This window comes from Irregularibacter muris (genome assembly GCF_024622505.1).
Lineage (GTDB): Bacteria > Bacillota > Clostridia > Eubacteriales > Garciellaceae > Irregularibacter > Irregularibacter muris.
This window is the reverse complement of the sequence record NZ_JANKAS010000009.1, coordinates 1-57,671: the sequence shown is the minus strand read 5'-3', so window position 1 is coordinate 57,671 and position 57,671 is coordinate 1. Positions and strand designations below refer to the sequence as shown.

Here is a 57,671-nt window from a genome sequence, read left to right as displayed (position 1 = left end):
GTCAAATTGATAGTATGCTACAGGGGCATCCTGATATGGTAAAAATAAGGGGTGTGGATATGTCAACTGGATCATTGGGACAGGGACTTTCGGCAGCAAATGGTATGGCTCTTGTTTTAAAGCGTAAGAAGAAAGATTCCCATGTGTTTTGTATATTGGGCGATGGAGAAATGCAGGAGGGGCAAATCTGGGAGGCAATTATGACATCTGCCCATTATAAACTTGATAATTTAACGGTGTTTGTAGATAAAAATAGTTTGCAAATTGATGGGGTAGTATCAGAAATAATGAACAATACCCCTTATGAAGCCAAGTTTGAAGCATTTGGTTGGAACACTATAACAATAGATGGTAATGATATTACCCAAATTATTGATGGAATTAATTTAGCTAAAAAAGTTAAAGGAAAACCCACAGTCATTATTTGTGAGACCATAAAGGGCAAAGGTGTTTCATATATGGAAAACCAAGTTGGATGGCATGGTGCAGCTCCAAATAAAGAACAGGCTAAAGTGGCATTATCTGAAATTGACGCTATAATAAAAGCATTGGAGGTAGAATAATGATGTCTCTATCAACAAGAGAAGCATATGGGATTGCTATAGAGAGCCTTGGTGATAAATATGATTTCTGGGTTATGGATGCCGATCTCTCAAAAGCAACGATGACGCATTTGTTTGGCGAAAAGTTCCCCGATAGATTTGTAAATATGGGTATATCCGAAAGTGACCTTATGACTACTGCTGCAGGAATTGCCTCATGTGGTCAAATGGTATTTGCAAGCACTTTTGCAATATTTGCAGCTGGTAGAGCATTTGAGCAAATAAGAAACTCTATTGCATATACAGGATTAAATGTTAAGATTGCTGCAACCCATGGGGGAGTATTAATAGGGGAAGATGGAGGCTCCCATCAGTGTATTGAGGATATATCATTAATGCGAACTCTTCCTAATATGACAGTTATAGCCCCTTGTGATGAAGCATCAACATTTTCAGCGGTTGAGGCAGCAGTAAAGGTTTCTGGACCAGTATACCTTAGATTCGGTCGTTTTCCTGCTGAAAATGTATATACAGAAGGGCACGTTCCCTTTGTTGTAGGAAAAGGCAATGTAATAGAAGATGGGGATGATGTTGTAATTTTTGCTATAGGGGATATGGTTAGTAATGCAATTAAAGCTGCGGGAATGTTGGCCGCGGATGGACTTTCCGCTGCGGTCATTGATATGCATACCATTAAGCCTATTGATAAAGAACTTATTCTAGAATATGCCTTTAAAACAGGTGCAGTTGTAACTGCTGAAGACCATAATATCATTGGTGGTCTAGGCTCAGCTGTGGCGGAAGTGTTGGCAGAAAACCCCCATGCTGTTTTAAGGAGGCTGGGTGTAAAAGATACATTTGGAAGATCCGGTAAAAGAAAAGACTTAGAAGAATATTTTGGATTAACTTCTAAAGATATTTATGAAAAATGCAGGGATGCAATAGCATCCAAGAATCCCAATAAATAAGTTTTTGGTTAGGTAGAATTATGTGTAATGACATTTATCTAGGGGGATGTACACATGAAAAGCACAACAACAAAAGACGTAAAAAAAATACGGTTTTTGATTATTGTGAACCAAATACCAATATTGATACAGTTATAAAAACAATATGAAAGGGATTCCGAAAGCTTAGATATGAACAATAAGTATATCCGTATGAATTGTATTATATTATGGATTTTGTAAGAAGATATTAAATACCATATTGAGAGCAATAAAAACAAAGGATCTACAAGAGCATATAAACCCATGGATATTAGAAATTTGTAAGATGGGTCTTAATGGCCTGACAAGGATATATCACATGATATTGACATAGCAGGAACTTTTCTTAGGGATTTCAATATGGGGGCAATAAATTATAATAAATAAATAGTTATTGTACAAATAAGAAAGACACAGAAGGTGAAGAGATGATTGGGCTTTTGTCTATAGATATAGGAACTACTAACTGGAAGGTAATGGTTTTTGATGATCAAGGTACTGTTATTGCATCAGTAAAAACACCAGCAGTGATAAGTATGGATAGAAATAGTCTTCGATGCTATAACCCAAAAATTATTTGGCGAAATATTGTTAATTTAATAAGGCAGATTGGGGAAAGTTATTCCCTTTCAAATATTAAGGCTATATCAGTTACAAGTATGGGTGAATCAATAGTGCCTATAGATGTTAATGGCAAAGAACTCTGCGATATAATACCATGGTTTGATGTTCGATCCATGGATGAAGCAGAAAATATAAAAACGATACTAGGTGCGGATAGGATATTTTCAATAACTGGACTGGAAGCAGGAGCTATTTTTTCTCTTCCCAAAATGCTTTGGATGCGTAAACATAATCCGGAAATTTTTGCTCGTACAACAAAATGGCTTCAGATGGCTGACTATATAAATTATAAATTAACAGGTAAGATAAAAACTGATTTTACCCTTGCAAGTAGAACCTTAGCTTTTGACATAAATACAAACTCTTGGTCAACAGAAATACTCAAAGCATTAAATGTGGATGTGTCAGTTTTACCAGATATTGTAGCAAGTGGAAGTATAATGGGCCAAGTGACAGATGGAGCGGCAAGTGCCACAGGGCTTCTAGCGGGGACCCCTGTAATCATGGGGGGACATGATCATGCTATTGCTACAATTTCTGCGAATATTTTTGATGGAAATACAATTCTAGACTCATCAGGTACAGCGGAGCCACTTCTATATGTTTCGCCCCCAAATACTCCTATTTTAATGAATAACATTGGACAGCGTATAGGTAGACATCCTGATCCGAGCCGGTATATACTATGGGGAGGGATTGTGTCATCGGGAATATGTGTGGAATGGTCAGTGGAACGATTAGCACTTTGCAAAGAATGGGGATATGATGTTCCAGCTATTAAATTTAATGAATTGTTATCGTCTTGTAAGCATATTCCATGTGGTAGTGACGGACTCCTATTTATGCCATACCTTAGGGGAAGTGGTACCCCCCACTGGGATCCAAGAATGAAAGGTGCCTTTTTAGGTCTTACTTCGTCACATGGTTCAATGCATATGATGAGGGCTGTACTAGAGGGACTTTCCTATCAAGTTAAGATGATTGTAAATATGCATGAAAAATTATCTGGAACAGAAATAAAGAGTATATGCTGTGTTGGTGGGGGATCAAAGATAGCATTATGGCAGCAAATTAAGGCGGATGTAACAGGAAAAATTATAAAGACAAAAAATAATGATGAAGCAACCTGCCAGGGGGCTGCAATCTTATCAAGTGTGGGAATTGGCTTGTTTGAAAATTTAGAACAGGGTGCAAAGAAATTTGCAAAGGATGGAGAAATATTTATACCGAATGTGGATAATGCTGGAATATATGACAAAATGTATCAGGTGTTTACTGAGAGTTATAGGGACTTAGAAAGAATTTGTTATAGGCTTGATAGAGTTTCAAGAAAAGATATTTAGAAATAAAACTTTGAAGCGTGATGTATAGATGCAATCAAACTTCAGATTGGTTGCGTCTAGTACTTAGATAGGATAAATCTTGATAAGATAATATGGAAAATTTATCAGGCGCTTCATTCCATGGCAGATACTATAGTAATTTATATACTAAATAATAGCCACGTTATTTTAACAAAAACGCCATCAAATCAGACATATATTTACCATGTGACAAGCACTATAATCTTAATTTTCCTAAGGGTAAAGATTTGGATATGTTATAAAATATGAAACATGCTTATTTGACGGTATATGATAGAAGATTAGATAAAGATGGTATTGGTAGAGTTACTAGGACATATCAATATTTATCTAAGAAAATACTTAGAGGTTGTTAATAAATATATGGAGAAATCACAATAAGAAAGGTAGTGTAAAATATTATGAAATTATCTTTTGAATATGGGCATGGATTGATAGAGGCTCAACTTCCAGATAATACAGATGTATTTATTCCAGGGGAGACTATAGCAGATCCACCTCACATTCCAGAGGATCAAATTGAAGAAAAAACCTTAGAGTCCCTTAGAAATCCAATTGGAATGGAGCCTATTACTGAATTAGTAAAAAAAGGTTCTAAGGTAACCATTATTTTCCCTGACAGAGTTAAGGGAGGAGAACACGCTACAGCCCATAGAAAGGTATCTATTAAATTAATTCTTCAAGAATTATATAGTGTGGGTGTAGAAAAAGAGGACATTCTTTTGATCTGCTCCAATGGACTTCATAGCAAGAACACCGAAAAACAAATTCGCGGAGTCTTAGGAGAAGAATTATTTAATGAATTTTGGTACAGCAACCAAATCATTAATCATGACAGTGAAGATTATGAAAACTTAGTAGATCTAGGAACAACCCGACGTGGAGATCCTGTAATAATGAATAAGTATGTATATGATAGCGATTTAGCAATATTAATTGGTCATACCCAAGGAAACCCCTATGGAGGTTATTCTGGAGGATATAAACATAGTGCTACAGGGATTACTCATTGGAAATCTATAGCCTCTCATCATGTACCTAAAGTTATGCATAGAAAGGACTTTATGCCGGTAAATGATAATTCCTTAATGCGAAGTAAGTTCGATGAAATTAGTGAATATATGGAAGAATGTATGGGTAAAAAATTCTTTTGTTGTGATGCTGTCCTTGATACTAAGTCCCGACAAATCGAAATTTTTAGCGGTTATGCCAAAGAAATGCAGCCTAAATCTTGGACCGTAGCTAACGAAAGAACCTATGTGCCTTATGCAGAAAAAAAATATGATATTATGATTTTTGGTATGCCACAATTTTTCCACTACGGAGATGGAATGGGGAATAATCCAATTATGCTTATGCAGGCTCTTTCTGCTCAAGTGATTAGACATAAACGAATTATGAGTGATCGGTGTGTTATTATTTGTGCATCAAGATGTGATGGATATTTTAATGATGAATTATGGCCCTATACAAGAGAAATGTATGAAATGTTCCAAAAAGAGTATATGAATACTTTACCTGATATGAACCGCTATGGAGAACTTTTTGCCACCAATGAAGAGTATATTCGAAAATATCGTTTTGGAAATGCCTTCCATCCTTTTCATGGATTTTCTATGATTTCCTGTGGTCACCTTGCTGAAAAGCATACATCAACTATTTATATTGTAGGTGCCCAGGAACCTGGCTATGCAAGAGGAATGGGACTGAAAACAAGGTCTACCATTGAGGAAGCATTAGAAGACGCCAAGAAAAAATTTGTTGGGGAGAACCCTAATATCCTAGCTTTACCTAAAACCTTTACCACTACCTCTGTTCATTTAATGATGAAAGATGAAGTCTATCATGGTGAGGATGATTATGGATGTGCACACCATCATTAAAATCCATTCTTTCCCCCTATATTAGGGGTAGGGTAGAGGAAGGAATATCCTAGATATACTATGGTGCTAGTTGAAATCTGAGTTATGAGTGTTCAAAGGCTAAGAATTTGTAAACACGCCACAAATTGTGTTAATAGCTTTTTGCTCAAACAGTTGATGTAAGTTATCTTCTCTTTGCAAACATACTTTGAGCCTTTTCATAAAGCAAATTCTCTATGCAATTAGAATTATTAGTTCCACAAATTAAGAATGACAAAAATATAGTTCTATTTTATAATTATATTTGTCTAAAATATTAGATAACGTAAAAAAGAGGGGAAAAAATGAAAATAGCAGTTATTGATGGAAAAGGTGGAGGAATTGGATGTCAAGTAGTAGAAAGACTGAAGTCTTTGAAAAACAATGATTTGGAAATCATTGTCCTAGGCACCAATTCTAAGGCTACTGGCAATATGTTAAAAGCCGGCGGTGACGATGGGGCCACCGGGGAAAATGCAATTATATGGATGAGTCATAAAGTAGATCTTATTATTGGGCCAATGGCTATTATTGCAGCCAATTCTATGATGGGAGAGATTAGTCCTAAAATAGCAGAGACCATTGCCAGCAGCAGTGCAAAAAAACTTTTATTGCCAGTAAGTAAATGCAACTTTGAAATTATTGGTCTTGAAAATTATTCATTAAAACAGATCTTTGATCAATTGCTTGAAAAAGTGAAAACCATTTTAGAGCAATAAAGAGAACCATAGTAATTACATAAGCGCGGAATCAATAAACCATGAAGGTTATCATCTCTTAAGAATAAGGGGTTACTTTATGGTTTTTTGTTTTTGAAAGGGGAGGAGAAGAAAATGAGAAGAAAATCTATGATGTTTAAAGGATTGATTATTCTACTAGTAGGTATTTTTGTCTTAGGGGGATGCCAGGGAAAGGGGAAAGATGCCAGTCAGTCTCAAGAGGATGCATTGAAAAAGAAGGAAAAATTAGTCATGGCCATAGGTAGCGAACCTGATGGAGGCTTTGACCCCATTGTGGGGTGGGGAAGATATGGTAATCCCCTTTTTCAAAGTACTTTGGTAGATACGGATTCTAATATGGAAATTGTAAAGGATTTGGCTACCGATTATCAGATCAGTGAAGATGGTCTTATCTGGAACTTCACCCTACGGGAGGATGCCTACTTTACCGACGGTGAAAAACTTACAGCAGAGGATGTGGTTTTCACCTTTGATAAAGCTAAAGATAGCGGCTCTATTGTGGATTTAACCAACATGAAAAAGATTTCTGAGGTAAATGAAAACACTGTGGAATTTATCCTACATAAACCAGACTCCTCTTTTATCTACACCATAGCCGCCACAGGGATTGTACCCAAACATTCCTATGGACCTAACTATGGTGAGAATCCCGTAGGTAGTGGTCCCTTTAAGCTAGTGCAATGGGATAAGGGGCAACAGATCATTATGGAAGCCAACGAAAATTATTATGGTAAAGTACCCGAGATGAAGAAAGTCACGGTATTATTCATGGAAGAGGATGCAGCTTTAGCGGTAGCTCAAGCAGGACAGTTGGACGTGGCTATGACCTCTGCAAACCTTGCTCAGCAGGAAATAGATGGGATGCACTTAGAAGTGGTAAAGACCATAGATAACCGTGGATTAACCCTGCCTTGTTTACCAGATGAGGGAAAAACAACCAAAGACGGCCATAGGATTGGAAATAATGTGACATCAGATATTGCTATAAGACGAGCTCTATCCTACGGAATTGACCGAGAAGCATTAATAAAGGATGCTTTAAATGGATACGGTAGACCAGCCTATACAGAATGTGACGGAATGCCCTGGTCCAATGAGAAGGCCATAGTAGAGTACGATGTAGTGAAGGCAAAGGATATTTTAGAAGCAGCAGGCTGGATAGATGTAGACAAGGATGGAATCCGAGAAAAGAATGGACAAAGAGCAGAAATTAATTTACTTTATGCGGCTGGTGATTCTACTAGGCAAGTCTTGGCAAATGCAGTGGCCTTGCAGGCTGAAGAGTTGGGAATAAAAATAACTATTGAAGGAACCAGTTGGGATGTAATTGACCAAAGAATGTATAGTGAAGCGGTAGTCATGGGTTGGGGAGCTCAAAGCCCCATAGAGACCTATTTGCTTTATCATAGTGAAAATACCGGTAAGGATTATTACAATCCTGAATATTTCTCCAATGAAAAAGTAGATGAGCATATTGATAAGGCTATGAGTTCTTTGGATCACGATGAGGCCCTGGAGCATTGGAAAAAGGTTCAGTGGGATGGGGAAACAGGAGTGTCCACCCAAGGGGAAAGCCCCTGGGTATGGTTGGTCAATGTGGATCATTTGTATTATGTAAAAGAGGGCTTGGATATGGGTACTCAAAAGATTCATCCCCATGGTCATGCATGGCCCTTACTTGCCAACTTAAAGGATTGGACATGGAAATAAAAGAGGGATGATATGAATAAAGGGATTTTCAAGAGAATCATACAAAATTTTATACGATTAGTTACCCTGTTGGTAGCAGTATGTGTAATTGCATATTTTCTAATACAAATTTCTCCTATAGATCCTATACAGGCTTATGTAGGAGCAGGTGTAGCTGTTAGTCCAGAACAAAGGGAAAATATCGAGAACTTTTGGGGGGGAAATGGTTCGCCCCTAAAACAGTTTCTCACCTGGAGCCGAGCAGTTTTACAGGGAGATTTTGGTGTCTCTCTTATCTATAGGAGACCGGTATTGGATATTATCATAGAAAAGTTTAACCATTCTATTTTACTTATGGGATTGTCCTGGGTTTTATCAGGAATCATCGGGTATACCTTAGGGCTTCTTATGGGAATAAACAGGGGAAAACCAGGGGAAAGGGTAATGAAGACTATTTGTTTAAGCTTGTCCTCTACTCCTACCTTTTGGGTAGGCCTTATATTGCTTTTGATTTTTTCCATAGGCCTAGGATGGTTTCCCGTGGGCTTAAGTGTACCCATTGGTATGCTGACCAAGGAAATCACCTTTTTTCAAAGAGTATATCATGCACTATTACCTGCCCTTGCCCTGAGCTTTACTTCCTTTAGTCCAGTGGCATTACATACAAGGGATAAGGTGTTTACTGCCATGGAAAGTGACTATGTACTTTTTGCTAGAGCAAGGGGAGAAAAATCAAAGGAAATCATTAAAAATCATGTTGTGCATAATACTCTCATCCCTGCCATTACCCTACAATTCGCTTCCTTTAGTGAATTATTCGGGGGCAGTGTGTTGGTAGAACAAGTATTTTCCTATCCTGGACTGGGAAGAGCGGCTGTAGAAGCAGGTTTAAGGAGTGATGTCCCCTTACTTCTTGGAGTTACTCTATTTAGTGCCCTCTTTGTATTTTTAGGGAATTCCATAGCCAATATTCTTTACCAATGGGTTGACCCTAAGATAGGGGAGATGGATTATGAATAGAAGAATAAAATCCTTAGTGTTAGTGGTTGTTATTATAACAATGATTGTAACAATTGTATTTTATGGACTATCCGTAGGGGAAAAGGATATTAAAGCAGACTTTTCCCAAAAGAATCAGTCCTTGTCTTTAAAGCATATTTTTGGTACAGATTGGATGGGAAGGGATATGTTTTTACGCACCTTAAAGGGACTTTCCACAAGTATCCTTATTGGTTTGGTGGCATCCCTTATGAGTGCAATTATAGCTGTAGTTATTGGTGCCTTGGCAGGGGTAGGACCTAAGTGGTTAGATCAGGGGATTTTATGGCTTATTGATCTTGTTATGGGCATTCCCCACATGGTTTTATTAATTCTCATTTCCTTTGCTGTAGGCAGAGGGGTAAAGGGAATTTTAATTGGAATCTCCCTTACCCATTGGACCAGTCTAGCAAGACTCATACGGGGAGAAGCACTGCAACTGCGAAATGAAATCTATATTCAGGTAAGCAAAAGATTGGGTAAGGGGAATGTTTATATACTAAAAAAACATGTACTTCCTTATATATTGCCCCAGGTACTTGTGGGAACTATTTTGATGTTTCCCCATGCTATTTTACATGAAGCCTCTATTACTTTTCTAGGTTTTGGATTATCTCCTGAACAGCCAGCAGTGGGCATTATCCTATCAGAAAGTATGAAATATTTATCTACCGGTATGTGGTGGTTGGCTGTTTTCCCAGGGATATCTTTAGTTTTGATTGTTCTATTGTTTGATAAACTGGGGGAAAACATAAAAAGACTTTTAGATCCCAGTAGTGCACAGGAGTGAGGTGAAGGTGATGAAAAATCCATTATTAGAAGTAAAAGATCTATCTATCTCCTTTCGAATGTATGGAAGGGGATTAAAACAATATCATCAACAAACCATTTCTAATCTTTCCATTGATGTGCATAAGGGAGAATTATTAGCTATTGTAGGTTCCAGTGGAAGTGGGAAAAGCTTACTTGCCCATGGCATTATGGGTCTTTTACCCAACAATGCCACTATGGGTGGTAAGGTATATTATGAGGGGAAAGAGCTAACAGAAAAAAGATTAGAAAAACTAAGGGGAAACAAAATTGCCCTTATTCCCCAATCTATTTCCCATCTAGATCCCTTGATGAAAATAGCAAGGCAAGTACAGGGAACGGATAGAAGTACAGAAAGTAGGGAAAGGCAAAGGGCATCCTTTGAAAGATATGATTTATGTCAACAATCCGAAAAACTTTATCCCTTTCAATTATCCGGAGGAATGGCAAGAAGGGTACTGATTTCTACTGCTGCCCAAAAAGATGCCAATCTTATTATTGCCGATGAGCCCACCCCAGGATTAGACGTGGAAATGGCCATGAAAACTTTAAATTATTTTAGAGCTTTTGCGGACCAGGGAAAGGCTGTACTGATGATTACCCATGATATTGATTTGGCTTTGCAGGTGGCGGATAAAATTGCGGTATTTTATGCTGGCACTATTGTAGAAATTGCCCCAGTATCGGATTTTCATAAGGGGGTAGAAGCTTTGAGGCATCCATATACCAAGGCTTTATATAAAGCCCTTCCCCAAAATGGCTTTGAGGTGACTAGGGGATGCCAACCCTATGATAAAGATATGCCTATTGGTTGTGCCTTCGCTCCTAGATGTAGTAGGGCGGATGAAAAATGCCATCAAGATAAATCACCCTTAAAACAACTTGGAGAAGGAAGGGTGAGGTGTCATCATGCTTTTTGAGGGAAAAAATATAAGCTTTAGCTACCCTAAGGGAGAGGATATTTTAAGAAATATGAATATCTCTATTGAAAGTGGAGAACGGGTAGGTTTGATCGCCAAAAGTGGTTATGGGAAAAGTACCTTGGCCAAAATTCTTGCAGGTTATGTCAAACCCACCAAGGGGGAAGTGTTTATAGATGGAAAGCCCATACCTACTAAAGGACATCACCCTGTCCAACTTATCTATCAGCATCCAGAAAAGGCTATAAACCCTAGATGGAGGATGAAAGAGGTGTTAGAAGAAGGGGGAGTATTCCAGGATAAAATGTTACAGGCTATGGGTATTGAAAAACACTGGCTTACTAGATATCCCCGGGAACTTTCCTCGGGAGAATTACAGCGTTTCTCCATCGTCAGGGCCTTGGGAGGAAATACAAAGTTTTTAATTGCTGATGAGATTACCACTATGCTAGATGCCATTAATCAAGCCCAGATTTGGAAGTCTATTTTAGAAGTAGTAGAGGAAAGAAATCTAGGACTATTAGTTATCACCCACAACCATCATTTAGCCAATAAAATATGCACAAGAAAAATTTACTTAGAGGAGGTCAACGGATGATATGGAAAATAAATATATCGCTTTAAAAGAATATGTAGAAAAATTAGTAAAAGAGGGGATTTGTATTGCCTTTTCTGGAGGGGTAGATAGCAGTTTGATTTTAAAGGTGGCCTGCGAAGCAGGGAAGAAATTAAATAAGGAAGTTTACGCCATTACTTTTGAATCTAGGCTCCATCCAGCCTCCGATGTGACTATATCTAAAAGAGTAGCCCAAGAAATGGGAGCAAGGCATAAAATTATTCAAATCAATGAATTTGAAAATGAGGAGATTCTGAAAAATCCAGAGAATAGATGTTATTTATGTAAGGAATCATTATTTTCTAACTTACAGAAATTTGCTCAGGAACTGGGGTGCAAATACGTAGTAGATGGTACCAATGCCGATGATTTAAAGGTATATCGGCCTGGAATACAGGCTTTAAAGGAATTGGGAATTGTCAGCCCCTTGGCAGAGCTTGATATTACAAAGGCAGAGGTAAGAGGGATGGCAAGTAGTTTAAATATTTCAGTATCTTCTAGACCTTCAGCCCCCTGTATGGCCACAAGATTACCCTATAATACCCCAATCAACTTTGAACTATTGGAAAAGATAGAAAAGGGAGAAGAATTTATTAAAGGCTTAGGTTTTAGAATTCTACGTCTTAGAGTCCACGGAGATATTGTGAGGATTGAGGTACCTAGGGAGGATTTAAAAAGGTTATTGGAGAAATCTCAAGAAATTATACCTTATTTAAAGGATTTAGGATTTGTTTATATTACCATGGATTTAGAGGGATTCCGCTCAGGAAGTATGGATGTGTATGTGGTAAAGGAGGGCTAGGATGGATATTCATGAATTACTAAAAAAAGTAAAGTCGGGAGAAGTAGACATAGAAAGTGCAGAAAAACAATTAAAAAAATTACCCTATGAGGATTTAGGGTTTGCAAAGTTGGACCATCATAGAAAGCTTAGATCTGGTTTTGGGGAGGTTGTTTATTGTAGCGGGAAAAGTACAGAACATCTCATAAAAATCTTTCAAAGTTTTAACGATAAAAAAGTTGATATATTGGGCACCCGGGCCAGCAAAGAGCAGTTTGAAGCAGTAAAGGCTATTGTAGAAGAGGCGGAGTATGATGAACTGTCTAGGATGATTAAGGTAGTAAGATCCAAAGGGAAAAAACTAGGGAATATTGCCGTGTGCACAGGGGGTACATCGGATATTCCCGTAGCGGAAGAAGCTGCCCAAACGGCAGAATTCTTTGGTAGCCATGTCACCCGTATCTATGATGTAGGGGTGGCGGGTATTCATAGATTATTATCCAAGATTGAGGAAATCAATGAGGCCAATGCTATTATCGCTGTTGCTGGTATGGAAGGAGCCTTAGCTGGAGTGATTGCAGGTTTGGTAGATAAACCAGTGATCGCCGTACCTACTTCTGTTGGATATGGCACTAATTTTAAGGGCCTTTCGGCTTTACTTACCATGCTCAATTCCTGTGCCGAAGGTATAGCGGTGGTAAATATTGATAACGGCTTTGGAGCAGCCTATATGGCGACTCAAATCAATCGACTGGCGGTGAAGGGAAATGAATAATCAAATCTTGTATTTAGAATGCTATTCGGGAATTAGTGGAGATATGACGGTATCTGCTTTATTGGATTTAGGAGCAGATCAAGAGGTTTTGAAAGAGGCTCTGAAAAGCCTGAATGTAGAAGGTTATGAAATTCAGATTGGGCGAAGAGAAAAATGTGGTATAGATGCCTGTTCCTTTGATGTTATTTTAAAGGAAGAAAAACATCAGCATGAACACAGCCATAATCATGTAGATCCCCATCACGATCATATTCATGGGGAAGAACATCATCACCATGAACATAGTCACCACCATATTCATAGAAATATAAAGGATATCCAGGAAATTATAGATAATGCCCAGATGTCAGATAGAGCAAAAAATCTATCCAAGAAAATTTTTCATGTGGTAGCTAAGGCAGAGGCAAAGGCCCACGGCATCCTTATAGATGAAGTGCATTTCCATGAAGTGGGAGCAGTGGATTCCATAGTAGATATTGTAGCTGTCGCGGTCTGTTTGGATAATTTAAATATACATGAAGTGGTTATATCAGATTTATACGAAGGAGTTGGTCATGTCAAATGCCAACATGGTATTTTGCCAGTGCCAGTACCAGCGGTTGTCAATATCGTCATGGATCATGCCCTACCGCTTCAAATAACAGATATCCACGGAGAACTAGTTACCCCAACAGGAGCTGCCATAGCTGCGGCAATAAAAACAAAAGATGCTCTACCTTCTAGCTACAAAATCAAGAATATAGGTATAGGATCAGGGAAAAAAGATTTCCCTAAAGCTAATATTTTAAGAGCTTATATCATAGAGGATGATGGTAAAAAAAAACAAATGTTTTAAGTGCAGTTGAAGACATTCATAAAGATGAAGTATGGATAATGGAGAGTAATATAGACGATACCACAGGGGAGGCTTTAGGCTTCACTTTGGATCTACTCATAGAAGGGGGAGCCAAAGACGCTTTTTTCAATCCCATTTATATGAAGAAGAATAGACCTGCTTATAAACTAAGCGTAATATGTTCGGAAGAAAATATAAATACTATGGAATCCATTATTTTTAAAAACACCACAACTATTGGTATAAGAAAATATAAAGTTAACCGTAGGGTGTTGAAGCGAGAGTTTATGACGGTAGATACAAAATATGGACCAGTGAGAGTCAAGATTTGTACCTTTGAAGATGAAAAATATTATTATCCTGAGTATGAGGATATTAAAAAGATATGTCATCAAAGGGGATTAGGATTTCAAAGAGTGTACGATGAAGTGAAAAAGCAAATAGGATAACACAAAAACCAAGAAAATGGGTCTCTCCCATAGGGATTTATTAGTCTAAAAAAATTGGCATAGCTGTATTCACGGCTATGCCGTTTTTTCATCCCTTTTTGGAATATCAACTGCTTCAATACGTTATAATAGATACGAATTTTCTGCTGTCTTTTTCCATTTACTTTCTCGGCTTTAAAGACGATTATCTTGTCCACAAACTCTCTAATAATTTCAGCATCTAATTCTTTTATTTCAGTATACCTTTTTACCCGTAGCTGATTTATTAGCCTTTTCTATAACTGATTTGTCAGATAGGTAGGAGCTACTTTCTTCATTTGATATATTTTTTTAGCTTTTGGTCTAGTCATATACCTATCTAATAAAATTTGAAGCTTATCATTTGAAATATTAATATTTTCATTACTTACAAGATCACCAGTAATAGTGACAAACTTATTAGTAGCTCCACTAACATAGACTTCAAGCCCTAACTTTTGATTATTTATATAGTAGAGGCTTTTATCATAATTAAAGCCATCTACTAAAAAGATAATTCTAATACCATTACCAGATGAGCTTTTCTCAATGTATGAATCCTTAAAAAATGCCCATTACTTCTTTAGCAAGTTTTGAGAAGTTACCATTTTCATCTATGCAATCATCAATATCAATAGCAGAGATATTATTAAATACTCCAATACCTAAGCCATCAAATTTATCTACTGCATTAACAGCATCATTAAAGCTAGTAAAGGTATTTATTTTATTTGCCATTGTTTTTTTACCATTTACTTGGTAGGGAACTTTCCTAGGCTTTTTATCAATTTTACTTTTCTCGTATTTCCAAACACAGAATTTAGCATTATCTATTAAACACTGTGGTAGATTTTTATAATTTCCTTTCAGTCCTTTCACCTCCTTGTAGAAAGTTAAGATCCAAAATACTACAGTTCCTAAGGACTTACCTTGCTTGACATAGCCTTGTATTGATTCAAGGATACGCTCGGATATAATCGTCATGGCATATTAACTTGAAGTATCTCTCGCATTTTGGGATATTCACTTGTCGAGGTACAAAACTTCAAAATTAATTGAAGTCAAGGAGATAAAACTGCCTTCAATATCTAAAGGACACTAGAATCTAAAATCCGTAGAAAAATTTATAGATATTTTTATCTCCTACTTATTAGCCACAGTAAAGAGGTAAAGTTGAGGTTTTTGAAAAAGAAAATAAAAAACCTACTTCTGGTGTGAAGCAGATAGATGATTGTTACTCAGTTTTAAGTAATAGTTTAAATGAAAACTTATAAACGATTTTGTGGGAAAGTTTATTCGATTTTAAAGAATTCGGAACAATATCAATGAGATATTAAAGAATATTATTGTTTGTGTATTATTTGAGTGTTATAATTAAAAATAACCCATGGGAGGTGTGTATGATGGCTTTAAACTATAATAAGTTATGGAAACTATTGATAGATAAAGGTATGAAGAAAAAAGACCTGCAAGAGCTATCTGGTGTAAGCTCAGCCACAATAACAAAGCTTGGAAGAAATGAAAATGTAAATACTGGGATACTACAAAGAATATGCAATGCATTAAAGTGCGATATATGTGATATTTTAGAGTTTATTCCGGATGAAACTGATTGATATAAGGAGGATAAATTATGATTAAAGATATTTTAAATGAAAATGAGGAAATAACTCCTAATTCTAAAGAGATAACTGTATTAAAAGAGCATTTCCCATCATGTTTTAAAAATGATGGAACTTTTGATATTGAAAGATTCAAAGGTTTTTTAAGTGACAAAATTACAGTTACTGACGAAGGCTATGAGTTAAAGTTTTTAGGCAAAAACTATGCAAGGTTATTAGCTTCAGTTGATACTACAACAGTCGTTGTTCCCAATGGAGAGCATAATTCAAAGCCAGAAAATAACAATAGTGAAAACATATATATTAGTGGCGATAATCTTGATGGTTTAAAACATTTATTAAAATCTTACTCTGGAAAAATAAAATGTATTTACATAGACCCCCCATATAATACTGGTACAGACGGGTTTGTATATAATGATAATTTTAATTTCACTGTGGACAGCCTTTCAGAAAAATTAAGTATGAGTGAAGAGCAAGCAGAACGTATTCTTGACCTTACAAAGCGTGGTTCTGCTTCACACTCTGCATGGCTTATGTTTATGTATCCACGCTTGGCTCTTGCTAGAGATTTATTAACCGATGATGGAGCAATTTTTATTTCTATTGATGATAATGAACAGTCTAATTTAAAATTAATCTGTGATGATGTATTTGGAGAAGAAAATTTTGTAGCGACTATAACAAACACTAATAATCCCAAAGGGCGTTCAGATGATGATTTTGTTGCGACTGCACATGAATATATTATCGTTTATGCAAAATCTATAGAATTATTAACATGGGGTGGGTTTGAACCGACAGAAAAAATTACTAGAAGGTATAACAAATTCGATAAAGATGGTAATAAGTATAGAGAAATTGATTTAAGAAAAACTGGAGAAAATGATTTACGTGAGGATAGACCAAATTTGTTTTATTATTTTTATTATAATGAAAAAACTGGGGACTTTTATCCAGATTATGAATCTTATAGTAAGGAAGGGTATGTTCAAATACGGCCCTTAAGGAATGATGGTAGAGAAGGTAATTGGCGATGGGAACTAAAAACAACTCAATCTCGATTATCGCAACTGCACCCCAAGTTTATGCCTAACCGTAAAATATGGGGAATTATGCAAATGGATTATTTAGAAGGACGTAGTTTAGTTAAGCCTACAAGTTCATGGACTTTTAAGGACGTGAATAGTGAACGAGGAACTGAAGAATTTATTAAATTAGGTTTTGATAAAAGAGTTTTTCCAAAACCAAAACCAATTGGAACAATTTCACGTTGTGTTATTCTAGGGGCGGAGAAAGATGATATTATACTTGATTTCTTTTCTGGCTCTGCTACAACAGCTCATGCGGTTATGAAATTAAATGCAGAAGATGGTGGAAATAGAAAATTTATATTGGTTCAACTGCCAGAAGCAGTTAAAGAGGGTAGCGTTGCTGAGAAAGCAGGTTATAAAACCATAGACCAAATTGGAATAGATAGAATTATTAAAGCAGCTAATAAAATAAAAGATGAAAATCCAGAAACAGTTATAGACCTTGGTTTTAAACACTTCACTCTTGAAGAACCAACACCTAATACTTTAGATAAGATTGAAGTTTTTGACCCTAATGAAAATAAGTTGTTTGCAGATAAAACCCTTCTGAATGAGTTTGGGAAGCCCACAATACTTAGTACATGGCTTGTAAGAGATGGTTATGGTTTAACTGTTGAACCAGAAGAATTGGATTTATCTGGTTATAAAGGATATTTTATAGATAAGCACCTTTATTTAATAGATACAGAGATTCCAAATGAAGCCATAGAAGATATTGTAGTAAAATATGAAACAGAAGGAAGTTTTAATCCAGAGAATATTGTACTGTTTGGCTATAGCTTTACTTGGACGGAAATGGAGCAATTAAAAATTAACTTAAAAAGACTAAAAGACACTGAGAAAAATTTAAATATTAATTTTGATGTTCGATATTGATGGGAGGGAGTATAATGGAACTTATTTTACAAAAAAACTTACCCCATCAACAAAGAGCAGTTGATGCTATTAACAAAGTTTTTGATGGAGTAGAAATTACCAAACCTAGACAATTTTTTGAAAACCCCATAATCAATTTATCCGATCCAAATATTACTCAAAATATAAATGAGCTTCAAAAAAGTTTACCTAGTGAGTATAGAAGCAGCTCTCCTGCAGAGGATGTCCTAAATCTTGATATTAAGATGGAAACAGGAACAGGAAAAACTTATGTTTACACAAAGACTATATATGAACTTCATAAAAATTATGGCTTTAATAAATTTATAATTGCAGTACCTTCCCTTGCGATTAAAGCAGGAACTGGACAGTTTTTGAAGGATGCATATGCTAAAAAACATTTTACTGATGTATGTGGTTATGGTACTGAAATTGAAGTAGGTATATTAGAATCTCATAAAAAGAAAAAAGGTCGCTTCTTCTTTCCATCAGTTGTAAGTGATTTTGTCAAAGGTTCTACACAAAACTCAAAAAAAATATATGTACTACTTGTTAACATGCAGTTGCTTGCCGTTAGAAAAAATGGAATGCTAAGTCGTGATGATTATGATAGTGGAGTTGAAGGCTTTTTTAGACCCTTTGATGCATTAGGAGCGACTAAGCCTATTGTTATAATTGACGAGCCTCATAGATTTTCAAGAGACCAAAAAGCCTTTAAGGTTATTTTAGATGAACTAAAACCACAATCTATTATTAGGTTTGGTGCCACTTTCCCAGAAACCTCCACTGGTCGTGGGAAAAATAGAATTACAGTTAAGGATTATCAAAATCTTCTTTATGATCTTAATGCTTGTGAGTCCTTTAATCAAAACCTCATTAAAGGAGTAGCAAAAGAGCATTTTGAGCCTATTTCGAAACGTCAAGAAAAAGTTAGGATAACCTCTATTAATAGTAGAAGTTCCGTTAATTTTCAACACAAAAAACAAGATGAAAGAACAAAAACTTATACTCTGCAAAAAGATGATTCCTTATCTATTATCAGTGAGGCTTTTGAAGGCATTACTATAAGTGGCATATCAGCTTCTGAAGTTATATTTTCTAACGGTATTACAAAGTCTACTGGTGAGGAGTTAGATGTAGACATTTACATGACTTCTTATCAAGAACAGATGATGAGACTTGCTCTTGAAAGGCATTTTGAAATTGAAAAGTCAAATTTTTGTGGCAGAAATTTTAAAATAAAAACTTTGGCCTTGTTTTTTATAGATGATATAGCTTCTTACCGTGAAACTGAGGATGGTAAAGAACCTTATTTACTTAAATCTTTCGAAAGACTTTTAAAAGAACGAATTGAAATAGAAATATCTAATTTAAGTGGGCAAGAAGAAGAATATAAAAAGTATTTAGAAGAAAGCCTTGCTAATATTTCAGCCTGCCATGGTGGATATTTCGCACAGGATAATAGTGATTCAGATGAGGATATAGCAAAAGAAGTAGATGCTATTTTAAATGGAAAAAAGCAGCTTTTATCCTTTAAAAAACCTGATGGCTCTTATAATACTATAAGATTTTTATTTTCTAAGTGGACACTTAAAGAAGGCTGGGATAATCCTAATGTATTTACCATTGCCAAACTTCGCTCTAGTGGAAGTGAGAATAGTAAATTACAAGAGGTAGGTCGTGGACTTCGTTTACCAGTTGATGAAAATGGAAATAGAATCTCTAATGAAGAATTTCAATTAAACTATATTGTAGATTTTACTGAGGCAGATTTTGCCCAAAGATTAATAGACCAGATTAATGGTGAATTACCACAGGCTTCTCCTTTAACAAAAGAAAGAATAGAGGAAGTTGCTGCAAAACTTGGCATGACTTCAGAGGAACTTTTCAGAGATTTATATATTAAGCAATACATTGATTGGGAAAGGAATATTAAAACAGATGCAAGAGATGCCTTCTTTGCTGAGTATCCAGACTTTGCAGTAGGATTAGATAGTGGAAAGGTTAAGGATAGAAATAGAGATAGAGCAAAGCCAGTGAAAATTAGAAAGGCTGCTTATAATGATATAAAGGAATTGTGGGAAAGAATCAACCAGCGATATCTATTATTCTATGATAAAGATTTAGATGTTAATATGGAAGATGTAGTCTTATCTATATTGGAAGCTGAAAATGTTTTTACAGATGTTACTATGACAAGCTCCAGAGAAATTGTAAAAAGTGATGGTTCAGAAATGTCAATTCTTTCTGAGTCTGGAGTGCAATATATAATATCTAAGATAATTCCTTATAATGAGTTTTTGAAAAGGATAATGCAAGGAACAAATATCGCTATTACAACCTTACATCAGGCAGTATCTAGGTATACAAATAAAAATGGAATGATTAAACCAGAACATTTTAATGAAAATACTGTCAGCATCATAATACAAAAATTTCAAGAATGGAAAAATGAAAATTTGCAAGGTAGATTCCACTATGCAAAAAGTTCTACACCTGTTGGGTCCACAGCACTTTCTTTTGAAGATGGTAGTCCGCGGAGAGAAATTACTCAAGGCAGAATAGGTACAAAACTTGTAGAAGGTACTCCTAGTGATAAATACCTATATGATTCATACGCCTATGATTCACCCCTTGAAAAGAATAATATAATGGCAGACATTGAGAAAGTTGTTGTTTATGGTAAAATCCCTCGTAGCAGTATTGCAATTCCTACTATCACAGGTGGGATGTATAGCCCTGACTTTATGTATATTGTAAAGAAAAGAAATGGTGAAAAAGAATTAAATATTGTGGTTGAAACAAAGGATGTAGAAAATAAAAATAGTTTGCGTGGAACAGAGAAGGCAAACTTAGAATGTGCTAAAGTATTCTTTGATATATTATCAAAAAATGGATACAAGATATATTTTCGTGACCAGCTTAATAATAGACAAATGGCACAGGTTATTAATGAAGTATTGGGGGAGTAATTCTATAAATAGGGGGGATAATTTTGAAACTAGAAAAAATTTATATTAAACACTATCGCTCAATAGAAAATGTGACTTTAACTTTGCCATATAATAAGCCTTTGGTCTTATTTGGTCCAAATAATGCAGGCAAATCAAATATTCTTTCGGCAATAAATAGGATAATTGGTGAGAGGTATCCTACTTATATTGAAATGTTAGATAGCGATTATTTTCAAAGAAATCAAAATAAATATCCAACAGCACAAATAACAGCTAAATTTAATGAACCTTTATATTTTGATAAATGGGGTAATGACTATGAAGTAATATCTGTTAGCTATGGGCATAATGGCGAAATTAACAATAATCTTTTCCATAATGGACTCAACAAGAAAATTTATCCTACAAATGAGCAACGTTCAGCTTGTCAATCCTATTTAATTGATGCTGAAAGAAATATACAAAGTGCTTTTAATTATAGTAGTAGTTATTCATTATTAAGTAAGTTTTCCAAGAAAATTCATGAAGCCCTTAGCTCAGAGCATAAAGATGAATTGTCGGAGGCTTTTGAGCAAATTACATCATCTTTTGAACAGACTGATGAATTCTCTAGTTTTTTTAGTCAGTTTTCCAATTCTTTAAAAGGTGCTGTAAAAGGATTTGTTCATTCTCTAGCTGTGGATTTTTCAGCTTATAACCCAAATAATTATGCTAAGTCTCTTAGAATCTATGCAAAAGAAGGAGATAGCATAAGGGGATTTGAAGAATTCGGCACAGGAGAACAACAGGTTTTATTAATGGCTTTTGTAAAAGCCTATATGGAAGTATTTACTGGTGAAAACTTTGTATTAATCATTGAAGAACCAGAAGCACACCTTCACCCCTTAGCTCAAAGATGGTTAAAGGAATATGTTGTAGAAATGTGTTCTAGCGGTATACAAGTAATATTATCAACTCATTCTTCAGAATTTATTGATGCTGAATATTTGGATGGTTTGGTTCGTATACATAAGGAAGTTGGAATAACAAAGGCAATACAGTTATCGGCAGAACAACTTTGTAATTTTTGTATAGATTCGGGTGTGCCACAAAACCTTATATCTCCGGATAATATTGTGGATTTTTACTCGACAAAGCTCTTTTTAGATCAACTTAAAGGAATGTTTGCGGAAACAATTATATTAGTAGAAGGTGCAACAGAATATTTTGCCTTGCCCGTCTATTTAAAACGTATAGGCTATTCTTTGGCAGAACATGGAACAGAGATTGTTAATTGTCGTGGAAAAGATGCAATTCCTTTATATTGGAGACTTTTCAAAGCATATGGTTATAATTGTTATGCCATCTTTGACTGTGATAGAAATGATACACAAACTAGAAAGATATTTAAGGATATATTTAATGAAGAAAATTGGAGTACAAAAATTGGAGATTGTATTGTGAAGGACAATTTTGCTTATTTTGGTAAAGATTTTGAATCATATTTACGAGATGCGATTCAAGATTACAATCTTATAGAACAACGAATTTCAGAAGAATATAGTATATCATCAAAGCCAGGTAAAGCTAAAGCTATTGCACAACACATAGAAGAAGTCCCACAGTTTATACATGGTATATCGGAAAAGCTTAAAATAATAGAAATGTTGGGACAAAATTAAATTCAAAAGACCACACTAAAGATTTCACTCTCTAGTGTGGTCTTTATTGCTACCTCTTAAGGCTACTTTTCTAAGTTTTTATTCAATCCCTATGGAAAAGAATATGGGAAAACAAAAATAAATAATTTGAATAAAAGCAATGCCCCTTACATATTGATTATTATGTACAAGTTTCCTTAGTGAAATGAGAGGATAATCAATAGGGAGAATAGATTATTTTTAGAAATTTGATTAATGGGGAATGGGGCAAGAAATTTCTTTTTAGGCAATAGAACTTGGAAATAAACTTATCTAGGACAAAAACGCTATCGGTTTTGGCATTTTTACAATTATCAAAAACAATAAAACTTTAAGGTTGTCGTCAAAATGCTGAAATACATGTCCCTTATATTTCAAAATAAAGAAGGAAGGAGGTCAATAAATATAGAGAGGGTAATGTAGAACAGAGGCATGTATTTAAATAAATATGACTAGGGGGGATATAAATGGTTAGTGAGCAGGTTATTAGCAAAGATGAGCAGCCGGTTTTTGACGTCGAAATTGAAAGTACCATAGACCTTCTTTATGGGATTGAGGATAGACCCAAAAGATGGTGGGAAACGCTTTTTTATGCCTTTCAAATCACTTTAGTAGATTTTACGCCCTTTATTTGGGCAGGGATGTTTGTGTCTTTAGCAGGTCTACCAGACAGTATTATTCCTATTATGATTAGCACATGTTTTTTAGCAATGGGTGTGGGGACCATTATACAGACGACCATAGGAAACAGATTGCCCATCGTACAGGGTCCATCATCATCTGTTCTAACTGCAATGGGTGGAGTTACCGCAACATATGGTTTCCCAGCGATGTGGGGTGCAGTTTTGGTTGGAGGCCTTATAGAATTCTTAATCGGCCAATTTAAAATACTGGGAAATCTAAGAAAATTTATTCCCCCAGTAGTTACGGGATCAGTTGTTACAGTCATAGGTTTTGTTGCTGCTAGGATCTCCATTACATGGATATTTACCAATCCAAATAAAATAGATTTGATACTGGCTCTTGTAGCTTTTTTACTTGCACTTACCTTAAAATTTAGGTTTAAAGGATTGCTGTCTAATGGTTTTGTATTATTCGCGGTTATCATTGTTGGAGTCATTATTGCTACACCTCTAGGACGTTATGATTGGTCTGCAGTGGCAGAAACACCATGGTTTTCCATGCCTAAATTATTTCCTTTTAGGGGATACGAGGGTATAAATAAGCCATTTATATTATTAGGTGCAGCCATCATTGGAGGATTTACTGGATATATTGGTTCAATGTTTGAGTCTTTAGGAGACTATGCTGCAACATGTGCCATATCCAAAGAAGTTTACCGAGTTAAACATATTAATAAAGGAATAGCTGCTGAGGGGTTAGGCTGCATATCCTCTGGTTTATTGGGGGCTCTTCCAGTAACAAGCTATACACAAAACATAGGGATCATTGCTGCAACAGGTGTAGCCAGTAGATTGATTACTCAGATTGCTGCTGTGATGTTCTTGTTTTATGGTCTTTCTCCAAAGCTTGCTATGATGCTTGCCAGTATACCCCGGCCTGTAGTAGGGGGTGTATTTGCTATAAGTGCCAGTTTAATCATGTTTTCGGGTATTGAAGTAATTATGTCTGAGAAACAAAGCATGGAAAATAATCTTATTGCAGGGACAACCATTGGGGCAGGTGTCATTGTCCCCTTGTTTACAGCAACTGCAGGAGCAGCGTGGGTAAGCACCTTTGGGGAATTTGGCAGAATGTATATGTCTAATAATATTTTTATCGCCGTTACTGTGGGCATTGTGATGAATTTATTGATATCCCATATATTGGTACGACCAGAAAATAAGAACCCTGTAGAGACCAATAAATCTCAAGAATAAAGAATACTGAGGAAAATGAAATTTAAAGACAGGAGGATAGGATGATGCTCTTAATTAAAAATACAAAAATACTTGATGTAGATGAAAACATGGATATTCTTATCAATGATGAAGGCAGATATGAGAAAATCTTAAAAGATATAGAGGTAAAAGACTATGAAGGATGCCAAGTCATTGATGCAAAAGGAATGTTGGCCACCCCTACCTTTGTTAATACCCACATGCATTTTGACAAGGCTTATACATCCCTGGTAGCAAGAGATAGTAAAGAAGAAACCTTAGAGGAATCTATCAAAATCATGCATGATAGAAAGAGAAATTATTCTGTTGAAGATGTCAAAAATAGAGCGGTTAGAGCCATAAAAGAGTGTGTTGCTTATGGAACGACAAAAATAAGAACCAACGTAGATATTGACAATATGGCAGGTTTGATAGGACTAGAAGGTGTAGTTTTAGCCAAGGAAGAATGCAAAGATATTTGTGACCTACAGATTGTGGCTTTTCCCCAAGAGGGCATATTTAATAATGAGGGAACTGAAAAACTTATGTGGGAAGCAATGGAAAAGGGTGCTGATGTTGTAGGAGGTATGCCAGCGGCAGAATGGCTAGATGGCTATGCAAAAAAGCATGTGGAATTAGTATTTGAGATAGCAAAGAAATATGATGCTTTAATTGATATGCATATGGACCAATCTAAGGATATGTTTGATCGGTCTTTAGAATACACAGCGGTACGGTCTATAGAGGAAGGAATGCAAGGTAGGGTGACAGGAGGGCATTGTACTTCTATTGCTTATCAAAATCATTCCCATGCCAAAAAGGTTATGGAAATATTAAGGATTGCTGATTTTAATGTCTGTACCAATACCCAAACCTTAGCCATAATGGGTGTAGATAGTGAACCCAGGACTAGAGGGGTAACAAGGATAAGGGAAATGGTGGAGATGGGTATTAATGTGGCAACAGCTCAAGATACCATTTGCGATGGTTTTCATCTTTATGGTACAGGTGACCCCTTAGATTATGGATTGATTTGTGCATATACGGCTCAATACAATACACCTAAGACGGCAAGAATAGTATTTGATATGCTAACAAAAAATTCTGCTAGAATTTTTGCTCCCGAGGAGAAGTATGGTATAGAGGTAGGAAATGTTGCAGATTTAAATATCATTGATGCCCCTAATGTTCAAGAAGCTTTACGTCTTAGAGCATCTAGACCCTATATAATTAAAAAAGGAAAAATCATAGGAAGTTTTGAAAGAAAACAAGTTTTATTCTAGCCAATGGGAAATATAAAAAAGTGAATAGCCTAACTGAAAAACCAGGAATGCCTCCTGGTTTTTTTATTGAAACTTTAAAAACAAGAAGGAAAATTCATAAAAGATTAGAATTAATATAAGAGATAGAATACAACTAAGGAGGGAAAAAATGAGGATTTTTGACAGGAAATTTATGCAGTATCAATTGGCCTATGGAATTTGGTATAATTTAAGTTCTCGATTTTTATTTGTAGGAATGATTTTTGCTGTGATTAGCTTCTTTTCTGACTCCATTCTTTATTTATTAGCCATTCCTATGCTCTACATTTATGGATATTTTCGTCTACAATATCTATTAAATGCCAAGGATAGCGTTTATGAAAAAAGGATGGAAAAGCAATACAAATTTTATGAAAGGAAAAACTTGAAAGCCCAAGGACAGGTGACCTATCAAATAGAAAAGCTTTTATTTGCCGTAGAGTTAGGGAAAATAGAGGCAAAACAAGCCATAGAGGATGTAAAGGAAATATTAGAAATAAGACCTAAACTTCAAAGGATTATTAAGGGTATTCTATTAAGTCTATATTTGGTGGCTAAGGAAGAGGACAATACAGAAATTCCTCAGGATTTAATAGATAATCTCCATGAGGTTCTAAAGGAGGAAGAAAACCCCAATGCTTTGGTAGATCATGTACGAATGGCTTTAAAGTTAGAAAAATATGACCTAGCGATTAAACTTATAGAAAAGGCAGAGGAGAGAAAGAAGATTTACAAAAAACAAAGAATACCTGTATACCGATCTATGTATAAAGTCCTACAGGTTTCCTTGCCCTATTATAAGACCATTGCCTATTTTAAAAGTGGAGAGAAAGAAAAAGCTTTAGATCAATTGGAACTTACTCTAAGAAGAGCACAATCCCAAAAATTAAGAAAAGAAATAAAACAAGAAGTAGAAGGGATGGGAATCATATGATTTTAATACGCAACGCTAAGATTTGGACGATGAGCGGAGAGATTATCCAAGAGGGAAGTATTTTAATAGAAAAGGGGAAGATCAAAGAAGTAGGACAGGATGTGGTGGCCCCCTTAGATGCCAAGATCATTGATGCTGAAGGTGGCAATATCCTACCGGGATTTATAGAAGCCCATTGTCATATCGGACTATTTGAAGATGGTTTGGGATTTGAGGGAGAAGATGGTAATGAAATGACCCACCCCATCACCCCTAATCTCCGAGCTATAGATGCTATTAATCCTATGGACAGAAGTTTTCAAGAAGCCAGAGAAAATGGCATCACCACTTGCATTACAGGTCCTGGGAGTACCAATGTAATTGGAGGACAATTTGCAGCAGTAAAAACCTATGGACAAAGAGTAGAGGACATGCTTTTAAAAGAGCCCATAGCGATGAAATGTGCCTTTGGAGAAAACCCTAAGAGAGTATATAGCTCTCAGAAAAAAAGTCCCGTCACAAGAATGGCTACAGCAGCCCTGCTAAGAGAAGCCTTGATGGAAGCCAAGGAATATGCAAAGAAAAAAGAAAGGGCAGAAAGTGAAAAGGATCAGCCAAAATGGGATATGAAGATGGAAAGCCTAGTGAAGGTATTAAATAAGGAAATTCCCTTAAAGGCCCATGCCCATCGTGCCGATGATATTTTAACAGCCATTCGAGTAGCCAAGGAATTTGATGTGAATATGACCTTAGATCATTGTACAGAGGGACATTTAATTGCAGACATTATCAAAGAAGAAGGTTTAGATGCTATTGTAGGACCAACTTTAAGTAGTCGTTCCAAGATAGAATTAAATAATCTTACCTTTAAGACTCCAGAGGTTCTAAACAAAAAGGGAGTCAGAATAGCCCTAACTACTGATCATCCTGTTGTGCCCGTGCAATATTTACCCGTATGTGCAGCCCTGGCCACTCGAGAAGGAATGGAAGAGCTAGAGGCTTTGAGAGCTATTACTTTATATCCAGCCCAAATCGTAGGGATAGAGGATCGTGTGGGCAGTATAGAAGTAGGTAAAGATGCGGATTTAGTATTGATAAAAGATCATCCCTTGGATTTTAGGAGTAAAGTGAGGATGACGATAATTAATGGAGAAGTGGTTTATGATCGTGGGGAAATAGCATAAGGAAAAGAGATAAACAAAATGAAATCCAATTTTTTCTTGATTCCTATGCATAGAAATGACCTCTCCTATTTATACTATCCTATAGGGAGGTGTATCCCAGTGGATCATGAAAGAGCAGTAAAGATTATGAATTCCCTAGAAAATATCAATGTTACCTATAATGGTGATTCTGTATGGATTGAAGGGATAGATCATGAAAGCCAAGAGGTCCAAGTGACTATTTTATGTACCCATGAAATGACTAGGGTGCCTATTAACCAGCTAAAAGAAATTGGACCTGTATCGGGAATGATTTAGCTAGAAAAAACAATGGCAAGAACTATTCTGTCAATAAAATAACGAAAACACTTGAACATTTTATTTTTTGTGATATAATAAGTTTGAAAATAAATAATAAGTATCTTCAGGGCAGGGTGAAATTCCCGACCGGCGGTTATAGTCCGCGAGCCACGAGAGTGGTTGACTTGGTGCAACTCCAAGACCGACAGTAAAGTCTGGATGGAAGAGGGTATTGATTAATCATGCCATTTATGTATGCTCCTGAAGAAGTTCAGGGGCATTTTTGATTGAAGAAAGTACTTTCTTTAATCAAAAAAGGTGATGGATTATCACCTTTAAGTGGGCATGATGCACACACTCTTTACCTTTAGACCTGAAGCAATATTCTAAAGGAGGAAAGATAATGAAACAGGTAACTTTATCCAATCAATCATCAAGTTTGTCAGCCACCAATAGAATGGTGAAAATCTCTGTTTTGTCGGTCATTGCTTTTATTATTATGCTTTTTGAAATGGTGGTACCTTTTTTTCCAGCATTCTTAAAAATGGATTTTAGCGATGTACCTGCACTATTGGGTTCCTTTGCCCTAGGTCCTGTGGCTGGGGTGATTATCCAACTACTTAAAAACATACTTCACATTGTACTGAGAGGAACGAGTACAGCGGGAGTTGGAGAGCTTTCAAATTTCATTGTAGGTGGAATGTTTGTATTTACAGCAGGATCTATCTACAAAATGAACAAGAATAAAAAATATGCTATGATAGGTATGATAGTGGCTACTATTGTGATGTCAGCTGTAGGGATTTTAACAAATCTATATCTGGTTGTTCCTTTTTATTCCAAAGCTATGGGTATTCCTTTAGATGCCATCGTTAATATGGGTACCGTAGCAAATGCAAGAATTATCGACTTGAAGACTTTGATTATATATGGAGTAACTCCTTTCAACATCATAAAGGGAGTGGCTATTTCTATCGTGGTGACTTTGATCTATAAAAAATTAACACCAATTTTGCATAAATAAGAAGAATGGGTGTAGATAAAATATAAGCACAAAATTAGGCAGCTTAGGTAAGTATAATTACTTACCTAAGCTGCCTAATTTTGTTTTAGTTTTAAAATTCAAGATCCAGTTGACTAATCAATTGTTCCATGACAATTCTTTTTTCCTGAAGTACCTTTCGAATTAAATCTAATTTTTCTTCTGATATCCTATATAGTGGAAAACTCACACTTATCGCAGCGATAACTCTGCCTTTTTTTCTTAGGGGTGTTGCTAAACAACCTGTATCCTTATTGACTTCCTCCCACTCATAGGCTATTTCTTCACTTCTTATTTTCTCTATCTGGTCTAATAATTTATCAAGATTTGTTATTGTATGGGATGTGATAGGTTTCAATTTATTTTTATAATAATTTTTTATTTCCTCATTAGTATGTCCTGATAGCAATGCTTTCCCCAAAGCGGTAGCATACGCAGGCAATTTACTTCCCACAGTGGAAACTAAGTTAATAGGCTGTTCGGAGTCCACCTTAGCTAAATAAAATACATCATGATCAATTAATATGCCCAGCTGACACACTTCATTACAAACATTTACGATATCATTCATTTCACCTTTTATAATGTCTATGCTGCTAGAATTTGAGGAAAGAGATGAACCAAGTATAAAAGATTTTATGCCTATCTTTATTTGGATGTATTTTCATCAAGACTTATATAATTTTTAACTAACAAAGTTTGAAGAATTGGTGAAATAGTGCTTTTAGGGGAATTGATTTTTTCGGATAATTCGCTAAGGGTAAGTCCATTTAAATACTCGTTAAGAGCCTCAAGGATATTAATAACCCGAATTGTAGGATTATGTAATGGTTTGTTAGTTTTTTCCATATAACCACCCCAGATAATAAAATTTAAGTAGGATCATTGTCTTTCTTCCTTTCTATTAATTTCAATATATTCTTATTTTAAATTATTCCAAATTAGATTTTGAAATAAAAAGTATTATATAAAAATATTACTCAAATAAATTATAGAATATAGTGCAACTTTCTGTAACTTTCTAATCAGCTAGTTGAACTAATGAAATTCTTAATATTATGGGGAGAATTTTAAAAATTATCTAGTAGAAATAAATGAGCTTATAAGTACAAGATTATAATGAAACTTATATTATGTCAATAAAAGAAATGAAAGGTTAGTTTCAGTGCATTATTACGATAAGATTGCCTACTAAATAATCTATTTTATCCATTCATGGTAATGCAAATATAAAATATTTATGAAAATTTTGCAAGAATATAGTTTATGAAAAATCTTAATAGAAGTTAAAAGAAAGAGGTGAGTAGAGAAAGTAAAGGAAATTTTTACTTAAAGAAAGATTTCTGAATGTTTTGGATTCCTGTTGACATCGTTATCATCAGATGTTAAAATATAATCGATATTTGTAAATGTGAACGTAATTCGTATATAGGAATGAAATGGCTTTGTGAAATAGGGGAAGTTCGAAATGCTAAGAGGGGATAATGGGCTATGTTGAGATGTTATTGATTTTCTAATTGGAAAAGGAGGATATCCAGTAAAGGTAATCTTGAGTATAAAAGCTTTTTATTCGGTAAGGCATAACCTTTCATTTGTGTATTCTACATACCTAAACTTTGAAACAGTGGATAGAATATAAATCCAAGTTCTTAAGATTAACTTTTGATTTTAAGGAGTTTTCCAGGAATTAATAACATTTCTAGCATAATAAAAATATATTAAAGGGGGCGAAGAGGGAAACAGTTTTTTTCATATTAGGTATTTATTTGCATAGACATAAGAATTAAAAAAACTGCTATAAAAAATCAGGCTTTAAGAATTTTATGTAGTTCTAGTATGTGTCTGGGGAACAGCGGTATTATGAATCAGAGGAAATGGGTTCCACTGCTTCATAAAGGCAAGAATTATAAAGGGAAAAAGCTATGCAAAAGTATGATAAAAGGGGGAAATGTTATGGGAAAGAGAGCATTAAGTATTCTGGTAATTATGACTATAGTTGCTACTCTAATGACTGGCTGTGGGACAAGCAAAGCAGATGGGAATGCAGTAGGTAAAGGACAAGGGGATGGAAAAACTTACGAAATCAATATTGGTATTCATACAAGTAAAGGTTCTAATGAAAACTTTACACTGGAAAGGTTTAAAGAGTTACTGGAGGAACGTTCTGAGGGCGCATTTAAGGTTAACCTTTTTCCTAATGGATCTTTGGGTACCGAACTTGAAAATCTAGAACAGATTAAAACGGGTGAAATTCAGATGGGGCTTTTTGGAGATAATCTAACCGGACAGCTTGCCAGTGAATTTGATCCTACGATTATTCCTTTCCTTTATGAGGATTTAGAAGATGTATATGCTGTATGGAATAGTAAAATAGGAGAATTGATTAATGATGCTGTAGAAGAAAGAGGAAATCAAATGGTAGTAACCGTTCAAAGTCGTGGGACTAGAAAATTAACTACCAGTAAAGAGGTTAAAACACCAGCAGATGTTGCCGGATTAAAAGTTAGGATTCCTGAAATTTCCTCATGGGTAACGGTATGGAAAGGATTAGGCGCTAATCCTACACCAATTAACTTGAACGAGGTTTATAGTGCATTACAGACTGGCATAGTAGATGGACAGGAGAATCCTTATGAACTTATTTATACAAATAAGTTCTATGAAGTAAATAAAAACATTGTTCTGACAGATCACATTAGTGGAATCTTTAAATGGACGATTAACAAGGATTTTTATAATAGCCTTCCAGAAGATTTGCAGAAGTTGCTAATGGATACTGCAAAGGAATGTACTGAATGGGGAGATGCCCAACTGGATGAACAAGAGGCAAAAATTGTAGAAGAATTAAAGGCGGCAGGTGTAAAATTTATAGAAATTGATAAGAAAGAATGGAAAAAGGCTGCAAGAGCGGGTATTGATGAAGCGGTTAAGACATTAGACCCAGATGTTAGAACATTAGTTGAAGAGTATCTTGCTTCCCAAGAATAAGTTGATTTTTACATCTTATACTATTCTATTTCTGCCCGTTGATTCGGGCAGGAATGACTTAAAAACCTAGAAAAATAGATAGTATAACAAAAATATATTTTAAAGATAATGATGCTAATTGTCCTATAGAATAATCCACAGGATACAGATAGCTTTTATCTAATCCCTAACTAAAATATACAGCAGGGGAGGAGTAGTATTGAGGCCTAAAAAGTTAATTAAGGTTTTTGATAATATATGTGCGTTTATGATGTTGATATTAATAGTTTTAACATTAACCCAGGTTTTCATGCGCTATATTCTAAAAATTAGTATTCCGTGGACAGAAGAGGTTGCTAGATTGCTATATGGAATTTTGATATTTTCTGGAGTCGTACTTCTTGAGGCAGAGAATAATCAAATAAAAACCACCTTTCTTTTAGAAAAACTCCCAAAGAAGGTTCATTATGTGATACAACTGCTTATTAACGTTGCTAGCATGATTCTTTGTGGCTCTTTAATTTATGGTGCGACAAAAATGGTGAAAAGTTCTTGGAGCATAACCCTCGGTTCCCTTCCATGGCTTTCTAGTGCAGTTACGTACATTGTTATAATTGTTTGTATGCCCTTTGTAATATACTGTCTAATAAGGCAAATGATGTATTTTGAAGAATATTTTTTAGAAAGCAGTGAATATGACCTAAGCGATATAGGAAGCGAGGTTGATGCATAATGATACTCGTTATATTTATAGGAGTTTTGGTTGCTTTATTCTTAATCGGTGCATCCATTCCATGGGCAATAGGTTTAACATCCATGATCGTTATGTTGATAGAATCAGGTTTCAATGGAAATCTATTTGGAACCATGGTACAGAAGATGGTTGCAGGAACCAATAACTTTACATTACTTGCTATTCCCTTTTTTCTTCTTGCGGCAAAGTTGATGAATGTAGGAAGTATCACGAAAAAGATCTTTAGACTTTGTAATGGATTAGTGGGATGGATTCCTGGAGGCTTGGGGCATGCCAACATAGCAGCTAGTATTATATTTGCAGGCATGAGTGGCGCAGCGGTAGCTGATGCTTCCGGGCTAGGCACAATTGAAGTAGAAGCGATGGCAAATGAAGGATTTGATAGGGAATTCTCAGCAGCAGTTACAGCAGCTTCCTCTACTGTTGGGCCTATTATCCCTCCAAGCATTAACTTGGTTGTATTTGGTGTTGCTGGGGGAGTATCTATTTCAAAACTTCTAATTGCTGGAGTTATTCCTGGCTTACTAATGGGTTTGACTATGATGGTTATGGTTTACTATTTTGCAATTAAGAGAGGATATCCTAGAAGGAAGTTCCCCACATTAAGAGAGTTTTGGGAACTTATATCCGATGCGTTCTTTCCTATTCTTACACCGGTAATCTTAATTGGGGGTATCACTATTGGAATCTTTACACCTACAGAAGCGGCAGCCATTGCAGCACTATATGCATTTATTCTTACTGTGATTGTATATCGAGAGATAACCTTAAAACAGTTTATTGTGGTAATCAAGGAAACCGTGCGTGAGACCTGTGCTATTATGATTATCGTAGCTGCTTCCAGCCTTTTTGGCTATCTGCTAATCAAAACACAGATCCCTAATATATTATTGGAAAACCTATTTGTGCTTACTCAAAACAAATATTTAATTCTTCTTCTTCTTAACTTGTTCTTATTAGTAATTGGATGTTTTATGGAGACTAACTCAGCAATAATGATTTTAACACCCATTATTCTCCCCATTACGACAATGCTTGGAATTGATCCGATACAAATAGGAATAATTATGATATTAAACTTAATGATTGGACTTTTGACACCTCCAATTGGTATGTGTTTATATGCAACAGCGAGGGTAGCTCGCATAAAACTTGAAACCATGATAAAGGCAATAATACCTTGGTATATACCCCTTGGAGTAAGTTTATTAATCGTTACTTATGTTCCAATTATTTCGCTATGGCTGCCATCTTTAATTAAATTATAATAGCATCTACTTGTATGTAAGAAATTATCGTAAAAAACTTAAGGTATTGGGGAGTCCCCAATACCTTAAAAATGAAAGCTTTGAATAAAATTTAAGATAAAAAGGGGGATGTTAAAATGTTAAATCAGAAAAGTGCGCCAGAAAGGGCCTTTTGGGCTCAATTTGATGCATTACAATTGGGTTCTGCCTTTGATGAAAAGGATATCACCAAACCTCAAATTTTAATTGAAGATGCCCATGGGGATAGCCATCCCGGAAGTACGCATCTTGACAAATTAGCAGAGCAGGCTAAATATGGAGTTTTTGAAACAGGAGGATTTCCCGCCCAATATCATGTAACCGATATTTGTGACGGTTGCGCCCAGGGGCATGATGGAATGAATATGATCTTGCCTTCTAGGGAAGCTATGACGGATATGGTGGAGGTACATGGGGGGGTATATCCCTTTGATGGAATGATTCTTATATCCTCTTGCGACAAATCTATACCTGCCCACTTAAAAGCGGCCGCAAGACTAGATATACCTACAATATTTATACCTGGTGGGAGTATGAGACCAGGACCCAATATGACAACATCTATGGTAGCAGGGGATATTTCTCTTCGTCAAAAAAGAGAAGGAGAAGTAAGTGAGCAAGAAGTTAGAGACTATAAGCTAACAGGTTGTCCTTCCTATGGAGCTTGTACATTCCTTGGAACGGCAAGTACTATGCAATGTATGGCAGAGGCTTTAGGTATGGCTCTACCAGGATCAGCTTTAATGCCTGCCACAATGAGAGATATTCTTCAAAATTCCAGAAATGCAGGAAGAAAAATAATGGAATTAGCTGAAAAAGGAATAAAGGCAAGTGATATTTTAACCAAGGAAGCCTTTATTAATGCAATAGTAGTGCATAGTGCTATTGGAGGTTCTACAAATGCTTCTATACATTTACCAGCTATTGCGGAAGAATTAGGCATTGAAATCACTCCAGAAGAATTTGATGAAATCAATCACAACATTCCCCATATTGGGAATATAAATCCTAGTGGACAACATTTAACAGAATCTTTCTGGTTTGCCGGTGGAATTCCAATGGTTCAATTGAGACTAAAGGAATATTTAAATCTTGATGTCATGACGGTTACAGGAAAGACCCTTAGAGAAAACTTGGAGGATTTAGAAAAAGATAATTTCTTCAATAGAAATATTGGATATCTTCATAATTATGGATTGAAAAGAGATGACGTGATTATACCCAATGATAAAGTAAAAGAAATTGGTTCTATAGCGTTCTTAAAGGGAAATATAGCTCCAGAAGGATCTGTATTTAAATATTCAGCATGCATGGAATCCATGAGAAATCATAAAGGACCTGCCAAGGTTTATAATTGTGAAGAAGATGCCTATTATGCAGTGGTAGAAAATAAAGTTGATCCAGGGGATATTATCATCATTCGCTATGAAGGCCCAAGGGGTTCTGGAATGCCTGAAATGTTGGCAACTACGGAAGCTATTGTTAATGATAAAAGATTAGATGGTTCTGTAAGCTTGGTAACAGATGGAAGGTTTTCTGGAGCTACAAGTGGGGCAGCAATTGGACATGTATCCCCGGAAGCAGCTTCAGGTGGACCTATAGCCTTTGTTAAAACAGGGGACATTATTGAATATAATATCGAAAACAGAAGTATTAATGTTGTTGGTATAGAGGGCAAAGAGTGTAGTGAAGAAGAGGTACAAGCTGTATTTGAAAAAAGGAAAAAGGAAGAGGGAGTTATTCCAAGACCAAAGAGGACGGGATTATTTAAGCGTTATACAGAACACGCATCTTCAGCAATGAAGGGTGCGAGCTATTAAATAATTTATAGAGAGTAAGGGGGAGTTATTTATGTCAGCGGTAATATTCTTTGTCGTTCTTGCTATTGCTATCGCAGCTTTAATGTTATTGATCACGAAAGTTAACATGCATCCAGTAATTACATTATTAATCGTAGCGCTTTTTACTGGTGTAGGACTAGGTTTTTCGGGTCTAGAAACAATGGGATTAATTTCAGAAGGATTTGGGGGCACTCTAAAGGGAGTAGGTCTTCCGATTATGCTTGGAGCAGTACTTGCTATGGGTATTCAAGATACTGGAGCTGCAAAATCTATTGCTAACTTCTTTATAAGATTGTTTAAAGGGAAGAAATTGGAATTAGCTCCATCACTGACAGCATTTATTGTTTCTATACCTGTATTTGGAGATATCACCACGGTATTGACTTCCAATATTGCTTCTATCCTTTCTACTCGTAAAGGGATTTCCATGGCTACAATGGCAGCATTTACAGTGCTTGGATTAAACTTAACCCATGGTGTTGTACCACCAACTCCTGGTATACTAGCTGTTACAGAAGTCATGGGAGCGGATTTGGGATTAGTTATCTTCTATGGCATTATCATCTCATTAGTTGGATTTATGGGAACATGGTTATTATTAAGAAGGTGGACAGAAAAGGAAAAAATATTACCTAATCCAAATTTTGTAAAAGGTATCAAACCAGCAAAAGCAGATGATACGGTAGAAGATTTATTAATAGAAGGAGAAAACTTACCAGGTACTTTTGCATCAATGTTACCTATTTTGATTCCTGTTGTATTAATTTCTCTATCATCGTTCATAAACATGTATGTTCCAGAAGGAAATGCCATAAGAGAAATCTTTGCATTTTTAGGGGATAAAGTAGTAGCACTTTCACTAGCTGTAGCCTATACAATGTTTTTAGGATTAAAATATAAGAAGTCTGTTATTGAAAGTAACTATAATGCAACACATAATGATAATGGGGCAGAAGGAGAGTTGGCAGTAGCAACAGAATTAGAAAATCAGGATATGGCTAAAAACAGCAATATTAAGGATATACTTCTAAATAGCTGGATAGCCCGAGGATTAGAGGTGGCTTTAGCGGCAATCCTTATTACAGGAATGGGTGGAGCGTTTAGTCAAGTTATTAAAAGTGCTCCTGCAGTAAATGAAGTAACATCCCTTGTTGATGGTATACCCATTCCAGGAATATTGATTCCCTTTCTTTTAGGAGTATTAATGATGACAGCCGTTGGATCCATGACAACAGCTGGAATGACAGCCGCAGCTCTTGTTTATCCAATGTTGCCTGTACTGGGCTTAACACCACTTGCAGCAACCTTAGCCATAGGTTCTGGAACCTTAGCTCTTAATCATGTGAATAACAGTGGTTTCTGGGTAACATCCCAATTCTTTAATTTAAGTACAAAACAGACTTTAAAATATATAACATTCCCCCATGCAGTTGCAGCAGTTATCAATATCCTTGTTATATGGGTATTAAGTAGTGTAGGAATAATCTAAGGGCAATATAGATAAAAAATTTACTTCTTAAAGTAGATGAATCATATTAATAAAATCTTAGGCTTTCTCTTAAAAGGGAAAGCCTAAGATTCTATAGGATGCTTTCTACGGTTAGTAAGAAATAGCATGACCAAGGCATAGCTATCCATTTTCACTTTTAGTATATATTAGGAGGGTATCTATCGATGAAATTATTAAACTTTATGAAAAACCAAGAGATAAGAATCGGAGTAAAAACAGATTGCGAAATATTAGATATCAATAAAGCCGGGGAATTACTGAATATAGAAATGCCAAATACATTAGATGATGTAATAAGAAAAAACAAAGGAAAAGCTATCGAAAAAATAGTAGAGAATTCTAAGGGAAATGCTGAATTATATTTAAAGGAAGAAGAAATAGAATTTGCACCCTGTATAATGAATCCACAAAAAATTATTTGTGTAGGATTGAATTACATAAGCCATATAGATGAGCTTCAAATACAAGACTTACCTAAGAGTCCTGTGTTATTTAGTAAATTTAATAATGCCTTAGCAGCTCACAATGAGGCCATTACAATACCTAAGAATTCCGAGAAAATAGACTATGAGGCAGAATTAGTCATTGTTATAGGGAAAGAGGGCAAGAATATTGAAGAATCAGAAGCTTTATCCTATGTATTCGGATATACTGCAGGAAACGATTTTTCAGCAAGGGATCTTCAGTTTATAAGTAGCCAGTGGTTGATTGGCAAATCCTTTGATGGCTCTGCACCTGTAGGTCCTTATATCATCCCTGCAAAGGGCATCAATCCCCAAAATTTAAAAATACAATCTAAAGTGAATGGAGAAATCAGACAATCATCAAATACCAATAAGATGATTTTTAGCTGTGCAGCTATTATATCTTATATTTCTAAACATATGACTTTAAAGCCGGGAGATATTATTTTTACAGGGACTCCTGAGGGAGTAACCCTAGGATATACAACTGAAGAAAAGCAATATCTGAAATCAGGGGATAAAGTAGAAATTATTATTGAGAATATTGGAGTACTTAGCAATACTTTAGAGTAATGAATCCACAAAAAAATTACAATTTTAAGGGATATCTAGACGAGGTAGCTATCTATGTATGGAGAGGATGTTTAATAATAGAAAAAAGTAGCAGATATTATCTCAACAAGTTATTAGGAAAGAAATAATAATTAAATTTATAAAACTTTATTTAGCTCTGATAATAAAAAATTAAAGGAGGTAACATTTTGAATATTTCTTTAGAGGACAAGGTGACAGTTATAACTGGAGGTACAAGGGGAATAGGCCTATCCATAGCTAAGGTATTTGGTGAAAATGGTTCTAAGATCGCTATTTGTGGAAGAAGTGAATCAAATATAAATCATGCAATAAAAGAGTTAGAGGCTGATGGTATTGAAGTATTGGGAATGAAAGCTGATGTATCCAATGAAAAGGAATTAATAAATTTTGCTGATGAAGTAGAAAAAAAATATGGTGGTATAGATATTTGGATCAATAATGCTGGGATATATCCATTAGTTAAAATGCTAGATATGTCCCTGCAGGATTGGGAACAATTGTTTGATATTAATGTTAAGTCGGTATTTATAGGTTCCAAAATTGCTAAGGAAAAATTAATGAAGAGAAAGGGCGGAGTAATCATTAATGCAGCATCCTTTGCTTCTATCATGCCCTCTGTTACTGCAGGAGCATATGCAGCTACAAAATCTGCAGTTTATAGCATGACGAAAAGCTTAGCAGCAGAATTAGCTCCACATAATATAAGGGTTTTAGGATATATACCTGGGGTAATCGATACAGAGATGAATAAAAAATTATTAGAAAAAAATAACAAGGCCATTATCGACCCACTGGCAATGAAAAGAGCGGGAACGGTTGAAGAAGTTGCCTATCCCTTATTATTTTTAGCTAGTGAATACGCATCCTATATAACAGGCACCTTTATAGAAATTTCTGGTGGTAAATTTTGCGTACAAAATCCAAGTGCAGTTTGGGAATAGAGTATAATTATAAGCAATATTGATCAAGCAACGGTATGATTAGGAAGACTAACTAGATTAAGGTCTAGATTCTGGATACAAAAATTCAATACAGATTGTAAATAATCTGATATGTAAAGAAAGAACATATTCTTTATGATAAAAGTAAATGATAAAAATAGATATGATGTACCCATAAAGTTATCAATATATTTCACCCAGATTATAAAATTTTATAATCTGGGTGAAATATATTGATAAGGTAAACTTTTTGAATACTATATAGACTACATTATAAACAATATTTTTTTGAATATAAGGGGGCTGAATTTTAATCTAGTAAACCAACATTTTTGATATGTTTTAAATGTCCCCGCATAATAGTTTTTGCCATCTTAGGATCATTTTTACGAAGGGCTTCAATGAGTGATAAGTGGTCTTCAATGGATTGCTGAAAAAGATCTTTTTTAAATGCGTTATAAACAAATCGCTCATAGCTTACCCTTACAACTTGTAAAGCAATAAGGAAAAGTTCATTTCCAGAGATCCTGGCTAATTCCGAGTGAAATTCAAAATCATATATTGTAAGAGAAGCAGGATCATTAAAACTTTTTTTCATTAATTTTACCAAAGATTCTAGTTTTTTAACATCGTCTTTGGTAGCATTTTTTGCTGCACTATACGCTATGCCGACCTCGATGATTTCACGAAACTCCATAATATCCTTAGAATGTGAATACTTGGCGACTAAATCAAAATTCATTGGATTTTTTATTTCAGATTCTGAATTAACATAGGTACCATTTTTAGTTCTGCAAATTAAATTTAACCTTTCAAGAGGAGCGTAGGCCTCCCTTAGGGTACTCCTACCAATGTCTAATTTCTTACAAAGCTCAATTTCATTTGGAAAAATATATCCTTCGGGAAGTTCACCGCTTAGAATAGAATTTCTTAATGTGATAAATAGCTCTTCAGATAACCTTTTTTTGCTACTAGGGTTTATTTCTTTTAATACATTATACAGTTTTTGATTTTCATCTAGATTTAAATTGTTTTTTTGCATAGAGAAAACGCCCTTTCATAATGTAGATAAACAATATAAATTCACATAATAAATATGTTCTAGGAGTAATTACTTGTAAACCTTAAATTTCCTTATAAAAAAGATAGATGGAAATTAATGAATATAATATAGCATTATAATTAGTTTGGGAGCAGTTGATTTATTAACAATTCTTCTATGAGGCTATTTTAATCATTTATCCCACTATCTATTAATCATTAAGCATTTTTATAAAAATGTCAATGATAGAATTTTTAAAGGATATTTAATCGCAAAACTTCATTGACTTTTCTGAAAAATGGGAATATAATTTAGGTAACGATGTCAGACATCATACATTAACATATAAAGATACATTAAATTTTACTGGAGGTGGGAAATGAAGTATAGAAGCAGTGGTAATTTGAAAGGAATGGATAAAGGGTTTGCTAGAGGTTTGTTTAAATCCATGGGCTATACAGATGATGAACTGATGGATAGACCTATAATTGGTATCGCTAATTCTTGGAATACTTTAGTACCGGGACATTTTAATTTGAACCAAGTTAGTGAATTCGTTAAAAAGGGAATATATCGTGGGGGTGGTACAGCCGTAGAATTTGGAGTAATCGGAGCATGTGATGGAATAGCAAATGGGCATGAAGGCATGAAGTACATACTCCCTTCACGGGAAGTTATTTGTAACTCAATTGAAATCGAAGCGCAGGCACATAAATTGGATGCGCTTGTCATGCTTGGTTCTTGCGATAAAATTATTCCAGGTATGATGATGGCCGCTGCAAGATTAAACATTCCCGCAATCATCGTAAACGGTGGACCAATGGTGGGTGGTATTGAATTTGATGGTAGAAAATCAGATGCAACATCCATGGATGAAGCACTTGGTATGGTAAAATCTGGGCAACTTGATGAAGAATTTCTTGGAATTCTTGAAAATACTTGCTGTCCTAGCTGTGGCTCTTGTGCTTTTCTTGGAACAGCAAATACAGTTAGTTGCTTAGCAGAAGCATTGGGAATGAGTTTGACGGGAAGCGCCCTTGTTCCTGCAACCTATGCGGAGAGGTTAAGAATTGCCTTTAAGTCTGGAGTTGAAATCTGTAGACTTGCAAAGGATGACCTTAAACCTCGAGATATCTTAACCAAGGAAGCAATTCGTAATGGAATTAAAACGACAATGGCAATTTGCGGATCAACCAATGCGGTACTTCACTTAAGTGCACTTGCATATGAAGCAGAATTAGATATGAATATCGTAGAAGAATTTGAGAAATTAAGTAAGACCACTCCTCAGATTGTTAAGGTCAATCCTGCAGCTAAGTGGGATATGGAAGAATTTTATAGAGCCGGAGGCATACCCCGTGCAATGAAAAATTTAGGAGATCTTATAGAGGGTTCGGTTATGACCTGCACAGGGAAAACTATGGCAGATAATTTAACCCAATATCAATATGATTACCCACCTAATGATGAAATTATAAAAATGCCAGAAGCACCCTTTGAGAAAACTGGAGGAATTGCAGTTCTACATGGGAATATTGCACCGAATTCTGCAATAACAAAACCAGGGGCATTTGATAAATCCTTGCACCATTTTTTAGGCAAAGCAAAGGTGTTTAATAGTGAAGAAGAAGCCAATGATGCCATTCTCGGGGGTAAGATTGAACATGGTGATGTCGTTGTAATTAGGTATGAAGGTCCAAAGGGTGGTCCAGGAATGAGGGAAATGTATAAGGCCATGAAGTTTCTTTATGGAATGGGATTAAATAAAACAACGGCCCTAATTACTGATGGTAGATTTTCAGGAACTAATAATGGATGCTTTGTAGGCCATATTTCACCAGAAGCAGCAGAGGGAGGCCCTATTGCAGCCATTGAAGATGGTGACATAATCGAAATAGATATTGCAAAAGGGGTCCTAAATGCAAAGGTGAGCGAAGAGGAAATAAAAAAAAGGCTTAAAAATGTTGTTAAGCCTAATAGAGAGATACCAAGAGGATATTTGCAAGTTTATGCAAAACTGGCTTCATCCGCAGATAAGGGTGCTGTGATACTATAAAAATTGGAGGGGAAGATGAAGACTAAAGCAGATATTAAGAATATTGTAATTGCTGGTGCAGGAATCATGGGGGCATCTTTTGCACAAATTTTTGCTAGGTATGGCTATCATGTGAATTTATTTGATATTTCAGATGATGCAATAGCAAAGAGCAAGGAACTGATCAGAATGAACCAAAAAAACACAATTGAAGAAGGTGATATAACAAAAGAAGATTCAGAAAAACTAATATCAAATATTAGCTATACGTTGGATATGGAAGTTTTTAAAAGTGCGGATTTTGTTATTGAGGCCATTGCTGAAAAATTAGCTATTAAGCATAAATTTTGGGAACAAGTTTCTAAAATGGTTTCAGAGGATACCATTTTGACCACTAACACATCTGGTTTATCAATAAATAAAATTGCAGAAGTGGTGAACATACCTAAACGTTTTTGTGGCATGCATTGGGTAAATCCTCCTCATATTATTCCATTGGTGGAAATTATTGCAGGAGATAAAACAGAAAAGAGTACATTAGAAATTGTAAAAGAAGTTGCTTTATCCATACATAGAAAGCCGGTGTTAGTAAAAAAGGATATTAATGGATTTGTGTTAAATCGTTTACAATATGCCCTAATAAGAGAAGCCTTTCATATTGTTGAAAGTGGTGCTGCAAGCATTGAAGATGTTGATCATGTTATGAAATATGGTCTTGGAATGAGGTATGCATGCATAGGGCCTTTTGAAACAATTGACTTTGGGGGATTAGATATATTCTTTAATGTTGGAAGCTATATGTTTAAGGAACTTAGTAATTCCCAGGAGGTTCCAAAACTCCTGGCAGACTTATATGCTCAAGGTGCATATGGAGTAAAAACAGGCAAAGGATTTTATGATTACAGCAATGGGCAAGGGGAAAAAGCCATTGAAAAGAGAGATAAAGACTTTATGAAGGTCTCTAAATGTCTTCATAGGAATTCATAAATATTTATTAAAAATAAAGGGGGAAGGAATATGGAAAGAGAAATTATTAAATCAGATGGACGTGGCATTATTGCAGGGGATTATGTAAATCAAAATCATGATATTGATCGTGATCAGTGGTTAAGAGATAGCTTTCCAGAATGGGGAACACTACTTAATCAAGAGATTGAGAACAGACAGGTACCAAAAGGAGAAGTAAGCCTTTGGTGGTGTGGAGGCCCTTCATGGATTCTAAAGACAGATGAAGGAGGCGTCTTTTTCATCGACCAATATTGCGGACCATCCATGTACACATCACATTATTATTGCGGTGTTTGCAAGCAGGCAGGCGCTGATAGCATTAATTGGATTAGACTCAATCCACATGTTATAGATCCTTGGAAGTTTAATCAGTTGGATGGCGTATTCTGCACCCATGCCCATCAAGATCATTGTGATATTTATGCAGTTAAGGCTGCCTTAAAGACTACTGATGCACTTTTTTATGCACCGCCTGTTGCAGCAGATAAATTAAGAAAATTCGAAGTGCCTGAAGACAGACTTGTTGTTGCCAAGGTCGGAGAATCAGTGAAGGTAAAAGGTGCTGAAGTGGAATTTCTTATTTGCTATGACCAGACAGCAATTAAAACAGGTGAAGGAGAAGTAAATCTTCCATTTGAGGAAGCTGCTTGTTGTTTCTTATTCAAAACATCAGGAGGAAACATATTATTTATGGGTGATACTTGGTATCACGATGGGTATGTTGCAATTAAGGAAAATTATGATATTGATGTTGCAATATTTGATATGGGTAGCAATGCGCCAGGGGCAACAGACAAGATGACCCCTTATGACTGCGCGCGAGTTGGGCAGGCTGTTGGAGCAAAGCTTTTAATTCCTGATCACTATGACAATTGGGCTAATACTGCAGGTGATCCTGAGTTATTGGTGAATCAGTTTGTAAGAATAGTAGAAGAAAATACCCCTGAAATCAAGACCATGATTATGCGTTGTGGCGGTAGATTTGATTATCCAAAAGATCAAGATAAGAAAAGATACAGATATCCAGATGGAAGTGAGCATTATGATTTCTCAAAATCATCTTTTGCAAAGAAATAAGAGAATGTAATAAGGAGGTTTCACTTATATGAGAGGTTATTTCTATGAATCACCAAATTCATTTGATGAACTCTTGGCAATTGTAAAAGATACTTCAAATGAGGTCAAATTTTTAGCTGGAGGATCAGATTTTGTACCTAAATTGTCTTTTGAATTGGATCAAATTCCAAAGGAAGGACAAAAGGATTTGTTAATTATCTCTTTGGATAATATGGATTTAAATTTAATAACGGAAAATAGTACGGAAGTAAAGATTGGTGCCACAGCCACTTTTAGCCAGATTAAAGAAAACAAGATTATTGAAAGAGAATTTCCCGTGCTAATTGAAACAATTAATGAAATAGCAGGCTTAACAGTGAGAAATGTTGCATCAATAGGGGGAAACATTATGAATGCTTCTCCTGCAGCAGACAGTATTCCTACTCTAATAGCCTTAGATGCAGTGTTTGTTTTAAATGGTCCTAATGGAGTAAGAAAAGTAGATGCAAAAGACTTTTTCAAAGGACCAGGTAAAACAATAGCTGATGAGGTGGAAGTTCTAACTGAAATTATCTTGAAGAAAGAAGAAGGTCATGCTTCCTTTAAAAAATTAGGCAGAAGAAAAGCTGAAACCCTTTCCGTTGTTAATGCTGCAGCGTATATAGAAAAAGAAAACAATATTTGTAAGGTTCTAAGGGTGGCTGTTGGGTCTGCTGCGCCCACAGTATTAAGATGTAAAGAAGTTGAAGATGCACTTATAGGTAAAGAACTAACCCAGGAAAATATGAGGATAGCAAGTGAAAAGGTTGTAGATGCTATCAGTCCCATAGATGATATTAGAGCAACAGCCTGGTATCGTAAGAAGGTTGCTCCAGTGATGGTCAGACGAGCAATGGAAGCAGCGTCAAACGCTGAGTAAAGGAGGGGAAAAGGATGTCGAAAATCTTGCATTTTTACTTAAATGGTAATCCCGTGGAAGTGATAGCAAAACCACAGCAAAACCTATTAGAAGTATTAAGGGACGGATTAGGTCTTACAAGTCCAAAGTGTGGGTGTAATCGTGGCGATTGCGGTTCATGTACAGTAATACTTGATGGAAAAGCGGTGAAATCATGCTTGGTATTGGCCCTTACAGTAGAAGGTAAAAAAATACTAACAGTAGACGGTCTTGCCCAGGGTAAAACTTTACATCCAATTCAACAAGCATTTATAGATTATGGGGCACCACAATGTGGGTATTGCACCCCAGGGATGGTTATGGCAGCCACTGCTTTTCTGTTAGATCATCCGGAAACAACAGCAGAGGAAATTAAAGATGCATTAAGTGGAAACTTGTGCAGATGTGCTGGGTATGAAAAATACACCGATGCTCTTTTAGCAGTATCCAAAGGTGAATATGGCCCTATTCCGAAAGGAAGTGATCTGGATGTATAAAAGTGTTGGTAAGAGAGTCAAGAAATATGATGGTGAAGGTATTGTAACAGGAAAAATCCAATATGTTAGCGATGTCAGCATGCCTGATATGCTTGTATGTAAGACTTTAAGAAGTCCTTATCATAGAGCAAAGCTTAATCATGTTGATGTCTCAGAAGCATTGAAGGTTCCAGGTGTTTACGCTGTCATTACTAAGGATGATGTTCCCCACAATTTATTTGCAATGGTGCCAGATCATCATGTTTTTGCAGAGGAACTGATAAGATATAGGGGACAAAATATTGCTGCTGTTGCAGCCGTAAGTAAAGAAGTCGCTTTAGAGGCTCTGGGAAAGATTAAACTTGATATTGAAGAACTCCCTTATGTAATCGACCCCATTGAAGCCACTAAGCCTGATGCTCCAAAGGTAAGACCTGAAGGAAACATGCATATGTTTGATGGCACAAGCGAGGTAAGGAAAATAAGAAAGGGAAATGTCGAGAAAGGTTTTGCAGAGGCAGATTATATTGTAGAAGGAACATATACTACTCCTAGCCAAGAACATGCACCCCTTGAAACCTCTTCATCAGTAGCTTATGTTGATGAGGCTGGGAAACTTGTTATTCATTCCAAGACACAGGGGCTTTACTTTACCCAGGGTGATCTTGCCAATGTATTTCAACTACCGCTGAATAAGCTGAAACTTGTAGGGGGAACCGTAGGAGGGGGATTTGGTGCTATGAATAGTGTTCATACAGACCATATAGCAGGACTTCTTGCCTTGGCTACAGGTAAGCCTGTTAAGTTTCAATTAACTAGAGAGGAAGAAATGCTATACACGACTATAAGATCTCCTTGGATATTCAAATTTAAGGATGGAGTAAAGAAAGACGGAACTCTTACAGCTAGACAAATTGAGGTGCTTCATGACTGTGGTGCATATACAGAACTGGGATTATATGCAGTTGAAAAAAATGCAAATATAGTTGCCGGTGCAACAAAAGTAGAAAATGTTGCAGTTGATGCAAGAATGGTGTATACAAATAAAATGCCCAGTGGTTCAATGAGGGGCTTTGGCGTAAATGTAGGACAGTTTGCTGATCAGGTACAGATGGACAGACTTGCCCGTAAAATTGGAATGAATCCTATTGAATTTAGATTAAAGAATGCTTTTAAAGAAAACGATATCAATCATGTTGGGAATACGCTAACAGCAGTTTCTGAGATTGAAACATTAAAAATGGTTGCTGAGATGGCAGGCGAAGAAATTTCTCCTGAATATGCAAATATGAGTTCTAAGTAAGGAGGGAGAGTTAGATGATTAGAAAAGGAAGAGGAGTTTCAAATGTTTACTACCCAACTGGATTTAATGGTGGTGGAGATCCTGACTTAGTATCTCTTGAAATCAAAATCGATGGAACAATTAATATGACCAATGCAAGTTGTGAGATGGGCCAGGGTTTTAAAACCGTTGCAATTCAGATGGCAGCAGAGGCTTTGGAGATAAGTGAAGAATTATTTACAATTGATAACTCAAATACCGATACAGCAGCATTTAGTATGGACACAGCAGGAACTCGTACAACTTATATAGTGGGCTTAGCCGCTATTGCAGCAGCAAAGGATCTAATCCAGAGGATGAAAGAATTTGTAGCAGGAGTAAAGGGATGCTCCCCTGAAGACTTAGTTTATGAAGGTGGAAAGGTTTTTAAGAAAGATGATGAAAAAGTAGCAATGACATTACAAGAAATTGGAACGGCTTCTACTTATGGCGGTGTATATCTAATAGGCGTTGGTGGATTTTTGCCCCCTCCTGCACCTCCAAGGGATCCAGAAACAGGGTTTACAATTCCCACTCGAACATATGCATGGGGTTCTACGGTCATTGATGTAGAAATTGATGATGAAACAGGGGTAGTAACTATAGTCAATGTGTATAACAGTTATGATATAGGTACTGTTATCAATCCACTGCAGGCGGAAGGTCAAGTAGACGGGGGGAATGTTCAAGGCGTAAGCATGGCACTTTATGAAGATTTGACACCATACTTTCCCGAAAGCATTGAAACCTATGCATCAAACTTTACAGATTACATTATCCCTACATTTATGGACATTCCTCAAAATAGTGAAATTAAGTTTTATGAAAATCCTGATCTATATGGTCCTTTTGGGGCAAAGGGATGTGGAGAATTTGTTACAAACTCACAGCCCCCTGCAATTGCAAATGCGATTTATGATGCAATAGGAGTGAGGATTAATTCATTACCAATCACTCCAGAGAAGATTCTAAGGGCATTAGAAGAAAAAAATAAATAGAAGAATAGAAAAAGGCAGGCCATTCCCAAGCCTGCCTTAAATAAGGCAGTGGAAACAGAAACTTCTTTCTGGTAAGAACTAACAAATAATACCAAATCAGAAAGAAGTTTTTATTTTCACTTAAGCATGGAATTTTTTACAGTCCCAGATAATGCATCTTTATTTATCTCTATTATTTCATTTATTTCTCTTTATTATGGCCAAAGCCTTTTTCAGTAACCCCTAAAATATATTCATAGTGTTGTGTAGTATCTTTACATGATTTTTTAAATTGTATCAAAATTTATGCCCCATATGTGAATATTACAAAGAGTAATTGCTCTTACTGTAATTTGAAAGATTATTCTCCCATAGCTAGCGACAAAAAAAGATCAAGAAAGTTTTCTAAAAGATTTTTTGATTTATGGTGCTGGAATACGCGAATGGAAGAATCTTTCGATATTCTTTAATTTATAAATAGATTGATAATCTTTATACATATCTATGGTTGCCATTATAGCAATAACATCATAGGGGAAATCTCCTTAGACCTATACGGAAGGTTCGAAAAGGCAGCACTAATTAATATTGGCATACCAATTAAAATAATGAGGGGATTTGTTATGAATGTATTCATAACAAAAATAAGAATATGTTTTAACGAATTATTGACTTAAATTCGACTAGATGTTAATATATAATTACAACGCATATAAGAATAGTATACGCATATACGTAAAAATGAACTAATATCTACATCTATTATTACAACATCTAATTTCAATGAAATGAAGGGGAATTAGGCTATAGCGATAATAAAATACAATATTTAATGAAAGGTAGGTAATACAATAATGAAACGTAGACAACAAACTATGGATGGAAATACTGCAGCAGCATATGTTTCCTATGCTTTTACAGATGTAGCTGCCATTTTCCCAATCACTCCATCATCTACTATGGCTGAAGTAGTTGATGTCTGGGCTGCTGAGGGAAGAAAAAATATTTTTGGGCAACCTGTTGTTGTACAAGAAATGCAATCCGAGGGAGGGGTGGCAGGAGCTATTCATGGCGCCTTACAAAGTGGTGCATTGGCAACTACTTATACTGCATCAGCAGGCCTAATGTTAATGTTACCTAATATGTATAAAATTGCAGGAGAATTGCTTCCAGGAGTGTTCCATGTTAGTGCTCGATCCTTATCCTCCAATGCCACCTCTATATTTGGAGATCATCAAGATGTGATGTCTACCCGCCAAACAGGATTTACTATGCTAGCTTCCAGTAGTGTACAACAATGCATGGATCTTGCTGCTGTGGCTCACCTAGCCGCAATTAAATCACGTCTGCCCGTACTGCATTTTTTTGATGGATTTAGAACATCCCATGAAATGCAGAAAATTGATGTCTTAGAATATGAGGAATTAGCAGAGCTAATAGATAGAGATGCTGTTAAGGCCTTCAGAGACAATTCCTTACACCCAAATCGTCCAGTTCTTCGAAATACAACACAAAATCCGGATATCTTTTTCCAATATCGTGAATCCATTAATAGATTCTATGATCCAGTACCTGAAGTTGTTCAAGAGTATATGGATGAAATTAATAAACTAACAGGCAGGGACTATAAATTATTTAATTATTATGGTTCAGAAACCGCAGAAAATATTATTATTGCCATGGGATCAGGCTGTGACACCATAAGAGAAACCATCGCCTATGTCAATGAAAGAGGTGGCAATTATGGATTACTAGAAGTCCACCTATACCGTCCATTTTCTATCGAACATATGCTAGAAGCTCTACCAAAAACCATTAAACGTATTGCAGTACTCGATCGTACCAAAGAACCTGGTGCATCAGGAGAACCCTTATATCTAGATGTTAAAAATGCTTTCTATGGAAGGGAAAATGCTCCATTAATTGTAGGAGGACGTTTTGGAATAGGTTCTAAAGAATTTACACCTTCAAATGTAATGGAAGTGTTTGTAAATCTAGAAAAAGATGAACCATTTAATGGCTTTACAGTGGGTATCATAGATGACGTGACGAATTTATCTCTTCCCCCCTATGATAAGGAAATTAATCCATCACCCGAAGGAACCATTTCTTGTAAATTTTGGGGTCTCGGTTCTGATGGTACAGTAGGTGCAAATAAATCAGCGATTAAAATTATTGGAGACCATACGGATAAATATGCCCAGGCATATTTTGCCTATGACTCTAAAAAATCTGGGGGAGTAACCATTTCTCATTTAAGATTTGGAGATGAGCCAATTCAGTCACCCTACGCCGTTACCTCAGCTGATTTTATTGCCTGCCACAATCAAAGTTATGTAGATAAATATGATTTAGTTGATGATATTAAAGATGGGGGTACATTCTTACTCAACTGTACATGGAATAAAAAGGAGCTAGAAGAACATTTACCAGCTTCCTTAAAGAAAATTATTGCAGAAAAAAATATAGAATTTTACACCTTAAATGCTGTAGATATTGCACGAGAAATAGGCCTAAGGAATCGCATTAACATGATTATGCAATCTGCATTCTTTAAACTATCCAATGTCATTCCTATAGAAGATGCGACAAAGTATCTAAAAGAAGCGGTGCAAAAGAGTTATGGAAATAAGGGACAGCAAGTTGTTGAAATGAACTGGAAAGCTATTGATGCAGGCATAGAAACTCTTACTAAGATTCAAGTTCCAGAATCCTGGAAGAAAGCCCAGGAAAAAGAGAAAGAAGTTCAAGAAGATTTGCCAGAATTTGTAGAGAATATTATGATCCCTATGAATAGGCAACAAGGGGATACCTTACCCGTAAGTGTATTTGTCGGATCTGAAGATGGAACTTTCCCCTTAGGGACTAGCCAATATGAAAAAAGAGGCATAGCAATTGATATTCCTTACTGGGATGCAGAAAAATGTATTCAATGTAATCAATGCTCCTTTGTATGTCCTCATTCAGTACTTAGGCCAACGATTTTATCTGATGATCAGCTTGCAGCAGCGCCAGTATCTATAGATACAAAAGCGGCTATAGGATTTAAAGGAAAGCAATTCCACATGGGATTATCTGCCTTAGATTGTACAGGGTGTGGGAACTGTGTTGATGTTTGTCCTGCTAAAGAGAAAGCTCTAGTGATGCAACCACTTGAAAATAAACGAGATATCTTAGTAAGTACATGGGAGTATATAAAGGATATTGATCCAGCTGAAATTTCTGAAAAACAAAGAAGTACAGTAAAGGGAAGCCAGTTCTTAAAGCCTTATTTTGAATTCTCAGGAGCCTGTGCAGGATGTGGAGAGACTCCTTATGCCAAGCTAGTTACTCAATTGTTTGGGGATAGAATGACGATTGCTAACCCAGCAGGATGTACAACAGTTTGGGGGGGATCCGCGCCAAGTATCCCCTATACAACCAATAAAAAAGGCCATGGGCCTGCCTGGGGATATTCCTTATTTGAAGATAATGCAGAATATGGTTATGGAATGTATCTTGGAGCGAAAACCCTTCGAGAGGGAGTGGCTAAAAGGATTGAAGCAGCTCTTGAAAAGGGAGTAAGTGAAGATCTAGCAGAGGTTATGAAAGAATGGATAGAGGGTTACGATGAATCTGCAGGAACAAGGGAAAGGGCAGATAAATTATCGAATGCTCTAGAACAATATAAAAATATACAAGAGCTTAAGGAGATATACGACAGTAAAGATCATTTTGTAAAACAATCTAACTGGATATTTGGTGGAGACGGTTGGGCCTATGACATCGACTTTGGAGGGTTAGATCATGTATTAGCTCAAAATGAAAATGTAAATGTTCTTGTATTCGACACAGAAGTGTATTCCAATACAGGTGGTCAATCCTCTAAAGCCACACCTACTGCAGCTATCGCTAAATTTGCTGCTTCAGGTAAACGGACGAAGAAAAAAGATTTAGGAATGATCGCTATGTCTTATGGTTATGTATATGTGGCTCAAATCGCTATGGGTGCTAGTCAAAGACAAACCCTCCAAGCCATTCGTGAAGCGGAGGCTTATCCAGGACCATCTTTGATTATTGCTTATGCCCCATGTGTTAATCATGGAATAAAAGCTGGAATGGGAAAAACTCAAGCACAAGAAAAACGAGCAGTTGAATCGGGATATTGGACTTTATATCGTTATAACCCACTATTAAAAGAAGAAGGCGAAAATCCATTTATTTTGGACTCAAAAGAACCCACATTAAGCTATGAGGATTTCTTATTAAGTGAAGTACGTTATTCATCCTTAATGCAACAATATCCAGAGCAGGCTAAAGAATTATTTAAAAAAGCAGAAGAGGATGCTATGGAAAGGCTAGAGAATTATAAACGCTTAGCAAATCAAGGCTTAGTATTACAAGAAGCATAAAACCTAAACCCACCTTTATTCATGCTATCGGAGTAGGGAAAGACCTATATAGGGTAGCATGAATGAAGGGAGTAGTGACCAAGAAGAATTCATGTGTTTCAAAGAATTTACACAGAGGGAATGGATAAAGATAATTAACTGTTTATATCATAACCCATTCCCTATTTATCTATACATTCTAAAAAATATAATCGTACAAGGATAGTTCAGAGAATATAAACCAATGGAAAGGGTGGTTTTAATGCCGTTAATGACAGGGATACAGTATGAGGAAAGTTTGAGAAAATTAAACCTGCAAGTCTATATGTTCGGCGAGAAAGTAGAAAATGTTGTAGATAATCCTATACTAAGGCCTTCAATGAATTCAGTGAAAATGACTTATGAGTTAGCCCATAAACCAGAGTATGAGGACTTAATGACTACAGCTTCACAAATCACAGGAAAGAAGATTAATCGTTTTACCAATATTCATAAAAGTACAGAAGACTTGGTAAAAAAGGTGAAAATGCAGAGATTATTAGGACAACAAACAGCTTCTTGCTTCCAAAGATGTGTTGGCATGGATGCCTTTAATGCAGAATATAGTACAACTTATGAAATTGATCAAAAACATGGCACTGAATATCATAAAAGATTTAAAGAGTTTATGAAAATGGTTGAAGAAAAGGATTATACAGTTGACGGAGCAATGACAGATCCAAAGGGAGATCGATCTCTCCAACCAAGCAAACAAGTAGATCCTGATTTATATTTAAGGGTTGTAGAAAGACGAGAAGATGGGGTTGTTGTCAGAGGAGCTAAGGTTCATCAAACAGGGATAACAAACTCCCATGAGGTACTGGTTATGCCAACCCAAGCCATGAAACCCGAAGATAAAGATTATGCCATCTCTTTTGCAGTACCAACAGATACAGAAGGTATTATTATCATTGTTGGACGACAATCCTGTGATACGAGAAAGTTAGAAGAAAATGCAGACATGGATTTAGGCAATAGAGAATTTGGCGGAATGGAGGCACTGGTTGTCTTTGACAATGTTTTTGTTCCCAATGAAAGAATTTTCTTAAATGGGGAAACAGAGTTTGCAGGAATGTTGGTAGAAAGATTTGCTGGCTATCATAGACAAAGTTATGGTGGATGTAAGGTTGGTGTAGGGGATGTTTTAATTGGGGCTGCAGCTCTAGCCGCGGAATATAATGGAGTTGAAAAAGTTTCCCACATTAAAGATAAGTTAATTGAAATGACCCATCTGAATGAAACCTTGTATGCCTGTGGAATCGCCTGTTCATCTGAAGGGCATCCAACTGAATCGGGAAATTATATCATTGATTTACTTCTTGCCAATGTATGCAAACAAAATGTAACTAGATTCCCCTATGAAATCGTAAGATTAGCGGAAGATATCGCAGGGGGTTTAATGGTTACAGCACCTTCAGAATTGGACTTTAAAAATGAAGAAGTGGGACATTATGTAGAAAAATATTTAAGAGGGATAGAATCAGTATCCACCGAAGCACGCTTAAGAATTCTACGATTAATTGAAAACTTATCCTTAGGTACAGCTGCTGTAGGCTATAGAACTGAGTCAATGCATGGGGCAGGTTCGCCTCAAGCGCAAAGAATTATGATTGCCCGACAAGGGAATATAGAACATAAAAAAGAATTGGCTAAAAATATCGCAAACATTGAAGAGTAAATCATGGATTTAAATATTGATTATGGTGTAATGAAGGGAGGATTATAACCTTGTTAAAAAATATACAGGAAGTATTAGAAAGGGATGTACGTCCTTATTTATTAGACCATTATGGAGATGTGGAGATAACATCCTATGAAGATGGCATCCTTTATATTCGGTTATTAGGTCAATGTAATAACTGTCCTTCTGCTAAGTTCACTGTTGAAAATATCATCGAAAGCAAATTGAAAGAAAATATTCCAGAACTTAAAGAGGTTATTTTAGACACCGATATAAGCTCAGAATTATATCATTTTGCAAAGGAAATATTGGGAAAAAGCAGGCAGAATTTATGATAGAAGTATTAATAAAGTATTGTGGGGGGTGTAACCCCCGATATGATAGAGGTCAAATAGTAGAGAAGCTTAAAAAACAATATAGCACTATAAATTTCACTAGCAGTATAGACCCGCGTAAATCATGGGACTTGGTAATTGTCCTATCAGGATGTATGAGTTCATGCACTACCCATGAAAATTTAAATGGAAAACATGGGAAAATGATTGTTAGAAGTTTAAAGGATTATAAAACTTTAGTGCATAAACTTGATGAAATCTTGGAGTCCAATATATAAAAAGGATAAGAGATGCTACTAAAAATAATGGGATAGGAGGCTATAAATTGAATTTTGTTACCTATCAACAACAAGAACAAGTAGGGATAATGACGATAAATCGTCCACAGGCACTAAATGCATTAAATCTAGATGTATTAAAGGAAATCGAGGAGACAATCAATCAAATAGATATAGACACAACAAGAGCCTTGATTGTTACTGGGGCTGGACAAAAATCTTTTGTTGCAGGTGCAGATATAGGGCAAATGAGTACCATGACAAAGGAGGAAGGCAGAGACTGGGGAACATTTGGGAATGATATCTTCCGAAGTTTAGAAACCCTAGAAATACCTTCCATAGCGGCAGTGAATGGCTTTGCCCTAGGGGGTGGCTGCGAATTGGCTATGAGTTGTGATATTAGAATCTGCTCAGATAATGCTTTATTTGGCCAACCAGAGGTAGGTCTAGGCATCACACCAGGATTTGGAGGTACCCAAAGACTAGCCCGTATTATAGGTGTAGGAAAAGCTAAAGAAATGATTTATGCCGCGTACAATATCAAAGCCGATGAGGCCTATAGAATTGGCTTGGTCAATGCCGTATATCCCCAAGCAGAGCTTATGGAACAGGCTTTAAAAATAGCCAATAAAATTGCTAAAAATGCACCTATTGCTGTAAGGGCCTCTAAAAAGGCTATTAATGATGGATTACAAGTAGATATGGACTCAGCTCTTGAAATAGAAGAAAAATTATTTGGTAGCTGCTTTGAAACTCACGATCAAAAAGAAGGAATGACAGCCTTTTTAGAAAAACGGAAAGTAGCAGAATTTCTAAATAAATAATAAAAATCTCAAAAAAGGAGAATGAGTTATGAAAGTGGGCATCATTGGTGCAGGAACCATGGGATCAGGTATTGCACAAACCTTTGCTCAAGCAGAGGGATATGAAGTGTTTTTATGCGATATCAATAAAGAATTAGCTTCAAAGGGAAAAGAAAAGATTGCTAAAGGATTAGAAAGACGAGTTGCTAAGGGCAAAATGGAACAATCTGTAGCAGATAAGATGCTCAACAAGATTAGTACAGGCACTAAGGACATTTGTGAAGACTGTGATTTAATGATAGAAGCAGCCATAGAAAACATGGATATTAAAAAACAAACCTTCAAAGAATTACAAAGCATTTGTAAACCAGAGGCTATTTTTGCCACCAATACTTCCTCTCTTTCCATTACAGAGCTTGCTTCGGAACTTGATCGGCCAGTGGTGGGGATGCACTTTTTTAATCCAGCTCCTGTCATGAAATTGGTAGAAGTGATTGCAGGTTTAAATACGCCAGCTGAGTTAGTGGACCAAGTTAAAACCATTGCTGTATCCCTTGGAAAAACTCCTGTTCAAGTAGAAGAGGCAGCAGGTTTCGTGGTCAATAGAATTTTAATTCCCATGATCAACGAAGCCGTGGGCATCTACGCTGAAGGCATAGCCTCTGTGGAGGGAATTGACACCGCCATGAAGCTAGGAGCAAATCATCCCATGGGGCCTTTAGCTCTGGGGGATTTGGTAGGACTAGATGTGTGCTTAGCAATAATGAAGGTTCTTTATGAAGAGACAGGTGATCCTAAATATCGTCCTCATCCACTTCTAATCAAAATGGTACGGGGAGGTCAACTAGGCGTTAAAACTGGGAAAGGCTTTTATGAATATAAGAAATAATGATAAATGCTCCGAGAGAAGGATGTCCTGTTTAGGAGACTAGCCTTTAACGGGAGGATAAATTTAAAATTATGGAGGAATGGAGATGGATTTTACATTAAGTAAAGAGCAAGAAAAAGCAAGAACGTTGTTTAGAGAGTTTGCAGAAAATGAGGCTAAACCCCTAGCCCAAGAAATAGATGAACAAGAAAGATTCCCACGGGAAACAGTGGAGAAGATGCAAAAATTAGGGTTTTTAGGGATCCCCATACCAAAGGAATATGGTGGTCAAGGTTGTGACACCCTGACTTACATATTAGCTGTAGAGGAACTTTCAAAGGTTTGTGGTACTACAGGCGTTATTGTCTCCACCCATACATCTTTAGCTGCCGATCCTATAAATAGATTTGGTACTGCTGAGCAAAAAGAAAAATATCTAAGGCCCCTGGTCAGTGGTGAAAAACTAGGTGCCTTTGGTCTAACAGAACCAGGTGCAGGAACTGACGCAGCAGGACAACAGACTAAGGCTGTTCTAGAGGGAGATCACTATGTATTAAATGGAAGCAAAATTTTCATTACCAATGGGGGCCAAGCGGATATCTATATTATTATGGCTATGACAGATAAGTCCAAAGGAACAAGGGGGATCTCTGCCTTTATCGTAGAAAAGGATTTCCCAGGCTTTTCAATCGGAACAAAGGAAAAGAAAATGGGGATTCGTGCCTCTTCTACCACTGAGCTTATCTTTGAAAATTGTATAGTCCCTAAGGAAAATCTCCTTGGTAGGGAAGGAAAAGGATTTGGAATCGCCATGCAAACTCTAGATGGGGGAAGAATCGGGATTGCAGCCCAGGCTCTAGGATTAGCTGAGGGAGCTTTAAACGCGACAATAGCCTATACGAAAGAGAGAAAACAATTCGGTCGATCCATTGCTAAATTCCAGAACACCCAATTCCAACTAGCGGATATGGCAACCAAAATAGAAGCCGCTAAATATTTAGTCTATAAAGCAGCAGTAGCTAAGGACACCCAGAAATCATTCTCAGTAGAAGCAGCCATGGCAAAACTCTATGCTGCAGAAGTGGCCATGGAAGTGACCACAAAGGCTGTCCAACTCCATGGTGGCTATGGCTATATCCGAGACTATGATGTAGAACGTATGATGCGTGATGC

50 protein-coding genes and 1 riboswitch (1 of these 51 running past the window's edge) are annotated in these 57,671 nt (G+C 36.1%); of the genes, 45 read left to right on the top strand and 5 right to left on the bottom strand.

Going from position 1 to position 57,671, the window contains the following annotated elements; all coding sequences use genetic code 11:
* The 14 genes from NSA47_RS10440 to larC2 all read left to right on the top strand — a co-directional run.
* Positions 1-563 carry the 3' portion of a transketolase gene (locus tag NSA47_RS10440; protein WP_257531721.1) on the top strand. The gene continues 283 nt to the left of window position 1, outside the view, so only the last 563 of its 846 coding nucleotides appear in the window; the start codon falls outside the window, past its left edge; it ends in the stop codon at positions 561-563.
* Positions 563-1,510: a transketolase family protein gene (locus NSA47_RS10435; RefSeq protein WP_306811155.1), complete on the top strand. Its 948-nt coding sequence runs from the start codon at positions 563-565 to the stop codon at positions 1,508-1,510. The genes NSA47_RS10440 and NSA47_RS10435 overlap by 1 nt, the downstream gene beginning before the upstream one ends.
* 449 nt (positions 1,511-1,959) lie before the next feature.
* Positions 1,960-3,498 (top strand): FGGY-family carbohydrate kinase, encoded by a 1,539-nt coding sequence (locus NSA47_RS10430; protein WP_257531717.1) that lies wholly within the window; start codon positions 1,960-1,962, stop codon positions 3,496-3,498.
* A 422-nt stretch (positions 3,499-3,920) separates the two neighbouring features.
* Entirely contained in the window at positions 3,921-5,402 is a 1,482-nt protein-coding gene (locus NSA47_RS10425) for a lactate racemase domain-containing protein (RefSeq protein WP_257531716.1), read from the top strand.
* A 323-nt stretch (positions 5,403-5,725) separates the two neighbouring features.
* A complete protein-coding gene (locus NSA47_RS10420) occupies positions 5,726-6,139 on the top strand; it encodes a DUF3842 family protein (RefSeq protein WP_257531713.1) in 414 nt (137 codons plus the stop codon).
* Between the two features lie 114 nt (positions 6,140-6,253).
* The gene (locus NSA47_RS10415; protein ID WP_257531711.1) at positions 6,254-7,870 is read left to right on the top strand and encodes an ABC transporter substrate-binding protein; all 1,617 of its coding nucleotides are present in this window, start codon (positions 6,254-6,256) and stop codon (positions 7,868-7,870) included.
* Positions 7,871-7,882: 12 nt separating this feature from the next.
* Entirely contained in the window at positions 7,883-8,869 is a 987-nt protein-coding gene (locus tag NSA47_RS10410) for an ABC transporter permease (RefSeq protein WP_257531709.1), read from the top strand.
* Positions 8,862-9,677, top strand: coding sequence for an ABC transporter permease (locus NSA47_RS10405; RefSeq protein WP_373370323.1), 816 nt, complete (start codon positions 8,862-8,864; stop codon positions 9,675-9,677). The genes NSA47_RS10410 and NSA47_RS10405 overlap by 8 nt, the downstream gene beginning before the upstream one ends.
* A 10-nt stretch (positions 9,678-9,687) precedes the next feature.
* Complete coding sequence (locus NSA47_RS10400; protein WP_257531707.1) at positions 9,688-10,617, top strand: ABC transporter ATP-binding protein; 930 nt, start codon at positions 9,688-9,690, stop codon at positions 10,615-10,617.
* Positions 10,607-11,215: an ABC transporter ATP-binding protein gene (locus NSA47_RS10395; RefSeq protein ID WP_257531705.1), complete on the top strand. Its 609-nt coding sequence runs from the start codon at positions 10,607-10,609 to the stop codon at positions 11,213-11,215. Before NSA47_RS10400 ends, NSA47_RS10395 begins: the two co-directional genes overlap by 11 nt.
* Position 11,216: 1 nt before the next feature.
* Entirely contained in the window at positions 11,217-12,035 is an 819-nt protein-coding gene (larE, locus tag NSA47_RS10390; RefSeq protein ID WP_257531703.1) for an ATP-dependent sacrificial sulfur transferase LarE, read from the top strand.
* A gap of 1 nt (position 12,036) precedes the next feature.
* Positions 12,037-12,789 carry a nickel pincer cofactor biosynthesis protein LarB gene (gene larB / locus NSA47_RS10385; RefSeq protein WP_257531702.1) on the top strand — a complete coding sequence of 251 codons (753 nt, stop codon included), beginning with the start codon at positions 12,037-12,039 and terminating at the stop codon, positions 12,787-12,789.
* The gene (larC, locus tag NSA47_RS10380; protein WP_373370322.1) at positions 12,782-13,624 is read left to right on the top strand and encodes a nickel pincer cofactor biosynthesis protein LarC; all 843 of its coding nucleotides are present in this window, start codon (positions 12,782-12,784) and stop codon (positions 13,622-13,624) included. The genes larB and larC overlap by 8 nt, the downstream gene beginning before the upstream one ends.
* A gap of 38 nt (positions 13,625-13,662) precedes the next feature.
* Complete coding sequence (gene larC2, locus NSA47_RS15505; protein ID WP_373370321.1) at positions 13,663-14,073, top strand: nickel pincer cofactor biosynthesis protein LarC2; 411 nt, start codon at positions 13,663-13,665, stop codon at positions 14,071-14,073.
* On the opposite strand, the gene NSA47_RS10375 is transcribed toward larC2, so the two are convergent.
* On the bottom strand, positions 14,034-14,270 hold the full coding sequence (locus NSA47_RS10375; protein WP_257531700.1) for a DUF4368 domain-containing protein: 237 nt from the start codon (positions 14,268-14,270) through the stop codon (positions 14,034-14,036). The genes larC2 and NSA47_RS10375 overlap by 40 nt on opposite strands.
* Before the next feature lie 382 nt (positions 14,271-14,652).
* Positions 14,653-15,075 (bottom strand): hypothetical protein, encoded by a 423-nt coding sequence (locus tag NSA47_RS10370; RefSeq protein WP_257531698.1) that lies wholly within the window; start codon positions 15,073-15,075, stop codon positions 14,653-14,655.
* 419 nt (positions 15,076-15,494) lie between these two features.
* On the opposite strand from NSA47_RS10370, the gene NSA47_RS10365 reads away from it, so the two are divergent.
* The 10 genes from NSA47_RS10365 to NSA47_RS10320 all read left to right on the top strand — a co-directional run bounded on the left by NSA47_RS10365 (position 15,495) and on the right by NSA47_RS10320 (position 28,897).
* The gene (locus NSA47_RS10365; RefSeq protein ID WP_257531696.1) at positions 15,495-15,707 is read left to right on the top strand and encodes a helix-turn-helix domain-containing protein; all 213 of its coding nucleotides are present in this window, start codon (positions 15,495-15,497) and stop codon (positions 15,705-15,707) included.
* Between the two features lie 17 nt (positions 15,708-15,724).
* Positions 15,725-17,683: a site-specific DNA-methyltransferase gene (locus NSA47_RS10360; RefSeq protein ID WP_257531694.1), complete on the top strand. Its 1,959-nt coding sequence runs from the start codon at positions 15,725-15,727 to the stop codon at positions 17,681-17,683.
* 14 nt (positions 17,684-17,697) lie between these two features.
* Entirely contained in the window at positions 17,698-20,655 is a 2,958-nt protein-coding gene (locus NSA47_RS10355; RefSeq protein ID WP_257531692.1) for a type III restriction-modification system endonuclease, read from the top strand.
* 23 nt (positions 20,656-20,678) lie between these two features.
* Positions 20,679-22,298 (top strand): ATP-dependent nuclease, encoded by a 1,620-nt coding sequence (locus tag NSA47_RS10350; RefSeq protein WP_257531690.1) that lies wholly within the window; start codon positions 20,679-20,681, stop codon positions 22,296-22,298.
* Between the two features lie 485 nt (positions 22,299-22,783).
* Positions 22,784-24,196 (top strand): uracil-xanthine permease family protein, encoded by a 1,413-nt coding sequence (locus tag NSA47_RS10345; protein WP_257531688.1) that lies wholly within the window; start codon positions 22,784-22,786, stop codon positions 24,194-24,196.
* Between the two features lie 44 nt (positions 24,197-24,240).
* Entirely contained in the window at positions 24,241-25,479 is a 1,239-nt protein-coding gene (locus NSA47_RS10340) for an amidohydrolase family protein (RefSeq protein ID WP_257531685.1), read from the top strand.
* A 148-nt stretch (positions 25,480-25,627) separates the two neighbouring features.
* Complete coding sequence (locus NSA47_RS10335) at positions 25,628-26,431, top strand: hypothetical protein (protein WP_257531683.1); 804 nt, start codon at positions 25,628-25,630, stop codon at positions 26,429-26,431.
* Positions 26,428-27,594, top strand: coding sequence for an amidohydrolase (locus NSA47_RS10330; RefSeq protein WP_257531681.1), 1,167 nt, complete (start codon positions 26,428-26,430; stop codon positions 27,592-27,594). The genes NSA47_RS10335 and NSA47_RS10330 overlap by 4 nt, the downstream gene beginning before the upstream one ends.
* A gap of 99 nt (positions 27,595-27,693) precedes the next feature.
* Positions 27,694-27,891, top strand: a complete 198-nt coding sequence (locus NSA47_RS10325) for an H-type small acid-soluble spore protein (RefSeq protein ID WP_257531679.1) — start codon at positions 27,694-27,696, stop codon at positions 27,889-27,891.
* 98 nt (positions 27,892-27,989) lie between these two features.
* A riboswitch (FMN riboswitch) is annotated at positions 27,990-28,108 on the top strand.
* A 168-nt stretch (positions 28,109-28,276) separates the two neighbouring features.
* Positions 28,277-28,897 carry an ECF transporter S component gene (locus NSA47_RS10320; protein ID WP_257531677.1) on the top strand — a complete coding sequence of 207 codons (621 nt, stop codon included), beginning with the start codon at positions 28,277-28,279 and terminating at the stop codon, positions 28,895-28,897.
* Positions 28,898-28,988: 91 nt separating this feature from the next.
* On the opposite strand, the gene NSA47_RS10315 is transcribed toward NSA47_RS10320, so the two are convergent.
* Both NSA47_RS10315 and NSA47_RS10310 read right to left on the bottom strand, forming a co-directional pair.
* The gene (locus NSA47_RS10315; protein WP_444546813.1) at positions 28,989-29,498 is read right to left on the bottom strand and encodes an IclR family transcriptional regulator; all 510 of its coding nucleotides are present in this window, start codon (positions 29,496-29,498) and stop codon (positions 28,989-28,991) included.
* 65 nt (positions 29,499-29,563) lie between these two features.
* Positions 29,564-29,764, bottom strand: a complete 201-nt coding sequence (locus tag NSA47_RS10310; protein ID WP_257531673.1) for a helix-turn-helix domain-containing protein — start codon at positions 29,762-29,764, stop codon at positions 29,564-29,566.
* A 1,104-nt stretch (positions 29,765-30,868) separates the two neighbouring features.
* Here NSA47_RS10310 and NSA47_RS10305 point away from each other — a divergent pair.
* The 7 genes from NSA47_RS10305 to NSA47_RS10275 all read left to right on the top strand — a co-directional run bounded on the left by NSA47_RS10305 (position 30,869) and on the right by NSA47_RS10275 (position 39,272).
* Positions 30,869-31,903, top strand: coding sequence for a TRAP transporter substrate-binding protein (locus NSA47_RS10305; protein ID WP_257531671.1), 1,035 nt, complete (start codon positions 30,869-30,871; stop codon positions 31,901-31,903).
* A 199-nt stretch (positions 31,904-32,102) separates the two neighbouring features.
* Positions 32,103-32,615 carry a TRAP transporter small permease gene (locus NSA47_RS10300; RefSeq protein WP_257531669.1) on the top strand — a complete coding sequence of 171 codons (513 nt, stop codon included), beginning with the start codon at positions 32,103-32,105 and terminating at the stop codon, positions 32,613-32,615.
* Positions 32,615-33,904 (top strand): TRAP transporter large permease, encoded by a 1,290-nt coding sequence (locus NSA47_RS10295; RefSeq protein ID WP_257531666.1) that lies wholly within the window; start codon positions 32,615-32,617, stop codon positions 33,902-33,904. The genes NSA47_RS10300 and NSA47_RS10295 overlap by 1 nt, the downstream gene beginning before the upstream one ends.
* A 116-nt stretch (positions 33,905-34,020) precedes the next feature.
* Positions 34,021-35,742 carry a dihydroxy-acid dehydratase gene (ilvD, locus tag NSA47_RS10290; protein WP_257531664.1) on the top strand — a complete coding sequence of 574 codons (1,722 nt, stop codon included), beginning with the start codon at positions 34,021-34,023 and terminating at the stop codon, positions 35,740-35,742.
* A gap of 31 nt (positions 35,743-35,773) precedes the next feature.
* Positions 35,774-37,252 carry a GntP family permease gene (locus NSA47_RS10285; protein WP_257531662.1) on the top strand — a complete coding sequence of 493 codons (1,479 nt, stop codon included), beginning with the start codon at positions 35,774-35,776 and terminating at the stop codon, positions 37,250-37,252.
* A 185-nt stretch (positions 37,253-37,437) separates the two neighbouring features.
* Entirely contained in the window at positions 37,438-38,310 is an 873-nt protein-coding gene (locus NSA47_RS10280; RefSeq protein ID WP_257531660.1) for a fumarylacetoacetate hydrolase family protein, read from the top strand.
* 188 nt (positions 38,311-38,498) lie between these two features.
* Entirely contained in the window at positions 38,499-39,272 is a 774-nt protein-coding gene (locus tag NSA47_RS10275) for an SDR family NAD(P)-dependent oxidoreductase (protein ID WP_257531658.1), read from the top strand.
* Positions 39,273-39,582: 310 nt separating this feature from the next.
* Here NSA47_RS10275 and NSA47_RS10270 read toward each other — a convergent pair whose 3' ends face one another.
* A complete protein-coding gene (locus NSA47_RS10270; protein ID WP_257531657.1) occupies positions 39,583-40,314 on the bottom strand; it encodes a FadR/GntR family transcriptional regulator in 732 nt (243 codons plus the stop codon).
* Between the two features lie 379 nt (positions 40,315-40,693).
* Between NSA47_RS10270 and ilvD (NSA47_RS10265) the strand changes: the two genes are divergently transcribed.
* The 14 genes from ilvD (NSA47_RS10265) to NSA47_RS10200 all read left to right on the top strand — a co-directional run.
* The gene (gene ilvD, locus NSA47_RS10265; RefSeq protein WP_257531655.1) at positions 40,694-42,370 is read left to right on the top strand and encodes a dihydroxy-acid dehydratase; all 1,677 of its coding nucleotides are present in this window, start codon (positions 40,694-40,696) and stop codon (positions 42,368-42,370) included.
* Between the two features lie 15 nt (positions 42,371-42,385).
* On the top strand, positions 42,386-43,336 hold the full coding sequence (locus NSA47_RS10260) for a 3-hydroxyacyl-CoA dehydrogenase family protein (protein WP_257531653.1): 951 nt from the start codon (positions 42,386-42,388) through the stop codon (positions 43,334-43,336).
* Positions 43,337-43,366: 30 nt separating this feature from the next.
* Positions 43,367-44,434: an MBL fold metallo-hydrolase gene (locus NSA47_RS10255; RefSeq protein ID WP_257531652.1), complete on the top strand. Its 1,068-nt coding sequence runs from the start codon at positions 43,367-43,369 to the stop codon at positions 44,432-44,434.
* Positions 44,435-44,462: 28 nt separating this feature from the next.
* Entirely contained in the window at positions 44,463-45,332 is an 870-nt protein-coding gene (locus NSA47_RS10250; protein ID WP_257531650.1) for an FAD binding domain-containing protein, read from the top strand.
* A gap of 14 nt (positions 45,333-45,346) precedes the next feature.
* On the top strand, positions 45,347-45,847 hold the full coding sequence (locus tag NSA47_RS10245; protein ID WP_257531648.1) for a (2Fe-2S)-binding protein: 501 nt from the start codon (positions 45,347-45,349) through the stop codon (positions 45,845-45,847).
* Positions 45,840-47,129: a xanthine dehydrogenase family protein molybdopterin-binding subunit gene (locus NSA47_RS10240; RefSeq protein WP_257531646.1), complete on the top strand. Its 1,290-nt coding sequence runs from the start codon at positions 45,840-45,842 to the stop codon at positions 47,127-47,129. Before NSA47_RS10245 ends, NSA47_RS10240 begins: the two co-directional genes overlap by 8 nt.
* A 14-nt stretch (positions 47,130-47,143) precedes the next feature.
* Positions 47,144-48,145, top strand: a complete 1,002-nt coding sequence (locus NSA47_RS10235; RefSeq protein WP_257531644.1) for a xanthine dehydrogenase family protein molybdopterin-binding subunit — start codon at positions 47,144-47,146, stop codon at positions 48,143-48,145.
* Positions 48,146-48,978: 833 nt separating this feature from the next.
* Positions 48,979-52,515 (top strand): pyruvate:ferredoxin (flavodoxin) oxidoreductase, encoded by a 3,537-nt coding sequence (gene nifJ, locus NSA47_RS10230; protein WP_257531642.1) that lies wholly within the window; start codon positions 48,979-48,981, stop codon positions 52,513-52,515.
* Between the two features lie 241 nt (positions 52,516-52,756).
* Positions 52,757-54,211, top strand: a complete 1,455-nt coding sequence (locus NSA47_RS10225) for a 4-hydroxyphenylacetate 3-hydroxylase family protein (protein ID WP_257531640.1) — start codon at positions 52,757-52,759, stop codon at positions 54,209-54,211.
* A gap of 50 nt (positions 54,212-54,261) precedes the next feature.
* Complete coding sequence (locus NSA47_RS10220; protein ID WP_257531638.1) at positions 54,262-54,549, top strand: NifU family protein; 288 nt, start codon at positions 54,262-54,264, stop codon at positions 54,547-54,549.
* Positions 54,546-54,827 (top strand): hypothetical protein, encoded by a 282-nt coding sequence (locus NSA47_RS10215; protein ID WP_257531636.1) that lies wholly within the window; start codon positions 54,546-54,548, stop codon positions 54,825-54,827. The genes NSA47_RS10220 and NSA47_RS10215 overlap by 4 nt, the downstream gene beginning before the upstream one ends.
* Before the next feature lie 47 nt (positions 54,828-54,874).
* Positions 54,875-55,651: an enoyl-CoA hydratase-related protein gene (locus NSA47_RS10210; protein ID WP_257531634.1), complete on the top strand. Its 777-nt coding sequence runs from the start codon at positions 54,875-54,877 to the stop codon at positions 55,649-55,651.
* 28 nt (positions 55,652-55,679) lie between these two features.
* Positions 55,680-56,519 (top strand): 3-hydroxyacyl-CoA dehydrogenase NAD-binding domain-containing protein, encoded by an 840-nt coding sequence (locus NSA47_RS10205; protein WP_257531632.1) that lies wholly within the window; start codon positions 55,680-55,682, stop codon positions 56,517-56,519.
* Positions 56,520-56,604: 85 nt separating this feature from the next.
* On the top strand, positions 56,605-57,671 hold a 1,067-nt coding region (locus tag NSA47_RS10200; protein ID WP_257531630.1), incomplete at its 3' end, for an acyl-CoA dehydrogenase.

What these genes read in the sequence shown, in the direction of transcription:
- NSA47_RS10360 (WP_257531694.1), top strand. Translation starts at nt 15,725, where the DNA reads ATGATTAAAGATATTTTAAATGAAAATGAGGAAATAACTCCTAATTCT.
- NSA47_RS10240 (WP_257531646.1), top strand. Translation starts at nt 45,840, where the DNA reads ATGTATAAAAGTGTTGGTAAGAGAGTCAAGAAATATGATGGTGAAGGT.
- larE (WP_257531703.1), top strand. Translation starts at nt 11,217, where the DNA reads ATGGAAAATAAATATATCGCTTTAAAAGAATATGTAGAAAAATTAGTA.
- NSA47_RS10420 (WP_257531713.1), top strand. Translation starts at nt 5,726, where the DNA reads ATGAAAATAGCAGTTATTGATGGAAAAGGTGGAGGAATTGGATGTCAA.
- NSA47_RS10345 (WP_257531688.1), top strand. Translation starts at nt 22,784, where the DNA reads ATGGTTAGTGAGCAGGTTATTAGCAAAGATGAGCAGCCGGTTTTTGAC.
- NSA47_RS10235 (WP_257531644.1), top strand. Translation starts at nt 47,144, where the DNA reads ATGATTAGAAAAGGAAGAGGAGTTTCAAATGTTTACTACCCAACTGGA.
- NSA47_RS10255 (WP_257531652.1), top strand. Translation starts at nt 43,367, where the DNA reads ATGGAAAGAGAAATTATTAAATCAGATGGACGTGGCATTATTGCAGGG.
- NSA47_RS10250 (WP_257531650.1), top strand. Translation starts at nt 44,463, where the DNA reads ATGAGAGGTTATTTCTATGAATCACCAAATTCATTTGATGAACTCTTG.
- NSA47_RS10320 (WP_257531677.1), top strand. Translation starts at nt 28,277, where the DNA reads ATGAAACAGGTAACTTTATCCAATCAATCATCAAGTTTGTCAGCCACC.
- NSA47_RS10335 (WP_257531683.1), top strand. Translation starts at nt 25,628, where the DNA reads ATGAGGATTTTTGACAGGAAATTTATGCAGTATCAATTGGCCTATGGA.
- NSA47_RS10340 (WP_257531685.1), top strand. Translation starts at nt 24,241, where the DNA reads ATGCTCTTAATTAAAAATACAAAAATACTTGATGTAGATGAAAACATG.
- NSA47_RS10205 (WP_257531632.1), top strand. Translation starts at nt 55,680, where the DNA reads ATGAAAGTGGGCATCATTGGTGCAGGAACCATGGGATCAGGTATTGCA.
- NSA47_RS10330 (WP_257531681.1), top strand. Translation starts at nt 26,428, where the DNA reads ATGATTTTAATACGCAACGCTAAGATTTGGACGATGAGCGGAGAGATT.
- larB (WP_257531702.1), top strand. Translation starts at nt 12,037, where the DNA reads ATGGATATTCATGAATTACTAAAAAAAGTAAAGTCGGGAGAAGTAGAC.
- NSA47_RS10355 (WP_257531692.1), top strand. Translation starts at nt 17,698, where the DNA reads ATGGAACTTATTTTACAAAAAAACTTACCCCATCAACAAAGAGCAGTT.
- NSA47_RS10425 (WP_257531716.1), top strand. Translation starts at nt 3,921, where the DNA reads ATGAAATTATCTTTTGAATATGGGCATGGATTGATAGAGGCTCAACTT.
- nifJ (WP_257531642.1), top strand. Translation starts at nt 48,979, where the DNA reads ATGAAACGTAGACAACAAACTATGGATGGAAATACTGCAGCAGCATAT.
- NSA47_RS10225 (WP_257531640.1), top strand. Translation starts at nt 52,757, where the DNA reads ATGCCGTTAATGACAGGGATACAGTATGAGGAAAGTTTGAGAAAATTA.
- NSA47_RS10260 (WP_257531653.1), top strand. Translation starts at nt 42,386, where the DNA reads ATGAAGACTAAAGCAGATATTAAGAATATTGTAATTGCTGGTGCAGGA.
- NSA47_RS10305 (WP_257531671.1), top strand. Translation starts at nt 30,869, where the DNA reads ATGGGAAAGAGAGCATTAAGTATTCTGGTAATTATGACTATAGTTGCT.
- NSA47_RS10285 (WP_257531662.1), top strand. Translation starts at nt 35,774, where the DNA reads ATGTCAGCGGTAATATTCTTTGTCGTTCTTGCTATTGCTATCGCAGCT.
- NSA47_RS10245 (WP_257531648.1), top strand. Translation starts at nt 45,347, where the DNA reads ATGTCGAAAATCTTGCATTTTTACTTAAATGGTAATCCCGTGGAAGTG.
- NSA47_RS10430 (WP_257531717.1), top strand. Translation starts at nt 1,960, where the DNA reads ATGATTGGGCTTTTGTCTATAGATATAGGAACTACTAACTGGAAGGTA.
- ilvD (WP_257531655.1), top strand. Translation starts at nt 40,694, where the DNA reads ATGAAGTATAGAAGCAGTGGTAATTTGAAAGGAATGGATAAAGGGTTT.
- NSA47_RS10295 (WP_257531666.1), top strand. Translation starts at nt 32,615, where the DNA reads ATGATACTCGTTATATTTATAGGAGTTTTGGTTGCTTTATTCTTAATC.
- NSA47_RS10405 (WP_373370323.1), top strand. Translation starts at nt 8,862, where the DNA reads ATGAATAGAAGAATAAAATCCTTAGTGTTAGTGGTTGTTATTATAACA.
- NSA47_RS10415 (WP_257531711.1), top strand. Translation starts at nt 6,254, where the DNA reads ATGAGAAGAAAATCTATGATGTTTAAAGGATTGATTATTCTACTAGTA.
- larC (WP_373370322.1), top strand. Translation starts at nt 12,782, where the DNA reads ATGAATAATCAAATCTTGTATTTAGAATGCTATTCGGGAATTAGTGGA.
- NSA47_RS10435 (WP_306811155.1), top strand. Translation starts at nt 563, where the DNA reads ATGATGTCTCTATCAACAAGAGAAGCATATGGGATTGCTATAGAGAGC.
- NSA47_RS10410 (WP_257531709.1), top strand. Translation starts at nt 7,883, where the DNA reads ATGAATAAAGGGATTTTCAAGAGAATCATACAAAATTTTATACGATTA.
- NSA47_RS10395 (WP_257531705.1), top strand. Translation starts at nt 10,607, where the DNA reads ATGCTTTTTGAGGGAAAAAATATAAGCTTTAGCTACCCTAAGGGAGAG.
- larC2 (WP_373370321.1), top strand. Translation starts at nt 13,663, where the DNA reads ATGGAGAGTAATATAGACGATACCACAGGGGAGGCTTTAGGCTTCACT.
- NSA47_RS10270 (WP_257531657.1), bottom strand. Translation starts at nt 40,314, where the DNA reads ATGCAAAAAAACAATTTAAATCTAGATGAAAATCAAAAACTGTATAAT.
- ilvD (WP_257531664.1), top strand. Translation starts at nt 34,021, where the DNA reads ATGTTAAATCAGAAAAGTGCGCCAGAAAGGGCCTTTTGGGCTCAATTT.
- NSA47_RS10215 (WP_257531636.1), top strand. Translation starts at nt 54,546, where the DNA reads ATGATAGAAGTATTAATAAAGTATTGTGGGGGGTGTAACCCCCGATAT.
- NSA47_RS10365 (WP_257531696.1), top strand. Translation starts at nt 15,495, where the DNA reads ATGGCTTTAAACTATAATAAGTTATGGAAACTATTGATAGATAAAGGT.
- NSA47_RS10370 (WP_257531698.1), bottom strand. Translation starts at nt 15,075, where the DNA reads ATGACGATTATATCCGAGCGTATCCTTGAATCAATACAAGGCTATGTC.
- NSA47_RS10280 (WP_257531660.1), top strand. Translation starts at nt 37,438, where the DNA reads ATGAAATTATTAAACTTTATGAAAAACCAAGAGATAAGAATCGGAGTA.
- NSA47_RS10400 (WP_257531707.1), top strand. Translation starts at nt 9,688, where the DNA reads ATGAAAAATCCATTATTAGAAGTAAAAGATCTATCTATCTCCTTTCGA.
- NSA47_RS10310 (WP_257531673.1), bottom strand. Translation starts at nt 29,764, where the DNA reads ATGGAAAAAACTAACAAACCATTACATAATCCTACAATTCGGGTTATT.